Genomic DNA, 56,412 nt, shown 5'->3' on the forward strand with positions numbered 1-56,412 from the left:
ACCGAACTCGGGGCGATCCACATTGCTCCCCCACAGTCACAGGCGCGGGCTGGTACCCTGACCCCGTTCTCTACAGGAGGTAGAAATTGATTCGCAGCGTTGCAGTGCGGCCGGTCAGCCGCCTCGTGAGCGTTCTGGCAGTGCTGGTGGCGGTCGTCCTGCTGCCGGTCGCTCCGGCGTCGGCGCATGACGTCGTGACCGGGACGAATCCCGAAGACGGGCAGAGCCTGGATGCCGTCCCCGAGGCGATTGAGGTCTCCTTCTCCAACGCTCCTCTGTCGATGGGGTCGGAGATCCTGATCAAGGACGCGGCGGGGACGAACTGGGCCGAGGGAGGCGTCGAGATCGATGGCAACATGGCCGTCCAGCCGGTCAATCCCGAGGCGCCCGCCGGTGAGTACACGGTGACCTGGCGGGTCGTGTCCTCGGATTCCCATCCGATCGACGGCTCGTTCTCCTTCACCGCGACCGACGGTGCCGGTGCTTCCTCCTCCCCCAACCCGGAACAGGCAGGGGCCGGGTCTTCCCAGCCGGCGCAGCCCGTGGCCGAGCCCGCCGCGCCGGAGCAGCCGCAGGCGGAGACTCAGCAGGCGGCCGCCGACGAAGCCGACACGGGAGTGCCGCTCAGTTTCGTGATCGTCCTGGCCCTCCTCGTCATCGCGCTGGGGCTTGTCGTCGTCGCCGTAGTGGCCCGCCGCCGGCGGTTGGAAAGCGACGAGGCATGACCGGTGCCCCCGGACTCCGAATGCCATCCGATGGGTAGCGCCCCAACCGAAGCTCCGGCCGGGCGCCGGCGCTCCGCGGCCTGGCTCGTGGCCGCCTTTGCGGTCGCGGTCGCCGCTGTCGTGGCAAGCGCGGCGTTCTCCGGGGCGGCGGCAGAACGCGAAGCGTTGGATCCCGGCGCGTTCGTGCGCTGGGCGCTGCCGATCGCGCTGACCGTGCACCACCTGGCGCTGGCCGTGGTTGCTGGCTGCCTGATCTTCGCGGCAACGATCCTGCCCCCCGGAGATGACGAGTCGGCACCAGGGCCTTCGCGCCCGCACCCGGCATTCGCCCGCGTGCGGGCGGTCGCCGCCGTCGTGTCCCTCGTGTGGCTGGGAGCTGCGGTGGTCGTGCTGGTGCTGACCTATGCCAATCTCGCCGGCCAGCCGGTGTCGGACAGTGCCGAGTTCGCCAGCCAGCTGGCCTACTTCCTCACCGATCTGCTCGTCGGGCAGGCGTGGGGTGCGATCACCCTGATTGCCTTCCTCGTGTGCAACCTGACCTTCCTCGTCCGCTCCACCACCGGCCTGGCCGGCACGGCCCTGCTCGCCCTGGCCACCATCGTCCCGATCTCGCTGATCGGGCACGCCGCCGGCAGCGACGACCACTTCGCCGGCGTCGGTGCGCTGGCCGTGCACTGGCTCGGCGTGCTGGTGTGGGTCGGCGGTGTGGCGGCCCTGGCCGTCACCGCTCCGATCCTCGCCTCCAACCACGGTGCCCACCTGGCGAAATCGGTGCTCTCCCGCTTCTCGGCGCTGGCCGGTGTGGCGTTCTTCCTCGTCCTGGCCTCCGGCGTGCTCAACTCCGTGCTCCGCCTCGGCGGGTGGGAGGGGCTGCTGAGCCGGTACGGTCAGCTGATCCTCATCAAGCTCGCCGCAACCCTGCTGCTCGGCGCCATCGGGCTGGCCTATCGCAGCTGGGCCATCGCCCAGGTCGGGCGCAAGCCCGGCGGGCAGACGGCCTGGCGGCTGGTCATCGCCGAAGTGCTCATCATGGCCGGAGTCATCGGGGTCACCGGGGCCCTCGGCCGGACCGCTCCGCCGGTCCCCCGGGAACCGGAACCGGCGATCACCCCGGCCGAAATCCTCACCGGCTACCTGTTGCCGCCGGACCTGACCTGGTCCCGGTGGTTCACCGAGTGGCGGTGGGACTGGCTCTGGGTGGCCTTCGCCCTCACCGCAGCCGCCGTGTATCTCCTCGGCGTGCGCAAGGCACGCGCTGTCGGGCATCGGTGGCCGTGGCAGCACACCGCCACCTGGCTGACCGGACTGCTCGTCCTCGTCTATGTGACCTGCGCGGCCCCGACGATCTACGGCATGGTGCTCATCAGCGTGCACACCGTCATGCTGTTGGCCATCACCGTGGTCATCCCGCTGCTGTTGGCCCTCGGGGCTCCGCTGGACCTGCTGGCCCTGACCGTGGACCGGCGCACCGACGGCAGCCGAGGACCCCGGGAATGGCTGCACGCCGCCGGCTCAGCCGCCGGCCCAGCGCTGCGGAACCCGCTGCTCAGCGGTGCGGTGGTGGCCGTCTCGCTCGGTCTGCTCTACTACACCCCGCTGCTGCGCCTGGCCCTGGATTTCTGGATCGCCCACCAGATGGCCAACCTGTACTTCCTGCTCATCGGGTTCTGGTTCATGACCACGGTGACCCGCCCCCGAACCGCGGCACGAACACTGTCCCGGCGCACCGTTGCCGTGGCCGGGCTGGCCGGGGCGCTCCTGCTCTGGGCGACCGTGCTCGCGTCCGGTGTCACCCCCGTCCTCGAGGTGGACTGGTTCGGCAACCTCGCCCGCACCTGGGGGCCGCCCATCACCGCCGACCAGCAGCGTGCGGGCACCGCCGTGCTGCTGGCCGGAGTGACCCCGCTCGCGGTTCTGCTCACCACGCTCCTCCTGCACCGACCACGCCCGAGGCCCACTGGCACCGCGGGTGCCCCTCAACCCTCCTCCACCGCCTTCCACTGACCGGATAGGAAACGGATCATCCATGAACCCCGCCAACCGAAGCGTTCTCGTGAAGAGCAAGTCCCTTGTCTGGATCCTGATGGCTGCCGCCGTGATCGCCGCCATCGTCGTGGTCGTCATCGTGCGCGGCAACGCTCCCGACACGACCGCCGAGTCCGCCACGCCGGCAGGGACGGCAGAGACCGGGCAGCTCGTCCGCGAGAACAGCCGTGTGCTGTCGCAGGCGCCGAACGAGAAGGCGGTACTGGTGGAGTTCCTCGACTTCGAATGCGAGGGCTGCCGGGCAGCTTATCCCCTCGTCGAGGAGCTGCGGGTCGAGTACGCCGACTCCGTGACCTTCGTCCACCGCTACTTCCCGCTGCCCGGACACCGCAACGCGATGAACGCGGCCGTGGCCGTGGAGGCCGCCGCCCAGCAGGGCGCCTACGAGCCGATGTACCAGCAGATGTTCGAGACCCAACCCGAATGGGGCGAATCCGCCGACGACAAGAGCGCCGTCTTCCGCTCCTTCGCCGACGACCTGGGCCTGGACATGGACGCCTACGACCAGGCAGTCGCAGACCCGGCCACCCGGGAACGAGTCGAGCTCGATCAGGCCGACGGCATCGCCCTGAACGTCAGCGGCACACCGACCTTCTTCCTCGACGGGCAGCTCCTCACCCCCGACAGCCTCGAAGAGTTCGAAGCCGCGGTGGCTGCTGCGGCAGCCGACTGATCACATGGCAGAATCACCCGCCGCCGTCCGCCCATCGCCTGAGCTCGCTGTGCCCGTGTTCGCCCGACACGTCCCGTTCGCCGTCGTGCTGCTGGCCACCGGGGTCATCGGCTGGGTCGCCTCGGCGATCCTCGTGTCCGAACGGCTGGCCCTGTACGAGAACCCGGCCCACGTCACCAGCTGCGACATCAATCCGTGGGTCTCCTGCGGGAAGGTCATGGGCAGCTGGCAATCCGAACTGTTCGGGTTTCCCAATCCCCTCATCGGGATCGTCGCCTTCGCCGTCGTGATCACCACCGGAATGGCCCTCCTGGCCGGGGCGCAGCTGGCGCGCTGGTACTGGATCGGTCTGCAGATCGGGGTCAGCCTCGGCAGCGTCTTCGTCATCTGGCTGTGGTCCCAGGCCCTGTTCGACCTCTACCTGCTGTGCCTGTACTGCATGATCGTGTGGGCCGCGATGATCCCGCTCGTCCTCCTCCTGACGATCCGCAATCTCGTCCACGGAGCCATCCCCGCACCGGCCGGGCTGGTCCGCTTCACCGCGGACTGGGCGGGAACGCTCGTCGCCCTCACCTACCTCGCCGTCGCGGCCTCCGTCTTCATCCGGTTCTTCCCCGCTCTCACCTCCCCCCTCTGAGACAACCCGCCGCGGGGGCGGGCTGTCCCCAGCGCAACACCGTGTAACACTTCTCACCCTTATCCGGGTCGTTACCGTTTTGTCATCTCTTCGTGCGTCAGTACACTCACAGATAACGAAACGGTCACATCTGCATTAAGGGTTAGTCGTAATGGTTAAGCACTCGGATCCGCAGCCGTCCTGGAGCGCGCATGCGCGCTCCCTCATCCGGGACGTCGCCGCGGGCGGCCGCAAGCGCGCCGGCCGCCATGGTCAGGAGCCGAGTACCGCCACCGGGGTACTCAAATCAGCCAGGCGCCGCCCGGTGGTCGCCGCCATCGCACTGCCGGCAGCCGCCACGACCGCGATCGTGGCCTCCTCGTTCGCCTTCGCACCCGCAGACACCGCCGGCGTCGTCAAGGCCGAGGACCAGGCGGCCACCGCCAGCGCTGAGCCCGGCACCCCAGACGTTCCCACGCAGGATGCTGAAGAACTTGAGAAGGAGCGGCAGGCGGCCGCCGAGGAGTACCGGAAGTCCCTCGAGGACGACCCGAAGTACAACCAGAAGTCAGAGGTGAAGGCCGCACTGCCGGCCCCTGAGTCTTCGAAGGAGGGCTCGTCGGAGACCTCCGACGGAGGGTCCTCGGACCGAGGTTCGAAGTCCTCGCGCTCCGACAGCCGCGAATCCTCGGGCCTCTCCGACGAGCCCTGCTCGGTGTCCAGCGGAATCGAATCCCAGCTCACCGCGAACGCCAAGAAGGGCTACCGGGCGGTCTGCGCCGAGTTCCCCGAGGTGAAGACCTTCGGCGGACCGCGCAACGATCCCGGATCTGACCACCACACCGGACAGGCCCTCGACATCATGATCTCCGGCTCGACGGGAGACCGGATCACGGACTTCGGGATCAAGCACGCATCCGAGCTTGGAGTGAAGTACGTGATCTTCGAGCAGAAGCTCTACGCCCCCTACACCGGTTGGGAGGGACGGCCCATGGAGGACCGCGGCTCGGCCACCGCCAACCACATGGATCACGTCCACATCTCCTTCAACTGAAAAAGCCGACCGGCCGCTGCCCCATCCCCCATGGGAGCAGCGGCCGGTCCCATCCCCGGGCGATCCTGACCACATCTGGCAACAGGACGCCTCACCATGAGCCACTGCTGTGCTGCGGGCCTAACCCCGGACAGGCGGCGTCGAACCTGGCAGTCGTGTTCGCCGGGCTGAAAGCGCGCCGAACACCGGGCTCGTCAGGCGTGTTGGACTGCGGGCAGTTCCCGGTCTCGCAGGGCAGCCGTTTCCACTTGGATCGTGGCGTGGTCGAAGGCGACGGGGAAGTGTTCCTTGACGCAGGCGAGGATCGCCTCCAGGATCTGCGGGGCGTGACCGGATTCGAAGCAGTCGTCGTCAACGACGACGTGCGCGGAGATGACCGGCAGGCCGGTGCCGATCATCGAGGCGTGCAGATCGTGCACATCGCGGACGTGTTCGAGCTCCAAGATGTGGGCGCGGACCTCTTCGAGATCGACTCCCTTGGGCGTGAACTCCATCAGCACCCGCACCGTCTCGCGCAGCAGCCGGAACGCGCGGGGGACGATCAAAGCCGCGATGAACAGCCCGGCGATGGTGTCGGCGCGCTGGAACCCGGTGGTCTCGATCACGATCGCCGCAATGATCACGCCCAGCGACCCCAGGGCATCGTTGAGCACTTCGAGAAACGCCGCACGCATATTGAAGTTCGCCTCGCGGTTGGATGCCAGCACAGCGATCGCGGCGATATTGGCGACCAGGCCGATCACACCGAACACCAGCAGCTCCGTGCCGGGCACCTCGGCAGGTTCGAACAGTCTGCGTATACCCTCGACGGCGGCATAGGTGCCGACCACGAGCAGCAGCACAGCCTGCCCGAGCGCGGCGATGACCTCGATCCGGGCGAAACCCCACGTCCGCTCACTGCTCGGTGGACGCAGCATCATCGTCGCCGCGATGACCGCCACCAACAGCCCGGCCGCATCAGCCAGCGCATGAGCGGTATCCGTCAGCAGAGCCAGGCTGCCGGTGATCACGCTGCCCACCGCTTGCGCCACCACAATGACGGCGATGATGCAGAACGCGATCAACAGCCGACGACGGGTCCCCCGATCAGCCCGCTCCGGGACATGACTGTGCACGTGCCCACCCCGGTCAGTTTCCGCCATACCCCTCATCCTCCTCAACGATCGACTCGTGATGGTCGTGGTCACGCAATGAAAGCGACACCCCGGACGCCCTCAGCAGCTCATCCGCGCTCTCGACCAGATCCTCCAGTCGGGCCGGATCGGCCAGCGAGAACCACGAGGACCGGCCCTCAGCACGCATGGTGACCAGTCCGCAATCACGCAGACAGGCCAAATGCTTGCTGACTGTCGACTGCGCCAGATGCATGTGGTGGACCAGGTCCCGCACTCGGTGCTCGCCGCTGGCCAAATGCTCCAGCAGCGCCAGGCGCGTCGGCTCGGCCAGCGCATGGAACAGCGCTGCATAAGCGCTGCGGTCTTCGGACCAAACGGTTTCAGCAACACCATCACTCGCCATATAGCGATGATAGCATTAACTGACGATGTTTCGAGGGGCGGTTTGTATCGACCGTGACCCCTGCCTCTCGCGCCGGCCCACTTTCCCAGACAGGCCCAGTATGACCACCAGCACAGCCGCCGCCCTCGCTCTCGGCCTCTATCTGGCCGGGCCGATCACCGCTTTCTGTGTGCGCACCTGGCTGCATCGCCTGCGCACCGGATCCTCCGGGTTCCGGGGCCTGACTGGGGCTCCCGGATCGGCCGAGTGGTGGGGTGGGATCCTCTTCGCCGCAGCCCTGGTGCTCGGCACCGCCGGGCCGCTTTTCGCCTTGACCGGCGTCACACCGCCGTGGGCGCTGCCCGCCGGTACACATTGGGTCGGGCTGGTCGTCACCGTCGCCGGCTTGCTCGGCGTGCTGGCTGCCCAGTCCGGCATGGGTACTTCCTGGCGGATCGGGGTCGACGCCACCGAACGCACGGAACTCGTCACCAGCGGAGCCTTCGCCTTCGTCCGCAACCCGGTCTTCACCGCGATGCTGGCCGCCCTCGCCGGAATGGTGCTGCTGGCCCCCACCCCGGTGTCCGCGGCCGCCCCGCTGGTCCTGCTCGCCGCCGTCGAGCTCCAGGTCAGACGCGTCGAAGAACCGTATCTACTCCGCACCTACGGAGACATCTACGCGCGCTACGCGGCACGCGTGGGCCGCTTCTTGCCCGGAATCGGCCGGCTGAAAAGTTCACGCCGGGACGAATCACGCCCCTAGGGAAGATCCACGTCAGTCCAAGCCCTCAGCACTGGACACACATGTCTAGACGACACCCACGTGATCGAACGCTTCCGGCTAACGGGTATGCGCCGCTTGACATGTTTTATGCCCCCTAGGGTATTTTTCCATGTACGAGACCCCGAGGCTGCCTCAGCGGCAGCACAGGAAGGAGGCACACCATGTGCCGACCAGTGCGCTGCAAAGTGTGCGAGAAGACGACGTGGGCCGGCTGCGGCCAGCACATCTCCCAGGTCAAGGCCCAGGTGCCGTCCGGGCAGTGGTGCAACGGCAAGCACACCCAGGCTGAGAAGGAGGCCGCGAGCGCCAAGAGCGGCGGCGGATTCTTCGCCCGCCTCTTCAGTAGCCGCAGGAGCTGAGCGCGACCGTATTCAGGCCAGGGAGAGGAACATCTTCTCCAGTTCGCGCACGTCGACATCGGCTCCGCCTTCAGCGATGCAGTGGTGGAGCGTGTCGGCGATGATCGCGAATCCGGCGCGGTCGACGGCTGAGGAGACAGCGGCCAGCTGGTTGATGACGTCCTGGCATTCGCTGCCCTCTTCGACCATCCGGATGACGGCCGCGAGCTGACCGTTGGCCCGCTTGAGCCGGTTGATCGCCGGCTTGAGCGTCTCAGTGTTGACCTGCATCGTGTCCTCCTCCCAACGCCACGGCGGCGCCTGTCTGAAGTCATCTTACTGGCTTCTGCAGGCGCCGCCGCTGTTGTCTGCACGGCCGCGTCTCAGGCGGTGACGGACAGGGGTGCTGCCGGTCAGGAACCGTTGCCGGTGGCGTCCGGGTCGTCACCGTCTGTGTCGTCTGGATCCTGGTCGTCGGCGTCCTGGTCGCTGAGCTCACCGGAGGTGTTCCCACTGACGTAGTCGACTGCGATGGCACCGCTGGTGCTACGGATGCTGATCGGCACGACGGTCTTGCCGTGGCCGTCGCGGATGGTGTCGATGTTGACATCGGCCGTGCCGTTGCCTGCGGTGTTGACCAGGTAGCCGTCGGCATCAGCACCAGGGACGTCGGACAGGCGCGGCACTCGCAGATCGACTGACCCGAAGCTGGTGGCCAGATCGATGCCGCTGGCCGGCACCGCCTCCGTGCTGAGCCCGATGTCGATGGTGCCGGCATCGGTGAGGGCGGTGAGCTGGTCGGTGACGGTGAGGGCTTCGCCGCTGATGGTGCCGCGATCGGCGGTGACGTTGACGATCTCGTGGCGGCCGCTGAGCTCGACGGCTCCGGTATTCGTCTCGATCGTCAGCTCGCGGGTGGTGAGCCCCTCCGTGTCGATCGCACCGAGATCGCTGAAAGCGCGCACCTGGTCGAACTGCCCGGCGATGTAGACCGCCGAGACCTGTGAACGGGCTTCAAGCTGTATCTTCTCCGCCATCTCCTCAGGCACCTGCACGTCGACACGCAGGTCGCCGGCAGGTCCGAAGGTGCGTCCGGCCACTCGGGAAACGGAGATGACGGTGCGGCCGTCGGCGTCTTCTTCGATTGTGAGGTCGGGCTGGTGCTTGGTGCCGTTGTATTCCACGTTCACCTGTGCCGCGGTGGCTGTGGTGGTGCTGATGTCGACGACGCCGGTGGGCACGTCGACGAGCAGGCCGGCGGCACCTGGGGTGAACGATTCGCTTGTCTCGTAGTGACGGGTCTGCAGGGCCTGGGCGAACATCGTTCCGCCGAATGACAGCGGCAGCAGCACGGCCAGAGCTGCGACGATCGCGATGACGGCGCGGATCCCGGTGCGGGTACCGGAGGTCACGCGCTCGGGCCGGAAGGCGGTCTCCGGGTTCGAGCGCACCTGCTGGCTGCCGGGCTGGCCTGGCTGCTGGGAGCCTGCCGACTGGTAGGACGGCTGGGGGTTCGGCTGGTTGGGGTTCTGGTGTGGGTTCTGCGGGAATGACATGGCGGGTACCTCCTAGGCCCCGAGGAACCGCAGCACGGCAAGCACCCGGCGGTTCTCTGATGTGTCGGCCATGAGGCCGAATTTCGTGAAGATCGAGCTGATGTGCTTCTCGACAGCACCAGCGCTGAGGTAGAGGCTGCCGGCGATCGCGGAGTTCGACTTGCCCTCGGCCATGAGCTGGAGGACCTCGCGCTCCCGGGCGGTGAGGTCGGACAGGCCGTCCTGCTTGCGGGTGCGCACGAGGATCTGGCTGACGACCTCGGGGTCGAGCACGGTGCCTCCGCCGGCGACTTCGGTGACGGCTGCGAGGAAGTCCTCGACATCGGCCACGCGGTCCTTGAGCAGGTAACCGAAGCCGCCGGAGTTGTCGGCGATGAGGTCGCGGGCGTAGCGCTCCTCGACGTACTGGGAGAGGACGATGACGCCGACCTCGGGGTTCTGCGAGCGCACGAGCACCGCGGCCCGGATGCCCTCGTCGGTGAAGGTCGGCGGCATCCGCACGTCGACGATCGCCAGATCCGGTGGCCCGTCAGGCGACTGGGCGGCGGTGTTGATCGCAGCGAGGAACTCGTTGGCGTCCCCGACGGCTGCCACGATCTCGTGTCCGGCGTCGGTCAGCAGCCTGACGAGGCCCTCCCGCAGCAGCACGGCGTCTTCGGCGATGATTATGCGCATGGCACCTCCACAACGAGAGTTGTCGGGCCACCGACCGGGCTGGTCAGGGCCCATGTGCCGCGGGCTGCGGTCACACGGTCAGCCAACCCGGCCAGCCCCGAGCCGACCACTGGGTCGACGCGTGCGCCGCCGCGGCCGTTGTCGCTGACGCTGATGTGCAGCCGGCCGTCGCGCACATAGATCCTGACGTGGGCCTCGGTGGCCAGGGAGTGCTTACTCACGTTCGTCAGTGCCTCGGTGACGACGAAGTAGGCCACGGCCTCGGCTTCGCTGCTCACCTTCGTTAGCGGCACCGAGCCGGTGACACCGGCGAGCTGAGCGGCGGAGTGGTCGAGGAGATCGACGGTGACGCGGACTGGAACGGCACAGCGGGCGGCCAGGGCCGAGACGGCGGCGTCGAGGCCGCGGTCGCTGAGCACAGCCGGGTGGATGCCGCGGGCGAGCTGGCGCAGCTCGGTGATCGCCGCCTTCGACTCGGCGTGGGCTTCGGTCAGCAGCGCCTTGGCCGCCTCGGGGTCGGTGTCCATCTTGGCCTTGGCCATCCCGAGTTTCATCGAGGTCGCCACGAGCATCGGCTGCACTCCGTCGTGGAGGTCGCGTTCGATGCGCAGCCGCTCACTCGTCGCAGCGTCGACGGCACCGGCACGGGCGCGGTCGAGGGTCTTGACCTCAGCGCGCAGCGCCTCGGTGCGGGTCGCAGGCAGCAGGGCGCGGTCGAGGGCGCGGTCCGGGTACGGGCTCAGCAGCAGGATGAGGACGGTGGAGACGAAGGCGGCCAGGGCGATGAGGCCGCTGCCGAGGCGGGAGAAGTCGCCCAGCTGTCCGGGGAGGAACTCGGGGTTGAGCGCGGCGGCCGCGAGCAGTCCGGCGAAGGTCAGGCCGACGCCTGCGAGCAGGCAGACGAAACCGCCGTAGATGATTTTGATGTAGTGGTGGGCGGTCGAGCGCCAGAAGCTGGGGGACTTGAACACCAGCCACTGGTTGTGCATGAAGCGGCTGAAGCCAGGCGCATAGGCCGATTCCGGTGTCGGGGCTGAGGCGATGCCGTCGCCGTAGACCGCCTCGGCGCGGAAGCGCTCAACCCGGTTGATCCCGCGCTGCAGCACGAACCACACGAACAGGGCGAGCAGCCCGAGCCCGAGTGCGAACAGGCCGCTGAGGCCGGCGATGAGCACGACGACCGGCAGCCACAGCCACACGACGGCGAGCACGCCGGAGACGATGACGTTGGCGATGCCGAAGAAGCCGGGGTAGCCCTTGCGCCACTTCCGCTCAGTCAGCTCAGCAGCCGACGGCTGCGGGGCCGGGGTCTCTGCCGCGCCCGGAACCGGTGCCGGAGGTGCAGGCGGAGTGCCGCCTGTGCCTGCTGCGGTGTCCGTGCCCGAGGCGGTGGCCGCCTCGGTCTCATCAGCGCGGTCGACCTGGGCGGCTGCGTCGGCCTGGTGGTTCTGGTCGTTCTCGTCGCCGGTCGGGATGACGGCGGTCGGGTCGGGGGTGGCGGGTTCCGGGGGTGTGCTCGGTGTGCCCTGCGGCAGGGGGATGGTCGGACGTGTGACGTCCTCGCGGGCCCCGTCTGGGCTGGGTGTGGTGTTCATAGCTTCACTGTATTTTCGCTGCGAGCATGCCGGACATGGAGCCAACCATCCACGTGAGGCGGGTTTTCCCTACTCGGTCTCCCCCACCTCGGGAACGGCCGGCCGGTCATGTCACATGCCGCCGGGACTGATGACCCGGCCGACGAGCGCGCCGGGCTGGGCGCGGGCGTGGTTGGGGTATTTGACGGCGTCGTGGTGGGTGACGACGAGGGTGGAGTAGATGACGACGATGAGGGTGGAGACGAGCAGCTGGACCATCGACCCGCCGTCGAGGCTGTTGGGCAGCAGCAGGTTGAAGGCGGCCAGGCCGTAGAAGACGACGTTGCCGACGATGTGCAGGGCGATCGCGGCCTCCAGCCCGCCGGTCGCCCAGGTGACGAACCCGGCCCCGAGGGCGAAGATCGCGATGTCGACCTGGCTGACAAGCCCGTAGTTCTGCCCGAGGATGAGCAGCGGCAGCGGCAGCAGGATCGGCCATACCGGATGTGCCAGCCACGAGCCGATCATCTGCCCGAGGATGCCGCGGAAGACGAACTCCTCGCCGGCGGCCTGCATCGGCACGAGCAGCAGGGTGATGACGATGAGGATGAAGCCGTTGTGATCCGGCCACCGGAAGTGATCGTGGGCGACCGGGTCGAAGATCATGAGCAGGGAGGTGATCGGCACCGTGATGAGCACGGCGAGCATGGTGCTGCGCCCGAACAGCCGCCACCGGAACCGGCCCTCGACTGAGTACAGGGTGCCCAGCGGCCGGCCGGAGACGTTCATCGCCAGCAGGCAGGCGGGAATGAGGGCGATGGTGACGAGCACGGTGAAGAACAGCGTGACCGGGCTGGCGATGAGCGGGACGCCCTCCCGGCGGATCGGGTCGAAAAGGTTCGGGGCGAAGTGGTCTGAGAGCAGCATCACCGGGGTGATGATGAGGCTGGAGAAGAGCAGGAAGTACACCATCGTCAGCACCCCGACGAGCAGCGGACGCCACCAGCGGATGTGCGGATAGGTCTCGGCCATCCGGAAGTAGCGGAACACCGGCGCTTTGGCAGGATCGTAGTAGGGAGGCTGATGGATCTTGCGCATGCGGCCCGTCGCCTCTCCCTCCTGGCAGATGGTCACTCGGCACAGACACGGACAGCCGGCACCGAGGCGTGGCACGGCGAGTTCTCGGGTCGGGCTCGTAGAGTTCCTCATATGAATAGTAGCCGTTCTGCGCACTCGCCCCGCCACCCGGTGGCCACCGGCCCCCGCCCTGCTGTCCGGGCGCCCCAGCCGCTGCGCTCGCGGACGCGCACGATGGTGCTGTTCTGGCTGGCGGCAGTCTCCGGGGTCATCATGTGCGCGGCCTACCACTGGCTGCAGCTGAATTCCGGTGCCGCGCTCGGCCGGGCGATCCAGCCGGGCATCCCGAGCGTGCACCTCATCGTCGACGTCACCCTCGGCACGCTCGCTCTTGCGATGCTGCCGGCGGCCATCCAGCACGACCCGATGGAGCGTGAGGACTCCTATGTCGGCCCGCCCTCAGCACTCGTGGCCGGGCTGGTGATCCTGTGTGTGTGGATGGTCTCAGTGCTCGCCGCCCCAGCCGGTGCGGTGGTGCTCATCTCGATCGCCGCGCGCTTATCAGCGAACTGGACGATCCCGGCCTTCTGCGCCTCACTGCTGTCGATCATCGTCTTCCAGCTCGCCCTCGCCCAGGCCGATGCCTCCCCGCACTTCGCCCTCGGTGCCGTGCTGCTGACGGTGACCCTCATCGCGATGGGCAGCATCCGCGGTGTCGTGCTGCGCCGCCAGGAGCGCGCCGACCTGCAGCGCCAGTCATGATCGCCTCGGCGCGACTCGGCGGTCCGGCATGCCTCCAGTCCGTCCGACTCGAAAGTTAGAAAAGCTATTCATGGTCAGTGGGCATCTGACCATGAATAGCTTTTCCAGCTTTATGACTTATGGCCTGCCGGAAAGTCAGCCGGTGGGTTTGTCCGGCAGCCCGCTGGCGTGCGAGCCGCCTGCCGATTCCTCGGCCTCGGCCTCCTCACCCTCGTCGTCCTCATCGCCGTTCTTCGTCCAGCCGAGGATGAAGGCCAGGACGAACACGGCGATGCCGCCGAGGGTGACGACGATCGCGTAGGGCCAGGTGAACCCGGCGATGATGAGCAGCGGGGCGGCGATCGTCATGCCGATCTCGAACGGCGAGTAGCCGACGTAGGCGACGCCGAACTCCTCGAGCGTCTTCGACTTCATCTTCGGGTCGACGATCTTGAGCAGCGCGATCGCGGTGGCGACCGAGGCGGTCGACCAGCCCCAGCCGAAGATGCCGCGCTCGATCCACTGCTCACCGAACATCGCCGGGCTGACGAAGCGGAAGATGATGAAGCAGTACACGAATCCGAAGACCATGAGGATGATGAGCGGGATCGCGTAGTCGGCGACGATCGCCGGGACGATCGAGGCGACACCGAAGGCGACGAGGAAGTCGGTTGCCGAACCGGAGACGGCTGAGACGGTGTCCTGGTCGACGTACTTCTTGCCGTTGGTGATCTCCAGGATCCCGCGGCCGGCCATGCCGACGACGAAGGCGAGCGCGAACAGCGGGATGCTCACCTCGGGGAACAGCGCAGCCACGCCCTGCTGCAGGCCGTAGGCGCCGATGGTCGTCATGCCGACGACGGCGACGTGCAGAGCGAGCGGTTCGAGTGAGGACGGCGAGGAGGTCGCGTGTCCGATGGCCGGGCGCTGGCCGATGATCGAGATGAGGCCGGTGCGCAGCTCCTCGGGCAGTTCAGAGGTGTCGCCGATCTGCGCGGTCCGACCGGTCTTGGCACCCCACTTGGCCATGATGATGCCGCCGATGATCGCCACGAGTGTGCCGATCGTCGCCGAGGTGAAGCCGAGCGTCATCGCTGCTTCCTGGCCGCTGTCCTCCAGGCTGCCGCCGATCGCGGCAGCGGTGCCGAAGCCTCCGACCCAGCCGACAGGCAGCATGAGGCCGAACCAGTCGGGAGTGTCGAAGAGGAAGGACAGGACGATGAGCCCGAAGAGCACCGCAGCACCCCACTGCAGGACGTACATCCCCGTGGAGAAGGACCACATGGCCCGAGCGCCTTTGAGCACGCGGCCGGAGAACTCCATGCTGTAGGGCATCGCACCGAAGACCACTGCGATGAGGATCGTCGAATAGGTGCCGAGCTGGTCGCTGAAGGGCAGCCAGCCGAGCACGGCAGGGCCGAAGATGAGGCCGAGGATGCCGGCGGTGATCGATGACGGGATGAGGAGGCTCTGCACCGGACGGGTGTAGGCGCGGATGAGCTTGCCGATGAGCAGCAGCGCTGAGATGAGGCCGATGTCCACAAGCAGGGTGTAGGGGGTGTACTCCATCAGGGTCCTCCTGGTCGTGTGCGTCGCCGCCGGCGCGATACGCTCTCGGCCCGGGTGCCGGGAACCCCGGCCCACCACGATCCAGCCCACCAGGAGAGCTGAGTGTTCCCTGTGAACACCCTATCGTGCGGGCCTGCCAATAGATAGCCCTTCCGGGTCTCGGTCGCCTCTGTCATGGGCGCAAGTGCCCTTGTGCGCATGCGGACTGCCCGCGTACGCGTCAGGCGCCGGCCGACCGTGTGGTCGACCGGCGCCTGTGCTGCGGGCTGTCACGTCCCCGCGGGGACGTCTCCGCGTCAGGTGGTGCGGATCATTTCGGTGCCATGCGGATGGCGCCGTCGAGGCGGATGGTCTCGCCGTTGAGCATCGGATTGGCCACGATCGACTCGACGAGCTGGGCGTACTCGGCCGGCTGGCCGAGGCGGGCCGGGTGCGGGATCGAAGCGGCCAGCGAGTCCTGGGCGGCCTGCGGCAGACCGGCCATCATCGGGGTCATGAAGATGCCCGGGGCGATCGTGACGACGCGGATGAGCGAGCTGGCCAGCTCACGGGCCATCGGCAGGGTCACGGCGTGCACGCCGCCCTTGGAGGCGGAGTAGGCGATCTGGCCGATCTGGCCGTCGAAGGCCGCGACCGAGGCGGTGTTGATGATGACACCGCGCTCCTCACCGTCGGCCTCCTGCTGCTGCATGGCGGCAGCGGCGAGCCGGCAGACGTTGACGGTGCCGACGAGGTTGATGTTGATGACCTTGGCGAAGTCGTCGAGGCCCAGCGGGCCACGCTTGCTCACGAGCTTGCCGGGGGTGGCGACGCCGGCGCAGTTGACGACGACCCGCAGGTTGCCCAGCGAGGTGGCCAGGTCGACGGCCTTCTGGACGTCGTCTTCGCTGGTGACGTCGGCTGCGACGAAGTGGGCCTTGTCGCCGAGCTCGGCGGCGGCGGCTTCACCGGCTTCGGCGTTGAGGTCGAGCAGGACGACGGTGGCACCAGCATTCAGCAGGCGTTCGGCGGTCGCACGGCCGAGACCGGAGACACCTCCGGTGACGAGGGCGACGGCGTTGTTGAGTTCCATTGCGGTGTGATTCCTTTCACTCACGGGGCACGCTGAGCACTATACCGACCGTCTGCCAGAGCCCTGTGCGGCGGTCCCGGCCAGGCCCCGAACCGGTCCCGGCCCGGTCCCAGCGATGATCCTTACCGCGCCCGAGGCGGTGGTGATCAGAAGGTCAGCAGGTCGCGGTCTTCGAGGTGGCCGAGTTCGTTTCCGGTGAGCATGACCGCCCGGTCGGCGGCGAAGCGCACCCGGGTGATCCCGGCATGGGCGGGACGGAAGAGGAAGTCGGCTTCGAGTCCGTATTCCTCAGCGAGGAAGGCATTGATGACCCCGCCGTGGCAGGCGATGGCGATCGCCTGCGGGGGCGGGACCGGTTCACCGTTCTGCTCAGCCGCCGCGCGGGCCTGTGCCGCAGTGCCCGGTTCGGGCAGGTGCTGGCGCGCCAGCTCCCAGATCGCGGTGTGCACGCGGGTGCGGAAGGCCTGCGAGCCTTCGCCCAGCGGCAGGGCATCCCACTTGCGGGTGCGCACCATCGTCTCCGCCGCCTCGGCCGCGGCCTGGGCTCCGACGGCCTGTTCGAAGCTGAGGTGGGCGGGCACCTGCTGGAAGATCCCCACCTCGGCCAGCCGCTCGTCGGTGCCGACGCCGAGGCGGTGGCGGGCTGCGATCGCCGCCGCCGTGTCATGGGCGCGGGCGAGCTGGGAGGCGTAGACCGCCGTGATCGGGCGGGCGGCCAGGGCGTCCGCGGCGGCCTCTGCCTGGGCACGGCCGGTGGCCGACAGCGGCGGGTCGTAGGAGGCGGCTTCCGGGGCGTCGGGTCCGGGCCGGGTCTGCTGGCCGTGGCGGATGAGGAACACGTCGAGGCAGTCGGTGCCGCGGGTCAGCAGTGCGGCACCAAGCGTGCGGCCGAGGAAGCTGCTCATCGGCTGCCGGTGATGAGGTCGAGGCCGGCGAGGGCGAGCTCCTCGACACCCTGCCCGGCCTGCTCGGGATCGAATCCGGTGTCGCCCATCTGGCCCTTGAGGATGCGGGTGTAGACGCCTTCGGAGATGCAGGCGAGCTTCCACAGCGCGAACCCGGCGTAGTAGTCGACGTGGGCGGCTTCCCGGCCGGCGGTTTCCTCGTAGCGGGCGATGAGCGCGGACTTCTCCGGGAAGCCCTCGGCGACGCTCGGGACCCAGATGTGGGTGAGGTTCGGGTCCGAGTACAGCATCGCCACCAGGTAGCCGAGGTCGGTGACGACTTCACCAATGGCCGAGAGCTCCCAGTCGACGACCGCAGCGATCTCACCGGCAGGAGTGAAGATCGCGTTGTTGGGCTTGAAGTCGCCGTGGACGAGGCCGACGGCAGCCTGGGAGTCATCGGGCATGCGGGCGACGAGTTCGGCGTGGACCTCGCGGATGGCCGGCAGGTCGCGAGTGGTGATCGCCTCATACTGGCCCAGCCAGCGGCGCAGCTGGCGTTCGACGAAGCCGCCGGGCCGGCGCAAGTCGCCCAAGCCGACGGCATCGATGTCGACGCGGTGGATGGCCGCGAGTGAGTCGACGAGGTTGAAGGCGGTCTGCCGGCGCTGGTCAGCAAGGATGCGACCGAGGTCGTCGGGGGTGTTGAGGGGGAAGCCGGCGCAGTGGTCCATGAAGACGAAGGGGACTTCGAGGACGTTCTCATCGTCGACGATGTCGAGGACGTTGACGACCGGCACGTCGGTGTCCTTCAGCGCCGCCATAATGCGGCCTTCGCGGGCGACGTTGTGGGCGCTGCCGCCCGCGTGGCCCAGCGGCGGGCGGCGCAGCACCCAGCGGGGCTCACCGTCGTACCGGACCGTGTAGGTGAGGTTCGACCGGCCGACCGACATGACCTCATAGCTGAGCCTGCCGGGGTCGGCACCGTGGTGCTCGGCGATCCATGCACCGACCCGCTCGGCGTCGATGCCTGCCGGGACTGAGCTGTGCTCCGGCTGCTGCTCCTTGTCGACCACCCTAAACCTCCTTGTGAACAAACGTTCGTCTAAATTCAAAATATGGAGGCCGGGCGGCCGCTGTCAAGAGGACCACCCGCACGCAGGCACCCGCCGGCGACCGGCGCCTCGGGCACGGCGGCCGGCCACCGCCTCGGGCACGGATGAAGAAATTGAGCGATTGCTCGATAGAATGCCCGCTAGACTGAAAGCGGGTCACGACGAGGTGCGCCGCCCCGGCTGCCGCCTGCGCCGCCTGGCCCCCGCGAATCGAGACACGTCAGGAGCCAGCATGCGATCGTCCAACGGCAGGTCCGTCATCCTCACCGCCGCCCGCAACACCTTTGCCAAGAAGGGCTTCGACGGCGCCTCGATCCGCGACATCGCCCAAGAGGCGGACCTGAGCCTGTCGGCACTGTACTACTACTTCCCCTCGAAGCAGGATGCCCTCTTCGAGCTCATCCGCTCGGCGTTTGCCGGCTACATCGAAACCGCCACCCGCGTCATCGCCGACGCCGGGGACGATCCGATCGACCAGACTGCGGCTGTCATCCGGCTGCTCGTGCGCTACCGGGCGCACAACCAGCTCATCTCCCGGGTCGTCGTCCGCGATACCGAACGCCTGGATGCGGAGAAGTTCGAGGTCATCCACGAACAGCAGCGCGCCTCCCGTGCAGTGCTCAACGACCGGATCGCCGCCGGCGTGACGGCCGGGGCGTTCGATGTCGAAGACGCCGAGCTGGCCGGCCGGGCGGTGCTCTCGATCTGCAATTCGATCGCCCTGTGGTACCGCGAGGACGGGCCGATCAGCGTGGCCGAACTGGAGCGGACGTATCTGCAGTACTGCCTGCGGCTGCTCGGCCACTCCCCCGATGACACCGAGCTCGACCGGCTCATGGACCAGCCGCTGGCGGTTGCCGAGGAGCTCGACTTCATCGCCCAGCCCGCCGACTGAACCGGCCGCCCGCGGGCCTGCGGAGCGTCGGCCCAGACGGACGCCCGGGCCGCTTTCCCTGCGTTAGGACATTCAGGCTGACCTGAGTGAAACGCATCTGCTGGCGGGTAGATAATGGGTACATGTCCCGTATCACATGCCCCATTCTGGCCCAGCGGGTGACGAGCGCTGACGAGGCCGCGACCCACATCAGCAACGGCGACAACGTCGCCATGAGCGGCTTCACCGGCTCCGGCTATCCCAAAGCCGTCCCCGGTGCACTCGCCGAGCAGATCGCGAAAGCGCACGCCGCCGGCGACGAGTTCAGCATCGGGTTGCTCACCGGCGCCTCGACCGCACATGAGCTCGACGGAGTGCTCGCCGAGTCCAAGGGCGTGCATCTGCGGGCGCCGTTCAACACGGACCCGGACATGCGCGCAGGCATCAATTCCGGAGAGGTCGAATACGTCGACACCCACTTGAGCCACCTGGCCCAGCAGGTGTGGTTCGGCTTCTACGGCAACCTCGATGTCGCCGTTGTCGAGGTCGCGGCGGCGCTGCCCAACGGGCTGCTCGTGCCGTCCTCTTCGGTCGGAAATGACAAGACCTGGCTCGACCTGGCCGACAAGGTCATCATCGAAGTCAACTCCTGGCACCCGCGGGCCTTCGAAGGCTTCCACGACGTCTACTACGGCACCAAGCTGCCCCCGCACCGCAACCCGATCCAGATCCTGGAGCCCACCCAGCGCATCGGCGATCCGTACCTGCGCGTCGACCCGGACAAGGTCGTCGCCGTCGTCGAGACCAATGCTCCGGACCGCGACAACACCTTCGCCCCGGTCGATGCGAAGTCCGAGGCAATGGCCGGGTACCTCATCGACTTCCTGCGCCACGAGGTCAAGGCTGGGCGGATGCCGAAGAATCTGCTGCCGCTCCAGTCCGGTGTCGGCAACGTCGCCAACGCCGTGCTTGAAGGCCTGGCCGACTCCGAGTTCGAGCATCTCCACTCCTACACCGAGGTGATGCAGGACAACCTGCTCAAACTCATCGACACCGGGAAGATGGATTCGGTTTCGGCGACCGCATTCAGCCTCTCGCGCGAGGTAGCTGAGAAGTTCAACGCCAACGCTGAGTCGTACAAGGGCAAGATCCTGCTGCGCACCCAGGAGATGTCGAACCATCCGGAGATCATCCGCCGGCTTGGGGTCATCGCGATCAACGGGATGGTCGAAGCCGACATCTACGGCAACGTCAACTCCACCCATGTGCTCGGCGCGAAGATGATCAACGGCATCGGCGGCTCCGGCGACTTCGCCCGCAACGCCTTCCTCAACTTCTTCGTCTCACCCTCGACCGCCAAGGACGGGGCGATCTCGTCGATTGTGCCGATGGCCTCGCATGTCGATCACACCGAGCACGACGTCCACGTCGTCATCACCGAGAACGGCATCGCCGATCTGCGCGGGGCCGCCCCGCGCCGGCGTGCGAAGAGGATCATCGACAACTGCGCCCACCCGGACTACCGCGAGCGCCTGCACGACTACCTCGACCGCGCCTGGGCCGCCTCCGAGGGCGCCCGCCACACCCCGCACCTGCTCGATGAGGCGCTGAGCTGGCACCGAAGTCTGCGCGACACCGGCCGCATGTGAGGCGACCGGTGCCTCGGGAGCGGTGACCGGCGCCTCGGGAGCGGTTGTGCCAGTCTCGACACACAGCCGGGCAACGGCGTGGAATCGGCTCACGGCTCGGTTACGATCGAAGCGACAATGAGCCGCCCGGCTCAACCCCGCCGATTTCGCAGGGAGGGACCATGAGTCAGCACGATCAGCCGATGCGCGACGGGCATCGCCCGCCGCCGCCGATCGTCGGCGTGCAGGTGCCCTCCAGCGGGGTCAGCACTCCGCCACATCCTGGTTTCAGCGCGGCAACCCCACCGCACCATGGGGGCCGTGTCCCCAGCGCACCAACAGGAGGACCATCCATGACCGATACCCCATCCCAGCCCGGCGGCTCACCGCAGCCGTACGGCCAGCCTGCCGGCAGCCAGCCCGGCGGCTCCCACTCCGCCCAGCCCGACTACGGCTCTCAGCCCAGCGCACAGCCGCAGGCCGGCTACGGCTCCCAGCCCGGCGGACAGCCCGGTTACGGATCGCAGCCCGGCGGCCCGGTCGCTCAGCAGCCCGGCCAGGGCCCCAGCTCCGGTTACGGCGCCCAGACCTATGGCAGCCCGCAGCCCGGCGCCGGCTACGGCGGCACCCCGCAGAAGTCCTACATCCTCACGTGGGTCTTCGCCCAGTTCCTCGGCAGCTGGGGCATCGACCACTTCTACCTCGGCAAGATCGGCACCGGTGTGGCCAAACTCCTGACCGCCGGCGGCCTGGGCATCTGGTCGATCATCGACGTCTTCCTCACGATCTTCGGCAAGCGCACCGACTCCGAAGGCCGTCCGCTCGAAGGCTACGAGGAGCACCGGAAGATCACGATGATCATCTCGATCATCCTCATCGTGCTCGGTGTGCTGTCGTCGATCGTCTGGATCATCATCGTCATCGCCGCAGCGGCATCCTCGCCGGCGGTGTACAACGGCTGATCACCCGGCTGCGGTGAGTCCTCGCCGCAGCCACCGGATCGCGTGAGCGGCCGGGACGGGCACTGTGCTCGTCCCGGCCGCTGCGCGATTCGCCCCCTGTCGGCTTGTGGGTGCGGCGATTAGAATGACCGGCATGAGTATTCCAAGCTGCAGCATCACTGAGATCCCCGAGGGTGCCAACATCCTCGATGTCCGCGAAGACGATGAGTTCGCCGCCGGTCATATCGACGGCGCTCAGCACATCCGGCTCTCCGACCTGCCGGTGCGCTACGGCGAGGTGCCGATGGACGAGGACGTCTACGTCATCTGCCGCTCCGGCGGGCGCTCGCGCACGGCGACCGAATGGCTGAACAAGAACGGCTTCGATGCCATCAGCGTCAACGGCGGCATGGGTGCCTGGCACCTCGACAACGACCGTCCGATCGTCAGTGATACCGACGAAGAACCGCACGTCAAGTGACCCCGCAGCGGCATGCCGACTTGCCGCCCAACCACTGCCTCGAGCGCGGTGTTCTCACGAACTGGGACGCCGCACCCGAGGTGGTCTCGGCCTGCCGGCCGCATGGCGAGATGATTCAGCTTTCGGCTACGCTTCAGCGCGGCGCTCTGAGAAAGTGTGTCTATGAATGTTCGTGCAGGAGAACCCGCAGCTGAGTCGGATCTGGTCTCAATCCCCGATCTGCTCGATGACTACCACGACATCGTCCCCGATCCGAGTGATCCCGCCCAGCGGGTGAGCTTCGGGACGTCGGGGCACCGAGGCAGTTCGAGTGCCGGGTCGTTCAACGAAGCGCACATCACCGCGATCACGGCCGCGATCGTGGAGTATCGCAGAGAGCAGGGATACACCGGCCCGCTCTACCTGGCCCGGGACACCCATGCGCTGTCCGAGCCGGCGCTGCTGACGACCCTGGAGGTGCTCGCGGCCGCCGAAGTGCCGACCATGATCGATGAGCGCGACGGCTATACCCCCACCCCGGTGCTCTCGCACGCGATCCTCAAGCACAACGCCTCGCGCGGCAGCACGCAGGGCCTGGCCGACGGCATCGTCATCACGCCCTCGCACAACCCGCCGTCGGACGGCGGCTTCAAGTACAATCCCCCACACGGCGGGCCAGCCGGCTCATCGGTGACCGCCTGGATCGAGAACCGGGCGAACGAACTGCTCGAGGCCGGCTGGGAGAGGATTCCCCGGCAGGCGTTTCAGCGGGCCTTCCACCTCGATGAGACACTGAACTTCGACTTCACCTCCAGCTATGTCGACGACCTGGAGAAGGTCATCGACGTCACTGCGATCCGCGACTCCGGGCTGCACATCGGCGCCGACCCGATGGGCGGAGCGGCCGCAGACTACTGGCCGATCATCGCCGATCGCCTCGACCTCAACATCGACGTCGTCAACGCCGAGGTCGACCCGACATGGTCGTTCATGACGCTGGACTGGGACGGCAAGATCCGGATGGACTGCTCTTCGCCGCACGCGATGGCCTCACTCATCGGCAACCGGAACCGTTTCGATATCGCCACCGGCAATGACGCCGACGCCGACCGGCACGGCATCGTGACCCCAGATGCCGGACTCATGAACCCCAATCACTACCTCGCCGCCGCCGTCGACTACCTCTTCACCCACCGGCCGGACTGGCCGAAGCGCGCGAAGATCGGCAAGACTGCGGTGACCAGCGGCATCATCGACCGCATCGCCGCCGCCCGCGGCCGGGAACTCTATGAGGTGCCGGTGGGCTTCAAGTACTTCGTGTCCGGGTTGCTCGACGGCAGTGTGGGCTTCGGCGGTGAGGAGTCGGCAGGAGCGTCGTTCCTCGCCTTCGACGGCAGCGCCTGGACGACCGACAAGGACGGCATTCTGCTGTGCCTGCTCGCCGCCGAGATGACTGCTGTGACCGGCAAGACGCCCTCACAGCTGTATGCCGGGCTGGTCGCCGAACACGGTGAGAGCGCCTACGCGCGCATCGACGCCCCGGCCACCCGCGAGCAGAAGGCCGCGCTCAAGAAGCTCAACCCCTCACAGGTCAGTGCCGATACGCTCGCCGGTGAGCCGATCACCGCCAAGCTCACCGAGGCACCCGGTGACGGGGAGGCCCTCGGCGGGCTCAAGGTGACAACCGAGAGCGCCTGGTTCGCCGCCCGGCCCTCCGGCACCGAGGACGTCTACAAGATCTACGCCGAGTCCTTCCGCGGACCTGATCACCTCGCCGAGGTGCAGGCCGAGGCGAAGGCTGTCGTCGACGGGGTCATCGGCGAAGGCAGCTGAGAGGACGAACCGATGGATGCTGTGCGGAGAACGCGGCCGAACAGTCACTGACGACGCCCGAACTAGTGCCGGCTGACGTGGAGGCCGACTACGCCGAACTCGGCGACGCCCTCCGAAGCGCCTCGCTTGCCCGGCGCGCACAGCTCGCGGACCGGACCCGGGGAGCAGCCGGACCCGTTTGAGCACCGTGCCCACCGCCTCGGGAACGGTGCCCGCGGTGACCAATCACACCACGGAATCGGGCCTGCGGCAGGCGGGTGCGGGATAGACTGTCCTGATGTTCCGCAACTATCAGGAGATCTTCTCCCTGCCCGGAGCATTGAAGTTCTCGCTGGCGGGACTCATCGCGCGATTCCCCATCGCCATCCTCGGACTCGGCATCGTCCTGTTCATCCAGGGTGTGCTCGGATCGTACGCGCTCGCCGGTCTGGTCGCAGCGGTCTTCATGCTCGTCCAGGCTGTCTCGAACCCGATCATCGCCCGCCTCGTCGACGCACACGGCCAGGCGCGCGTCATGCTGCCTGTCGTCGTCATCCACATCATCGGGCTCATCGGCCTGCTCCTCGCTGTCTACCAGGGCTGGTGGATGGGCTTCGTCTTCATCTTCGCCGGCATCTCCGGTGCGACGGTCGGCTCACTCGGCTCACTTGTGCGCGCCCGCTGGAACGCGATCGTCACCAGCCGCAAGCAGCTCGACACCGCCTTCAGCTGGGAATCGGTCGCCGACGAGATGCTCTTCGTCACCGGCCCGATGATCGTCACCTTCCTCGCGACCATCATCTACCCGGCCGCCGGCATCATCGCCTCGATGCTCACGACGATCGTCGGCTCGGCGGCCTTCTACAGCCAGAAGGCGACCGAACCGGTCCCGCAGCCCCGCCAGCGCGGCGCAGCGCGGGGCAAGGTGCTGTCCAACCTCGGCATCTTCATGGTCATCGTCGCCCACGCCGTGCTCGGCGTGAACTTCGGTGCCCTCGACATCATCGCCGTGGCCTTCGCCGAGGAGTCCGGGCACAAGCCGCTGGCCGGCGTGCTCGTGAGCGCGATGGCGCTCGGCTCGCTGCTGGCGGGCATCCTCTACGGCGTGCGCACCTGGAAGGCCCCCGTCCAGCACCGCCTGGCGGTCGCCTTGTCGTGCCTGGCGGTGCTCACCTGGCCGATGCTGCTGGCGGGCTCGATGTTGGCCTTCGGGCTCACGATCTTCGCCGTCGGCCTGGCGCTGGCCCCTTCGCTCATCGCCGCCGCCTCCGTCATCCAGGAGCTCGCCCCGCCGCACCGGCTGACCGAGGCGCTGGCCTGGATCGGCACGGCACTCGGCTTCGGCGTCTCGATCGGCTCGGCGGTCTCGGGTGTCATCATTGACGAACTCGGCGCGCGCAATGCGCTCATCCTCCCGGCCGTCTGCGCGACCCTGGCCGCGGTTCTCGCGATCGCGTTCAACCGGCAGATGGATCCGGCGACTCGCAGTCATGCAGCGCGTCAGAACCGCACGGTCATCAACACCATCACCGAGGACGATGCGGCTTCCGCTCAGAGCTGAAAACGCAGGTGCGGGCATCTTCCGATTCAACGTTCAATGATTGGCCTAAGTGATTACTGGGCAGTTATAGTAAATTAGCCGTGGTGGCCAGGCTGAAAGAGTGCGTGGCTGCCATGGCATTTCAATTTCCGCCGGGACGCACCCCTGGCCTGGTGACGATGGCTACACCCGAGGCGGTGACCGGGTGGCTGCGATCCGGGAAATGGGACGGCCGCGTCCATCAGATCCTCATTACCTCTCAGTAACCTCAGCTGGGCGGGTAGCGTGGCAGCATGCACCTCCTGCCGGCCTGCGCCTCCGACAACGGCGCTTTCTCTCGAACGTTTCTCACCGCTTCCCCCTCCCCTGAACTCGTTCCTGCCGGGTACGCGCTCACAGTTTTGTCTGCGCAGGTCGCGCCATGAAGATTGCGATCGTCGGGTCCGGGATCGGCGGACTGGCTGCCGCGATCGGGCTACAGCGCGCCGGTGCCGAGGTCACTGTATTCGAGCAGTCCGCTGACCTGCGCCCGGGTGGTTCGGGCCTGTCGATCTTCGGCAATGGGCTGACTGCGCTTGATGCGCTTGGGCTCGGGGAGGACTTCCGCGCGATCAGCACTGCGCAGGCCGCAGAGCTCACCGGCGGGCAGCGCCGTCCTGACGGCAGCTGGGTCACTGTCTACCCGATGGATGCCGTCGCCCAGCTGCGCATCGTCGACCGCGCGGACCTGCACGCGATGCTTACTGCCGCACTGACACCGGGCACAGTGCGCTCCGGCACTCGCGTCACCGGCTGCTCCCCCGACGGGACACTGAGCACCGCTGACCCGGAGGGTGAGCGCTTCGATGTCATCATCGGCGCCGACGGTCTGCGCAGCACCGTGCGCACCGCATGGCCTGCCGATCCTGGAATCCGCTACGCCGACTACGGATCCTGGCGCGGGATCACGCAGCAACCGGTCGATCTGCACGGTGAGGCTGGTGAGACCTGGGATGTCGACGCGCGCTTCGGTCTCGCCCCGCTCGGTGATGGCCGCGTGTACTGGTTCGGCGTCATCAGCGCCCCGGCCGGCCAGCGCTTCCCCGCAGACGGGCAGGCAGCCGCTGCGGTCTTCGCCGACTGGCACGACCCGATCCCCAGCCTCATCGCCGCCACCGATCCTGCCGTCATCAGCTACCTGCCGATCGAGGAGCTCGCCGGGCGACTGCCAAGCTTTGTGCGCGGCCGGCTCGTCCTCCTCGGCGATGCCGCCCACGCGATGACGCCCAACCTCGGGCAGGGCGGCAACCAGGCACTCGAAGACGCCGCGACCCTCACCCGGCTGCTCGCACCACTCGCAACAGCCGACGGGCACTCAGTCGGCCGGCTCATCGTCGCCCTCGACCGCTACGACGCGCTGCGCCGCCCCCGCACCCAGCAGGTCGCCGCCCGCTCACGGCTCATCGGCCAGATCGCCCACCGGCCCGGCCCACGGCTCAGCCGGCTGCGCGATTCCCTCATGCACCTCATACCGACCTCCGCCCTGCGCCGGCAGCTGACCGCACTGCAGGACTGGCAGCCGCCAGCCTGAACCACGCCCACCGCAACGACAGATCCCCGGCCGAGGCGGGTGCTGGTGCACCCCTCGACCGGGGATCGGATGTCAGATCAGGCGATCAGCTGCGCGGGGCGGGACCCTTCGGGTCGTCGCCTTCGGTGCCGGGCAGGCCCTGGCGCTTGCGCATGAGCAGCAGCACGACGAGGGCGAGGACGGCCAGGCCGCCGATGCCGAGCAGGATCATCATCGGCATAGACATGCCGCCGGCCTCATCGCTGGTGAGCTCGCCGCGATCCTGGGACTCGCGGTCCGGGGCGTCGACGGCGGAGCCGCCGAGTCCTGCGGATTCCTCACCGGCGGCAGCACTCTCAGTGGAGTCATCGGGCTGGGCCTCGCCACCGCCGGAGCCGTCGTCCTTGAGGGTGAAGTCGAAGGAGCCGCTGATGGGGTGGCCGTCTTCGGAGACGACGCGCCAGTTGACGGTGTACTTGCCGGGCTTGAGGTCATCGGGCAGCGCCGACTTCAGGGTGCGGTCCTCGATGGTGATCTCACCGGCGGAGACGTCGGTTCCATCGTGCATGACCTTGATCTCAGCGCCGACCTGCTGCAGCTGACCGGAGAACTCCATCTCCAGCCAGTCCGGCTGCTCGTCGAGCTCTTCGCCGTGCTCCGGGCTCGAGCTGACAAGGCGGTCGTGGGCGCTGGCGGGGGCCGACCAGAGCAGCGTGAAGCCCAGGGCCACAGCCGCGACGATCGCCAGCAGGGAAGTCGAGAAGGTGCGCATAGTCAAAGGGATACTCCAATCAGGGCGGACTCGCGCCCTCATTATCCACCATCGACCTGGCTGCTGCCTGCATATGGGGGTGCAGTCCATCACGACTTGGCTACGATCAGCGGCGTTCCTCGACGGCCGCGCGGATGCCCGGCAGGGCTGCGGTGATCATGTCGTAGGTCTCGTAGAAGCCGGCCTGGTCGCCGTACCACGGGTCGAAGACGTCGAGATCCGCACCCGAGGCGCCGGCACAGGCCGGGTCATAGGACCGGAGCATCCGCACCTCGGGGCGCTCCGCCTCGGGCACGGATTCCAGCAGCCGTTCGGTGGCCTGCCGGTGGCGTTCGGTCATGACGATCGCGATGTCGCGGGAGGCCAGCCAGTCCGGTGTCAGCTGGCGGGCGGCGTGTCCTGCGGTGTCGTACCCGCGCTCGGTGAGCACGCGGGCGGCTCGCGGGTCGATCGGGTTGCCGTGCTCCTCGTCGCTGATCCCGGCCGAGTCGATGTGCACGGGCAGGTCGGACAGTTCGGCGGCTGCGATCCGCTCGGCCATCGCCGAACGGCAGATGTTTCCGGTGCACACGAACACGATGCTCACCTCACCGGTCTCCGTCGCCTGCCTGCTGTCTGCCTGTGCGCTCATGGATCCTCCCGTCTCTGGTGTCGCCTCCACTCTAGCGACCCAGGCCCCTGCCGGTTGTCCGCCCCGGCGCCTAGACTCGAGACCACCGGTGCCCGCCGCCCGGTGAGTTGAAGGAGGATGCCATGGATGCCGTTGCCGTGCTTCACGATATGCTCACCCGCCCCTTCGAGGTCTGCCGGCAGGTTCTCGACGGGATCAGCACCGACGACCTCAACGCCCACCTCGCCGACGGCACGAACTCGATCGCCTGGCTGCTGTGGCACACCGGCCGCGAGGCCGACGTCCAGCTGGCAGCGCTGACGTCCGCTCCCGAGGTGTGGACCGAGCAGTCATTCCGTGCTCGCCTCGGGCTGCCGGCTGAGGGGTTCGGGCTCGGGCAGAGCGCCGAGGAGGCCGCCGGGATCCGCATCGACGATCCGGAGGTGCTCGGCGACTACCTGGCTGCTGTCGAGGATGAGATGGCCGCCTATCTGCGCGGTCTCGATGCCGCTGACCTCGACGATGTCATCGACGAATACGACGGCCAGCCGATCACCCGCGGAGTGCGGCTCGTGTCGATCATCGACGATGCCGCCCAGCATGCCGGGCAGGCGGCGTTCATCCGGGGCTCACTCGGATGGGATGCCCCACGTCCATAACCCAGCCGGCGCCTCGGGAACGGGAATTCTGGTTCCGACCGACCGCAACCGGGCGCGCAGGCGATAGGTTGGGACTATGACTGAGATCTCCCTGCCCCACGGCGACCCGGATGTCGCTGCATCACACGACCTCTTCCGCCATGTCAACGGCGCCTGGATCGACTCGTTCGAGATTCCCGACGACCGCGCCGGCGACGGGGCGATGCGTGAACTCTACGACGCCGCCGAGGAGAAGGTCCGCGACCTCATCACCGGGCTCGCCGACGCGTCTCCCGCCCCAGGCAGCGAGGAGGCGAAGATCGCCGACCTGTTCACCTCGTTCATGGACACCGAGCAGATCAACAAGCTCGGCGTGACCCCGCTTGCCGAGGGCTTCGAGCGGATCAAGGCTGCTGCCGATCACAGCGAGCTCGCCCGGCTTATGGGCGAACTCGACCGCGAAGGCTGCGGCGGGCTGCTCGGCGGATTCGTCAGCGCCGATGCCAAGGACTCCGACGTCTACGCGATGTACATCGTGCAGTCGGGCCTGCATCTGCCCGATGAGTCGTACTACCGCGGGGAGGAGAACGCCGAGCTGCGCGAGAAGTTCCGCGCCCACATCGCGAAGATGTCGGATCTGGCTGGGCTGCAGGAGCACACCGGGATGACCGGTGAGGAACTGGCTGAAAAGATCCTCGACTTCGAGACCGCGATCGCCGAACACCACTGGGACCGGGTCACAAATCGTGACGCGGAAAAGACCTACAACCGGTTCACCGTGCCCGAGGTCGCCGACCTCGTCCGCGGCTTCGACCTCAACGCCTGGCGGGCCGGAGCGGGCATCGAGCACGCCGACTACCTCATCGTCAGCCAGCCCTCCTTCCTCACCGGCGCCGGCCGGGTGTGGGCCGACACGCCAATCGGGGTGCTGCGCGGATGGATGATGTTCGGCCTGCTCAACGCCTCGGCCAGTGCGCTGGGCGATGAGATCGTCGAGGAGAACTTCGACTTCTTCGGCCGCACCCTCTCGGGCACTCCGCAGCTGCGTGAGCGCTGGAAGCGCGGCGTCAGCCTAGTGGAGGGGCTGCTCGGTGAGGCTGTCGGCAAGCTCTACGTCGCCCAGGAGTTCCCGCCGGAGGCGAAGGAGGCGATCAGCGAGCTGGTCGACAAGCTCATCCGCGCCTACGAGTCCTCGATCAAGAGCCTCGACTGGATGGGTGAGGAGACGAAGGGGCGGGCGCTGAGGAAGCTCTCTCAGTTCACGCCGAAGGTCGGCTATCCGGATGTGTGGCGGGAGTACCCGGCCGAGATCCGCGCCGATGACCTGCTCGGCAACATCCGCCGTTCCGCCGAGGCTGAGCACGACCGGCACGTCGGGCGGATCGGTGAGGAGATCGACCGCACCGAATGGCTCATGACCCCGCAGACGGTCAACGCCTACTACCATCCGGTGATGAACGAGATCGTCTTCCCTGCGGCGATCCTGCAGCCGCCGTTCTTCGACGTCGACGCCCCGGATGCCGTGAACTTCGGGGCGATCGGCGCGGTCATCGGCCACGAGATCGGCCACGGTTTCGATGACCAGGGCTCCCGCTACGACGGCACCGGAAACCTCGTCGACTGGTGGACCGCTGAGGACCGGCATCTCTTCGAGGAGCGCACCCGCTCCCTCATCGACCAGTTCGATGTGCTCGTGCCCGCTGGATTCGAATCCAAGCACACCGTCAACGGCGCACTGACGATCGGGGAGAACATCGGCGACGTCGGCGGGCTGTCGATCGCGTACAAAGCACTGACGATCGCCGCCGCCGATGAGGGCCGTGAGGTCACCACCGAGGAGAAGCAGCAGTTCTTCTATGCCTGGGCGAAGGCCTGGCGGATCAAGATGCGCAAGGAGGAGCGGCTGCGCCGGCTCAGCATCGACCCGCACTCGCCCGAGGAGTTCCGCTGCAACCAGGTGGTCAAGAACATCGACGCCTTCGCCGAGGCCTTCGACGTCAGCGAGGGCGACCCGATGTACCTGCCGCCGGAGGAGCGCGTCCACATCTGGGTGTAAGACTGAGTCTGCGGCGGCGGCGCGGCAGGCTCCCGAAGGCTGGGCGTCAGGCGGCCGCAGGCTGCTGATCTCGAACCCGACCGAATCCGGTCCGCGCATCGCGGGCCGGATTCTGTCGCACCATCGGTCTGTCACGTCATCGTTCTGTCGCACCATCCGGCGGCAGGCTGGAACCGCGCGAAGCGAAGGAGCCCGCCATCATGCTCAGCGAACTGCTCGAACTCGAACACCAAGGATGGAAGTCCCTCTGCGAGAGCAATTGCGCGGACTTCTACGGACAGATCATGACCAGCGACGGCATCATGGTCCTCGCCCACGGCCAGATCCTCGACCGGCAGGCGGTCATCGACTCCCTGAACGATGCGCCGCCGTGGCGAACCTACGACATCACCGACGCGAGACTCCTCGCCCTCAGCGACGATCACGCGATCCTCATCTACACCGGTCGCGCCTACCGCGCGGAGGACGAGCCCAGCTTCATCGCGCTGATCTCCGGTGTCTACACACGATGCGACGGCGCGTGGCGACTCGCGCTCTACCAGCAGACACCCGTTCCCGCGCAGGAGCAGAACCGTTCCCGTACAGGAGTACAACCAGGCCCCTGACGGTCTCTCAGAGTCCAGCCCTGCGATCCACTGCGATTCCACCAGCTGGTCAACCGCTGACGCCGGGGTCCGTCAGTACTGGCAGAAGGTATTGGCAGGAGCTGTCATATGGTGGTGTGCAGGAGACGCGCGAAGCGCTCAGCCAGATCGCGCCAGGCGACCTCATGAGCGCCGAAGGTCCGCTGCGCCTCGCGGCGGGCCTCCTCACGGTCCGCGTCGCCGTTGAGCCCGGCCGGCAGCTCTTCACCCTCAGCACGGTCGATGACGATGTAGCCGACACCGTCAGGGTCGAGGCGGGAGATGTTGTTGCGGAACAGCCGATCCTCAGCGACGGTGTCGGTGACAGCCAGCGGAATCGGCCCAAGGCTGTCGGCGGTCTTCTCGAAGGTGATCCGCCCGGCGGTCAGCGGGCCGTCGAGTGCTGCGGTGGTGAGCATCTCAGTGGCGGTGCCGACGGCGACGACCGGGATCCGGGTGGCCATCGCATCGGAGACCATTTCGACGATCTCGGCGATGAGTTCAGTGCGGGTGTCGCTCGTACAGCCCCAGCAGAAGACAACGAGGGCAGCGAAGCCGGGCAGCGGCGGCAGCGGCTCGTCGCGGTTGACGAGAGTGACGTCGAGGCCGAGCTCGGTCCACAGGTCGATGACCCCGCCGATCTCGATCTCCGGTGACAGGTCGATGAACAGCAGCGGCGTGTTGATCCCGGCCTCGGACAGCGTCTGGGTCGGCAGCCGCTCACCGGCCTGCAGCTCGACCGGCAGCACGTTTTCCGGCACCGGGGCGGGGCAGGTGGCGTGCGGGATGAACGCGAACGGGTAGTTGATCGTGCGGTTGAAGTCGATGATGACGTGGCCCTGTGCGTCGGGCAGACCGAGGTTGAGGCGCCGCCAGGTCGCCGTCGTGCGGCCGTTGGTGTAGTCGTGGAAGTTGATGTGCAGGCCCTTGTCCGGGCTGCCGGAGGTCTTGAGCACATACTCGACATCGCACAGTGTGAACCGGATCTCGCCCGTGAGCTGCTCGTCGAGCTCCAGGCCCGGGCAGGCGGTGGCGATGCGGCGCTGCTCCGGTCCGGGGTACGCGGTGAAGACACCGGAGACGATCCAGTCCTGCTTGAGCGGGAAGGCCGGGATGTCGATGAAGCGCTGCAGCAGCGGAGCCTTCGAGTCCCGCCGGCGGATCCCGTAGTTCCCGTCGCGGCGGATGAGCTCATAGGTGATGTGGTCGACGACGAACCAGTTGAGCGACTCCCCATCATCGAGCCTGGCCGACATCGATTCCGAAGAGTCGACCCGCACCTCGGCGGAGGGGTGGGAGGCCCGCGCTGGAATCGAATCATGGGCGGCATCTCCGCCGGAGCGCTCCCCGGCCGGACGGCTCATGACCTCGAGCGCGGCCTTGCTCGGGCCGGCGGACACCCCGTCAGCCAAGGTGAAGTGCACCCAGTCGCCGTCAACGGTGAAGGTGCCCGGCGCCTCGGGCCAGGTGACCGGTTGAGACGACGTCAGCCACGTGAGTCCAGTGACACTCAGCCACCCGAACGGGGTGGCGAGATCGGAGATGCGGGCGTCATGCCACGCCTGCCACTCGGCACTGTACTGTTCCACAGGGCTCCTCGAACTCGCTTGGGGATCTCGCGGTCATCAGCCTTCAGCCGATCGGGCTGGCGGCTAGTCCTATCCTAGGCGATGCGGGTGCTGCGGCGGCGGTGCTCGGACTGGTTTGCCAGCAGCTGCACACCGCCCAGACAGACGAGCAGCGCCGTGGCGACGGTGATCATGTGGAAGCCCTCGTAGTAGCTGAACCGGTCGATGATGACGCCGGTGAGCGCTGAGGAGCCGGACTGGCCGACGACGACGCCGGTCGACATCATCGCCATGACGGTGGTGGTGCGGCCGAACGGGGCGACGTCGGAGGCGATCGAGTACAGCGTCACGAGTGCCGGGCCGATGCCGCAGCCCATGATGACCAGCGGCAGCACCACGTCGAGCGGGGCAGAGACGAAGTGCATGACGATCGAGCCGGCCAGGGCAAGCGAGCCGAAGACGAGCCAGCGGGCGGTGAAGGTGAAGCGCTCCGGCAGCAGGACGACTGAGAGCGCGAGGATCGCTGAGCCGACGCCCATGATGCCGTAGTAGATGCCGGCGGCATCGGCCTGGCCGAAGCGCTCCATGAAATTGCTCAGCGAGGTCAGCGAGGCGCCGAAGAACACGCCGATGCTCGTCATGCCGAACACCGGGACGAGGACGATGAGGCGGTAGATCTCGCGAACCGGGGCCGGGCGTGTCGGCTCAGTGGGTGCAGGCTGGGATGTGCCCGCCGCCTCGGGCTCGGAGTCCGGCTCGGGAGCAGACGCGGACTGCCGGGCGTGGCCGGTGGTGAAGCGCACCGAGGGGTGGACGGCGAAGGCGAGGACGCCGAGGCCGGTGAGCACGGCGGCGAAGTCGAGCGGGACGACGACGCCCAAGGCGACGGCGACGATGCCGACGATGACCGGGCCGAATACGAAGACGAGCTCATCGGTCATCGACTCATACGACAGCACCTTCGAGGTGACTTTGCGGGCATCGGTGCCGGTGAGCGTTGCGCGGATGGCGTAGAGCCAGCGGGTGCGCACCATCGACGAGGCCTGCGGGCTGGTGAGGCCGATCGCCATGCCGGCGGCGAGCACGACCGGGGTGATGACCTCCAGGCGGAGGGCGACGGCAAGCCCGAAGAGAGCGGCGGCGTTGGCGAGCGCGGTGACGATGAGGACGATGCGCTGGCCCCAGCGGTCGGCGGCCGCGCCGATGAGGGGGCCGGAGATCGCGGTGCCGAGGCCGACGAGCGCGGCGGTCGAACCGGCCAGGGTGTAGCTCTCGCGGGTGGCGGCGACGGCTGTGAGCACAGCGACGACCGACATCGCGAAGGGGAGCTTGGCGATGATGGAGATCGGGATGTAGGTCCAGCCGAAAAGGCGCATGAGAACCGAGAGCACGATTGACTACGCTACTACGTATGACCATCACGACTGAATCTGCGCCGAGCACCGTTGCTGCCGACCTGTCCTCCTTCGTCTATGCCTCCCCGTCGTCGTTCCACGCGGCGGCCAATGTGCGCGAGCGGCTCGCCGCAGCCGGGTTCAGTGAGCTGAACGAGGCCGAAGCCTGGCAGCTGCGCGCCGGCGGGAAGTACGTCGTGGTGCGCGACGGCGCGGCGATCGCCTGGGTGATGCCCGAGGGTGGTGCCGGTGGTGCTGGGAAGGCGGGCGGCGCCTCGGCTCCGGTGTTCCGGGTATTCGGAACCCACACCGACTCCCCGGCCTTCAAGCTCAAGCCCAACCCCGGATTTGCCACCGAGGGTGCGCTGCAGATCGGCGTCGAGATCTACGGCGGGCCGCTGCTGAACTCGTGGCTCGACCGGGAGCTCAGCCTCGCCGGGCGGCTCGTGACCCGTGATGGGCAGACGGTGCTCGCGCGCACGAAGCCGATCGCCCGGATCCCGCAGCTGGCGATCCACCTCGACCGTGAGGTCAACCAGAAGCTCTCCCTCGACAAGCAGCGCCACCTGCAGCCGGTCATCGGCCTGGAGGATCTCACCGGGCTGCTGCGGGCAGCCGACGGACTTCAGAGCACCGACGTGCTCGAGGTGCTCGCCGCCTCAGCCGGGGTCAAGGCCGCGGATGTCGCCGGATTCGATATCGTCACGATCGCTGCGCAGGAACCGGCGACCTTCGGTCTGCACGACGAGTTCCTCGCCAGCCCCCGCCTCGACAACCTGTCATCCGTGCATGCCGGGATGAGCGCGCTGGCACTCATCGACCCGGCTGAGATCAGCGAGATCCCGCTGCTGGCCGCCTTCGACCATGAGGAGGTCGGCTCCAACACCCGCTCGGGTGCCTGCGGGCCGTTCCTCGCCGACGTCACCGAGCGGATCGTCGCCGCGGTTGCCGGGGATGGTGACGGTGGCGGCGGTGGCGCGACGGTGGGCCGAGAGGCGTACCTGCGCTCGATGGCGTCTTCCATCTGCTTCTCCGCCGACACCGGGCACGGTGTGCACCCGAACTTCCCCGAGCGCCACGACCCGGTCAACCGGCCCCGCCTGGGCGCCGGGCCGCTGCTGAAGATCAACGCCCAGCAGCGCTATGCCACCGATGCGATCGGCACCGCCCGGTTCGCCGCCGCCTGCGATGCTGCTGACGTCACCTACCAGGAGTTCGTGTCGAACAACTCGATGCCGTGCGGTTCGACGATCGGGCCGCTGACCGCAACCCGGCTGGGCATGACGACCGTCGACATCGGCATCGGGCTGTGGAGCATGCACTCGGCACGCGAGATGTGCGCGATCACCGATGTGCACGACATGTTCCACGTCGCGCACGCCTACCTGGGCGGAGCCTGAGGCGGCGGCTGCTGAGGCGGGCTGAGGCGGCGGCACACCAGCGCCACATATGCCGGTCAGCGCATTAGCGCCGTAGGCCGCCTGATTCTACAGTTCGATCATGATCGACTCGCAGCACTTCACCGACGCCGCCGCTGACTACTCCCGCCTCGCTCCGCACCTGTGGGATCGCATCGGCGCAGACGCCGTCGCGGCCGCCGACCCCCAACCCGGTGAGCGGGTTCTCGACGCATGCTCCGGGATCGGGTCCTCAGCACTGCCGGCAGCCGCTGCTGTGGGAGCGGGTGGCCAAGTCGATGCCGTCGACCTCGCTGGCGGCCTGCTCGATGTGCTGCACCAGCGAGCGAGCCAGCGCAGGCTGGGACAGGTGCGTGCACACCAAGCGGACGTGCTGGAGTTCGGGCAACCGGGTGAGTACGACCTCGTGCAGTGCGTCCTCGGAATCATGTTCTTCCCGGACTTCACAGCTGGGTCGCGACAGCTGGTGAACCGGCTGCGGCCGGGTGGGCGACTGATGCTGTCAGTGTGGGATCACGGGGTCATGGCCGACATCGGCATGCGGGCCTTCAGCTCGATCCAGCGGGTGAGAGACGAGAAGCTGCCCGACCCTGCGTACGCGAAGTTTGTCCGAAAGGATGACGAGCGCGGCGGTGAAGGCACCGCCGCCCACGCGGACGACGCCGGTCAGAAGACCGAACTCAGCTTCGACCAGATCGACACCCAGGACGCCTTCGGCCCGTGGATGGAAGATCTCGGCCTGACCGATGTGAGCGTCACCGTGCAGGAGCGGAGCCTGGAGCTCGATGACGAGCTTGCCTGGCTGGTCATCACCGGGTCAGGGTTCCGCAGCATGTTCTCCGGGATGAGCGGTGAGCAGGTTGAGGAGGTCCGGTCGGGCTTCCTCGCGGGCCTGAACCGCGATGGATTCACCTCGCTCAACACAAGCACACTCGTAGGAATCGGGCACCGGCCGGAGTAGATTTCGGCGGGACTCGCTGACTGCCAAAAGCTCGCTCATGGATTCAGCACTCAACGGCTATGAATCGGGCAAAACATAGTCGTTGACTGCAGAATTGAGCCCGCTCGATATTGCAGTCAACGTCGACAGGCAACGACGGGGACTCTGGAGAGCCGCCATCCACAGATTCGACCAGCCCATTCCAATCCCAATTGGAACCGATGAAGCTGTCCTCATGAGCACGCGAAACCGCTCCCAGCGTAAGAAAAGAGCGACCCTCCCTCGGTACGCAAACTACGGCTACCTCGTCCTACGGAACCTCAACGAGTATCGGCGCCGCCAGCTCGTTTCACGCTTCGGCAAGGGCATTTACGTTCACCCCGACGGGCCGGCGGAACTCAACATCCCCGAATGGGCAGGCGACGATTGGCATCGCACCTTCGAGATGGCAACGGCATTGGCAGTCGTGGCACCGCACGCGGTTGTCTCTCGACGCTCTGCGGCGGTTCTCCACGGACTCCCGCTTCGAGGACTCCGCAGCCAGCTGGAAGTCAGCGTTGAACAACCGGCCGCAGCTATTAGGCGCCCATGGGTCAGCTGTCGCCAGGTTGGAACGATCAAGCACCTCTCGGTTGCGACGTTCCGGCTCGCCACCATCAGACAGACCCTTCTCGACCTCGCCGGCCAGCTCGGCTTCCTCGAACTCGTCCAGTGCTTCGACGCTGTGCTCGGCCGCTGGCACGGCCCGCCCCAGCTCACACCAGTCGAGCTGTCGAGACTCATCGTCGGCACTCCGCGCTATCCCGGTCGCAAGCTCGCCATCGCGGCGCTCCACCGCGCCCGACCCGGAGTCGACTCGCCGCAGGAGACCCGCGTGCGCCTCAACCTCATCGACGCCGGCCTGCCCGAACCCGAGGTGTCTGTCAGCGTCGACAATCCCGCCACCGGCTACTACTACCTGCTCGACATGGCCTACCGGCGAGAGAAGGTCGCAGTCGAATACGACGGCGATCACCACCGTGACGACGAGGATCAGTACAACCGCGACATCACCCGCCTGCAGACACTGGAGCAGCTCGGCTGGACGGTCATCCGGGTCACCCGTCGCAGCGACATGAGCCGGGTCGTCCACGATGTTCGCGCCGCGCTCATCCGCCGGCGCCAGAAGTCCGCCGCCCACCCCACCCAGGCTGACCGCGCCAGCTGAACCCCAGCGGCCCCGCGCAGGCTTACCGCGCCAGCTGATCACCCACGGCGCACCCCAACCATCTGCATCCGCGGCTTGCCCCACCCCGCCATCAGAATCCACCGGTGACAAGCGCCCGCCCGGAGAGTACTGTCACAGATGTGAGCACCGACATGGCAGTGCGCGCCGCAGCCTTCGCCATGGAGCACCTTGCGGAGGACATCAGCGTCGCCGACATCGCCGACCACCTCGGCTACAGTCCCTTCCACTTCAACCGCACGTTCGCCGCCGCCATGCACACCCCGCCTGGCCGGTTCCTCGCCGCGCTGCGCTTCCATGCCGCCAAGAACCTGCTGCTGACCGGCAATGACGCCGTTGTCGATGTGTGCACGCAGGTCGGCTTCACCTCCCTGTCCTCCTTCAGCCGCCGGTTCCGCGAGGCCGTCGGCACCAGCCCGGCTGCCCTCCGCACGCTCGCCGACCAGGTCGCCGACTGCTCACCGGCCCCGTTCTCGATCGGCAATCCGAAGGCCGCGCACGCCACCATCGACATCGAGAGCCCGCCTGCTGGGCTGCGCCTGCCGCCGCTCATGTGGATCGGCTGGTTCCCGACACCAGCACCCATCGGGCTGCCGCGGGCCGGTGTGCTGTGCCGCGGCAAGCAGCGCATCCGCCTCCCCCTGTGCGCCGGCGCCCCGTGGCTGCTCGGCTTCAGCGTCGATGCCGCCGCCGAGGTGGTCGATCACCTGGCACCATCGGCCCCGTCGTCGCCAGCCACAGCACACCGGTGACCACAGCCCAGCACATCACGCTGACCTTCGGCCCGGCCCCGCAGCCGTCGGTTCCCATGCTGACGGCCCTGCCGGCACTGGCTCCGCCACACTGATCCTCCTCTGACCGGCACGACCGCAAGAATCCGATCCAGCACGACCGCAAGCATCTGATCCGCCACGACCGCCAGTATCTGACCGGCAAGACCGCAAAAACGGACACACATCACCACACTGCACCGTCATAGATTGGCATCACCCGGCCGTGACCGATGGCCCTACTGCGATTGGATTGCATCATGTCACCTCAGTACCGCACCGGCGCTCCCTGCTGGCTCGACCTCGGAACCCATGACCTCAACGGCTCCCTCGACTTCTACCGCGAGCTCTTCGGCTGGGAGTTCAACGACCTCGGCGCCGAAATGAACCATTACCACCTCATCACCGCAGATGGCAGCACCGTCGGCGGGCTGATGGATGTCTCCGGCATGACCTGCCCGGAAGGCGGCGAGATCCCCACGCGCTTCGACGTCTACCTCCACACCGACGACCTCGCCTCGACAGTCGCGAAGGCCCGCGAACGCGGCACCGTCTACATCGACCATGAGCAGGCGGGCGATGCCGGCTCGATGTCCGTCATGGCCGATCCGTCCGGCGCATGCCTGAACGCGTGGCAGCCGAACCAGATCACCGGCTTCGAGTTGCCGCTCAAGCACGGCACCCCGGTCTGGTTCGAATGCCGCAGCACCGACTTCGACGCCTCAGCCGACTTCTACCGCGAAGTCTTCGACTGGGCCGTCGTGGAGATGGACGGCATGCCGGAGGGCAACCCGCGCTATGCCACCAACGGCTCGGTCACCGGGACGCTGCCCGACGGCACCCAGTGCGAAGCCGTCTGCGGACTCGTCGACGCCGCCGCTTTGCCACCGGAGTTCCAGGAGTCGACGTGGTCGATCTTCTTCGGCTCAAAGGATCTCGTCGCGACGCTGGAGACCGCTCAGCGTCTTGGCGCCACCACCGGCGAGGTCGGCCAGTCGCCGTTCGGCCGCTTCTGCCAGGTCACCGACCCGCAGGGTGCCGACTTCATGCTCAACGAGCTGTGACCAGCCCGGCCGCCGCCACCCCATCACAGTAGGGAAACGCCATGACCTCCACCCTCCCGATCAGCCCATGCCTGTGGTTCGACTCGAATGCCAGGGCGGCGATGGAGCACTACGTCAGCGTCTTCCCCAACTCACGCATCGTCTCCATCACTGAATACCCCGATGAGTCCCTCAGCGAGCACTTCACTGGGATGCAGGGCAAAGTGCTCACCGGAGAGTTCGTCCTCAACGGGGTCTCGTTCATCTGTCTCGACGGCGGCCCCCTGTTCACATTCTCCGAGGCGATCTCCTTCACCGTCCAGTGCAAAGATCAAGACGAGATCGACTACTACTGGAACGCGCTGTCGCACGTGCCCGAATCCGAGCAGTGCGGCTGATGCAAGGACAGGTTCAGCCTCAGCTGGCAGATCGTACCGGCGAACATGTCCAAGCTCATGCGGACCGATGAGCAGATCCAGGCGATGATGCAGATGCACAAGCTCGACATCAGCGCCCTCGAAGCCGCAGGTCACGGCGTGTGAAAGAACTGCCCATGACTGCTGATTTCCGCTCCGGAGCACCGTGCTGGCTCGACCTCGGCTCACCGGATCCGGACCGCTCGCAGGACTTCTACCACCGTCTCTTCGGCTGGGAGTTCGCACCACCGGCCGGGCCCGACGAGTTCTCCATCATCACCTCTGCCGGCCACACTGTCGGCGGTTTCGTCGACACCCGCGGGATGACCGATCCTGACGGGCAGCCATGGCCGAGCAGCTTCGGGGGGTACGTGCGCTCCGATGACCTCGGCCGCACCGCCGAGCGCGCTCAGTCTTCCGGCGCCCAGCCGCACGAGGCCCCGAGCCTCGGCGAGGCCGGCGCTCTCATCTCCGTCGACGATCCCGGTGGCGCGACGGTCAACGTGTGGCAGCCGGGCACCATCACCGGTTTCGACCTGCCGCATACCCCTGGCACACCGGCCTGGTTCGAGTGCCGCAGCACCGCCTTCGACGCCGCCGCGGAGTTCTACCGCAATGTCTTCGACTGGGCGCTCGTCGATCGCACCGGCGCCGTCCACGGCGGCGCCCGCTATGTCACCAACGGCTCTCCGACCGGCACCTTGGACGACGGCACGCCCTGCCCGGTGGTGTGCGGACTCGCCGACGCGGCGGCGATGCCGGACCCGGAGCAGTCCTCCCGCTGGCTCACCTACTTCCACACCCCGAAGTCGAGACCGCCTGTGAGGCGGCCGAGCGCCTCGGCGCCAAGACCGGGGCGACCGGGAGCACACCGTTCGGGACGTTCGCCCATGTCACCGACCCGTGTGGTGCGGAGTTCGTGCTCAACGGCCAGTGACCGGCCGCTTGGCTTCGATTTCGTTCCGAGGCCGTGGTCGCCTCCCGGGTCCGCTCAGCTGCGCGGCGGGGAGAGCCGGTCGAGCTGCCGGGCGAGTGCTCGCTCGTCGGACAGCGGCGGCAGGCAGATGGCGTCCCGGCAGACTGTGGCCCCTGATTCGGGCACTGATCCGCCGGGACCTTCTGCGGCGATCTCAACGACGGCGACGAGCGGATAGCGGGCAGCGCGTTCGGCGAGCGTGCGGCTGGCGGTCGTGACGTGCACCATCCGGGATTCGAGGAGTTCGGACAGGTACAGCGCCCAGCCGCAGCCGCGCGGAGCCTCCTGGATGAGCGGACCGTAGACGCTCAGCAGCCCGTAGACGATGTCGCTGGCCTCAGCGCCGAGCTCTGCGGCGCCGCGCGGCCGCGGTTTCCCACCGGTCTCGGCCCGGTCGCCGCGCGCGCCTCCCCCAGACCGGCTTCCGCCGCCGGAGCGGTCGCCGTCACTGCAACGGTCGTCGCAGTCGTCCCCATCACCCTCGCGATCATTGGCGTCACCGGTCTCTCCGGCGCCGGGTTCCCGCCAGCCGATGGCCGGGACGATGAGCTCTGCCAGCAGCAGGAACAGCTCCGCTGCTGCGGTGCGGCCTGCCGGGGTGACGTTGTCGACCGGGTCGGAGGTGCTGATGCCGATGACCGGATCAGTGCCGTCGGTGCAGCGCATCGGCTCGCTGTTCGTGTCGATGAAGTGGGAGCGGATGTGCCGGGCGGCAGCGACGGCGATGCCGAGGTTGTCGCCGGCTGCATAGCGGCGACCGGCATCGAGGAGCTCGAGTGCGATCGCGGCCCGGCCCACACCTGCCCAGTCGGCCAGCCCGCCGGCATTGTCCCCCGGTTTCCCTGCCGCAGAGCTGCGCGGCAGCCGGCCGGCCGTCAGGTCGGCGGTGGCCAGCAGGGCGGTGAACACCTCGCGCGCGGTGTCAGCATAGTCGGGTTCAGCGAAGACGAGCGAGGCTTCGGCCAGGGCCGTGACGGCGAGCGCGTTCCACTCGGTGACGGTCTTGTCATCGACGTGGGGGAAGGCGCGTTCGGCGCGCATGTCGAGGAGCAGCTGCCGGTCGGCAGCGACCTGCTCACCCTCCCACGGTGGGGTCTGACCAGTCTGGTCGTCGGTGAGCCAGTCGAGGATCACCGGGGCTGTGATGACGCTGCGGCCCTCGACGCTGCCGGCGGCGGTGAAGAAGCTGCCGGTGGGGAAGGCGTCCTGCATGTCGGCGGCGGCGACGGTGTAGTAGGCGCCTTCGACTGACCGGCCGTGGTCGTCGAGCGAATCGGCGTCGATGGCTGCGGCGAAGGTGCCCTCAGGTGTCAGTGTGGTGCGCAGATAGGCGATGGTCTCGCGGGCTTCGCGGGCAGCCAGGGCCGCGTACCGGGAGGCGAGCTGAGCACCGGCTCCTCCCCCGTCGGCCAGCCACTGCTCGAGCCGGAACCAGGCGGTGGTCGCGCGGATGTAGAGGGCGTTGTCGTAGAGCATCTTCTCGAAGTGCGGCACATGCCACTGGCCGTCGACACTGTATCGGGCGATGCCGCCTTCGACCTGATCGCGCATCCCGCCGGCGGCGATGTGGGACATGGTCGTGCGCACCATGCGCAGCGCCCGCGCCCCGCTTCCTGCATCAGCGCCGCTCCCAGCATCTGCGGCGCTCCCTGCATCAGCCCCACTGCCGGAATCGCCACCGCCGCCAGCGTCCCCAACCCCGACCCGCGCGATGTGGGTGATGAGCTGGATGACCGTCATGAGCGGCGGGAACTTCGGGGCGGGTCCGAATCCGCCGGTGCGCGCGTCGAAGGACCCTTCGAGCATCTCGACGGCGGCGGCGAGCTCCTCGGCGCCCGGCGCCTCGGCGGCGGTGCCGGCAGGCAGACTCGCGGCGACCTTCTCGTGCACGCTCGCCAGCGCATCGGTCAGGTGAGAGGCGATCCCGTCGACGCGGTCGCGTTCGGTCTTCCACGTCTCGGTCACCGCCGAGAGCACCTGCCGGAAGGCCGGCTGGCCGGGTCTGGGCCGCGGCGGGAAATAGGTGCCGGTGAAGAAGGGCCGGCCGTCGTGGTCGGCGATGACGGTCATCGGCCAGCCGCCGGCCCCGCGCATCGCCTGCAAGGCGTCCATGTAGTAGGCGTCGACGGTCGGCAGCTCCTCGCGGTCGACCTTGATGCTGACGTAGTCGGCGTTGAGCTGGGCGGCGGTGTCCGGATCGGCGAATGATTCGGCGGCCATGACGTGGCACCAGTGGCAGGTCGAGTAGCCGATCGAGACGAGCACCGGCACATCGCGGGACCGGGCCTCGTCGAAGGCCTCGGCACACCACGGCCACCAGTCGACGGGATTGTCGGCGTGCTGGCGCAGGTACGGGCTGCTGGCGTCGCGAAGTCTGTTGACCACAGCGGGCTTCCTTCCCTTCTCCGGCCGGTCACGGCCGGTCGCTGGGACTGCGGCGTCCCGGAGCTTCAGTGTCTTACGACGGCCTACCGCTCACCCGACCTCGAAGGTCACCCGGCGTGCGCCCTCGGACGGTCCCGAGGCGCCGGGCGCGTCGGTGCCGAACAGCTCGCGTGGGCTGCCCGGGGACATCCGAATGGTCCCGGCGTTCGGGTCGATGGCGACGGTGACGAGAGTGGCGGTGCGCCGTCCGAACGGCGCGTGCACATCCGCGCTCGTGCACACCGGAGCATCACCGTCGCCGGTGCACATGAGGGTAAGCAGATCATCGGCACCCGGGTGCGGCCCGCCGACAGCTGAGGTGGTGGCGGCGAAGCCGCGCAGCCTCTCGTCGAGCAGGCTGATGCGCTCCTCGGAGTGGCTCGTCGCCGACAGCGGCAGGGCGCCGTCCTGCTGATCAGGCGCGATGAAGTGGTTGGTGTGGATGAGGAATCCTCCACTGGCGGTGATCCCCCGGTCTCCGCCGCCGGGCCCGTCCGGGAACCGTCCAGAGTTCGGGGCAGGGGTGCGGGGGCCGATAGGCTCACCGTCGAGGGCGACGACCTCGCTGTCGTGGCGCAGCCGGGACGTGCCGTGCGGGCTGATCTCGACCATGACGGCGTCATCGCAGCCGACGACGGTGATGACCGAGGACGAGGTGGTGTGGGCGGAGTCGATGATGTCGAGAGCTTCCTCGACGCTGCGCGCCCGGTCGAGCACCCCGGCGAGCAGCGCGTGGACGGGCACTCCGCCGGCTGCGTCGTCGCGGTTCTTGAGGATGTTGAGCATCACGCCGACGCCGGCGGAGTTGAGCCCGATCTTTCCGAGCATCCCGTATTCGGCGAACCCGGCGTGCGACAGGCCCGTCTCCCCGCATGGGCTGACCTGCTGGTAGTGCCAGTAGCCGGCGAACTCGGCGTGCCAGTCCCAGGTCTGCACGCCGAGGGTGCGGCCAGGTGCGGCGTAGGCGATCGTCGAGCATTCCGGGGTCGGTTCGACAGCCAGGGTGAGGATCTCGGTGCGGGCGGCGACCAGGCCCACATGCCACAGCTGAAGCGGCTGACCGTCGAACGTCGCGCCGGCTGCGGCGGCACCGGCGGCCACCCCGCGCAGCTCCTCGACCTGACGGGCATCCCACGCCTCGAGCGCGGTGAGCGAGGCTTCGGCGGCATCCTGCTGAGACCGGGGCGGGATCTGCCCTGCGGTGAAGAGCGCCGAATACCCGGCCGCAGCGCGGGCGATGTCAGCCGCGGCTGCCTGCCCGCGCGCATAGCCCCGCTCCCGAGGCTCCTCGCCGGTGATCGTGAGCGTGGCCGGATCGACGTCGGCAGGTGGGGTCAGGGGTTCGGTGAAGGGCAGGGAGGCGTCCATAAGCTCATAGTTTCAGCGGGCGTCGAGCCTGGTCAAGGGTGCGTCTCAGCTGCAGTGCGGCGGCCCAGCATGCCGCCATGTGCCTGCGCCGCTGCAGCCGCGCGGCCGGTTCAGGAGCGGGTGACGAGCTGGCGGGCGCACTGTCCGCTGGGTTCGTCGAAGCGGGCAGGTGCGGGCAGGCGACGGAAGCCGATGCGTCGCATGCCGCCAGTCCAGCGTCGATCCCTGTCGGGATGCGGCCAGCGAGCGTCCATCTCCCCTCGCTAGACTCGATGCCGAAGCCCTCCCGGCAGCCATCCACCCTCACCCTCCCGGCACGAAAGGACAGGTGCCCAGACCATGGTCCCCCTGCCTCGGCGGCGGTTTCTGACCGCAGCCGGACTCACCGCCTCGGCGGCAGCTGGGGCTCTGCTGTCCGGGTGCGGACTCACCGAGCCGATCATCCGGGCCCCGCAGGAGGAGAAGCCGGAGCCGGGCACGCTGGTGCGGGTGGGATCGCAGTCGTACTACTCGAATATCGTCATCGCAGAGATCTTCGCCCAGGTGCTCGAGGACGCCGGCGCGGAGGTGGAGCGGAAGTTCGAGCTGGGTCAGCGGGAGGACTATCTGCCGCAGTTCATGGCCGGCGGACTCGAGGTGTTCCCGGAGTACGGCGGGCACCTGCTGCAGTACTTCAAACCTGACATCCGCGAGGTCGACACCGCCCAGATCCAACTGGCGCTGCAGTCGGCACTGCCGACGAACATGCGTGTGCTCGCTCCTGCTGAGGCGGCTGACCATGAGTGCTTCGTCATCCGCCGCGAGTATGGTCAGGAGCATCGGCTCGTCGACATCGGCGAGCTGCGCGACATCGACGAGCCGGTCAAGGTCGCCGCCGGCGCCCACGTCCGGCACCGCCCGTACGGACCGCGCGGGCTGGAGGACGCCTACGAGGTCACAGCCGAGTACATCGACACGATCCCCGGTGACACGCTGGCAGCCCGCGACATGCTCGCCACAGGCGAGGTGCTGGCGGCGCTCATTCCGGCAGCCGACCCCGCGCTTGAAAGCGACGAGCTGCAGGTGCTGGCCGATCCGCGCAAGCTCGTCCTCGCCCAGCTCGTCACCCCGCTGGTCGTGCCCAGCCTGCACCCGCACTTCACCGAGGCGCTGGCCCGAGCGGCGCTGCGCCTCGACATCGCCGAGCTCCAGCAGCTCAATCGGCGCAGCCACTACGGCACACGCGAGGCTGCGCCGATCGCCCGCGACTGGCTGGTGGAGAAGGACCTGACCTCATGAGACCGGCCCGCCGCGAGGTGCTCACTCTGCCCAACGTCATCTCGGTCATCCGGCTGGTGGTGCTCGTCCCGATCGTCATCTGGCTCATGCGCGAACCCGACGACCGGATCCTCGCAACCATCGCGCTGGCGGTGTTCGGGGCGACGGACTGGATCGACGGGTTCATCGCCCGCCGCTGGAACATGGCCTCCCGCGTCGGCGCGGTTCTCGACCCGGTCGCCGACCGGCTGGGCATCGCGTTCATCTGCGCGGCGATGTCGGTCTTCGGGATCCTGCCGGTGTGGATGCTGCTCGTCATCGTGCTCACGGACTTCGGCCTCGGCCTCGTCGGCGCAACCCGCATGCACGCCACCCAGGACTCCCATGTCACCTGGCTGGGCAAGATCCGCACCGCACTCATCATGACCGGGCTGCCGCTGCTGCTGCTCGGCAGCGCCCCGAAGCTGGCTGACACCCCGATTGAGCCGATCGCGCTCGTGCTGCTGAGCACCGGCGTCGTCCTCCACCTCGCCGCCGGCATCCACTACGCGCTCATGCTCATCCGGCTCGGCCGGCAGCGTCCGGCAGCGTGAGCTCCGGGCCCGACGCGCTGCTCACCGATCCCCAGGCGGTGCTCACCGGGCCCGAGGCGGTGGCCGGCTGAGGCGCCCAGACAGCAGAACGCGGCCGCACCGGTGGGTGCGGCCGCGTGTCTGTCTGCCGTGGCTGAGCTTGTGACTCAGGCTGGTGGCTGACGGGTCATCAGCTCAGGCTCGTCCTGCGGCGGGCAAGGGCGAAGACGCCGGCGCCGAGTGCCACGAGGCCGCCGCCAGCGGCGAGCGCCCAGCCGATGTCGCTGCCGGTGCGCGGCAGCTCACGACCGTCGGAGTCGCGGTCACGGTCGTCGCGCTCGCCGTCGCCGTCCCGGTCACCGCCGCCCTGGCCGTCATCGTCCTTGCCGTTGTCATCCCGGCCATCATCGTCGGATCCGTCGTCATCGCCGTCATCTGCGGCGACAACGGTGAACCGGCCGGTCAGATCGTCTCCGCCTTCGCAGCGGACGGTGACGTCGTAGCTGCCGACGTAGGCCTCCGGGGTCTCGGCGTTCTCGCCGTAGATGGCGAACGCGGCCGCACCGGTCTCATCGGCGGTCGCCGTGTCGGTGAACGCGGTGACGCCTGAGCCCTCCGGTTCGACGGTAACGGTTGCGGTGCTGCCGGACGTGCAGCCTCGGGCGACGATCTCGACGGCACCGTCCTTGACGAAGTCGGCGGCGGTGATCGTCTCCGGGGTGACGGTCAGCTCGCGCACGCTGTCAGTCGGGTCGTCACTCGGGTCGGTGGGATCTTCGCTCGGCTCGCTCGGATCGTCCGAGGGATCCGTCGGGTCGTCCGTCGGCTCACCGGTGGGATCGTCCGTCGGCTTCTCGGTCGGGTCGTCGCCGGCGGCCACGGTGATCGTGCGCGTGGCCTTGGCCTCATTGCCCGAGGAGTCGGTGACCGTGTAGCTCAGCTCGTAGTCTCCCGGGGTCGAGGTGTCGACCTCACCGGTGACGGTGATGTCGCTGACGGTCACGTCGCTGCAGGCGTCTGAGACCTCGACGCCGGCCATCGGATCGAAGTCGGCTCCGAGGCGCACGGTCGTGTCACCCGGGTGGGTGATCGTCGGGGCCGATTTGTCCTTGACGAGCTCGACCTTGTCGACCTGATCGCCGGTGTGCGTCATCGTCGTCGAGGTGATCGAGCATTCCTTGACGTCGACGTTGGTGAACTGCGGAGTGTAGTTCTGGCTGTTCGTGTGCTTCCACGGCACCAGTCCGTCCGGCACGAGCTCGTAGTACTTCGAGCCCGAGGAGGAGTTCGCGGTGATGTAGATGACCTGGCCGTCCTTGGGGTGGACGATGTCGTGGCCGTCGTCTGGGTTGGCGTCCGGGGTTGCCGCGTATTCGGCTGCTGCGCCTGCACCGTCGCCTTCGGGCAGCACCGGTGTGGTGCCGTCCATGAGGTGGGTGCGGGTGTAGCTGTGGTCGTGGCCGGCGAGCACGAGGTCGATGTCGAGGTCCTTGACGATCGGCGCGATGCCCTCGCGCAGGCCCTTGGTCGTCAGCGACTGCGAGTGTGTGGCACCGGAGGAGAAGATCGAGCGGTGGAACGTCAGCACCGTCCAGTGGGTGTCGTGGGACTGTCGCGCGTCAGACTTAGTGGCAGGGCCGTTATGTAGGTCCTGAAGGAGAGTCAGAGATGGGTAGACCACCCTCGATTCCGGCGGTGAAGAAGACCCGGATAGTGCTGAGCGTGCTGGCCGGCGAGATGTCCATTGCCGAAGCGGCACGCAAGGAGAAAGTCAGTGAGCAGTCCATCGGACGGTGGAAGGCCGAGTTCCTGGAAGCCGGCAAGACCGCCCTGGTGGCCGGCAGGTCCGGACCATCCTCCCGAGAGGAACAGCTGGAGGCGGAGGTCGCCGAGCTGACCCAGGCCTTGGGCGAGGCGCACCTGGAGGCCAGGGTGTGGAAGAAGTCCGCGGAGGGCCGGCTGGGCCCTTCGAGGACCTCGAGGTGATCCGCGTGGAAGCGGGCATGTCGACCGCGAGGTTCTGCCAGCTCTTCGACATGCCCGAGCGGACCTGGCGCCGCTGGCAGGCCAAGGCCCGCACCGGGACGGCGGTGAAGGGACCGTGGCCGCAACCGGCACGGCAGGCCGCCAGGGAACTGGTGGTCAAGCACGCGCTGGCCCATCCGGCGTGGGGGCATCGGAAGATCTGGGCGATGGTCCGCCACGACGGGCATGTTGTTTCCGAGGCGACCGTGCTGCGAATCCTGCGCGACGAGGGGCTGATTCTGCCCGCGCAGTACCAACGGGAGCGACGGAAGCTGGCCGAGCGGCGCAAGGCCGCGTTCGCCACCGAGCCCTCAGGCCCGAACCAAGTCTGGCAGCTGGACTTCAGCGAGTTCGAGACCACCACCGGAGGGACCTGGCGGCTGGCCGGGTGCCGGGACTACTGGTCCAAGTACGAGCACCCCTTCCACGTTTCGCCCACCGGGAACCAGCACGACGCGATCGACGCGATCGAGTTGGCCCTGGCCGACTACGAGGCCATGTTCGGTCACCCGCTGGTCGAGGCCTGCCCGGTCGATCCCGAGACCGGTGAGCTGTTGCCCGTGGTGACCATCGTGACGGACAACGGCGGGCCGTTCCGGTCCTTCCGCTTCGAGTCCTTCATCGCCGCCCACCCCGAGCTACACCACGTGCGCACCCGAGTGAAGACCCCGGGGCAGAACGGGTCCCGTGAACGCGGCTTCGGCACGCTGAAGTACGAACGGCTCTACCTGGACGAGATTGACGACGCGATCGTGCTCGCCGAGCGGGCCGAGGACTACCGGATCGAGTACAACGAGCTCCGGCCCCACGAGGCCATCTCATGGAACCGGCCCAAGGAGGTGCACCTGGGCCTGGCCGACCCCACCACCCCGACATTCAAAACCAAGGAAATCCTGCCAACTACTTGACGCGGGACAGGACTGCTCGGCGATGATCTGCTCAAGGTAGGCGCGGTAGTCGTCGTAGCGGCCGCGGTCCTCGGTGCTGATGTTGAGGTGCAGGACGCCGTTGTACTTGAACCAGTAGGTGCCCTTGCTCGGGTCGCCGTCCCACATGTTCGGCTGGTGGAAGTGCTGGCCGTACAGTTCCTGGATCTTCGTGCGGTTGTAGTCGTGGTTGCCCAGGGTCTGTGCTGAGGCCTGGGTGCGCATCTGCTTCGGGTCGAGGTAGGCGCGGTATTCGCCGGCGTCACCGGCGTAGGTCTGCACCTGGTCGCCTGCCGAGTACATGAACTGGGCGTTCGGGTACATCTCGTTGGCCGCGTCGAGGGTGGCCTGCCAGCCGGCGCGGTCCTTCTCGACGTCGCCCGAGGCGCCGATCTGGGCGTCGCCCATGAACGTGAACTCGTGTTCGAGGGTGTCCTCGTAGACGCGGAACTGCTCGATGTCAGTCCAGCCGCCGGCCGCGGAGCCGACCCGGTAGGAGTAGGTGCCCGGCTTGAGACCGGTCAGGGTGGCGTGGACGTACTCTTCGCCAGCGACTGCGCTGGAGCCGCGGGTGACCGGGGTGGCGGTCTGCGCGTCGGCGGGCATCTCGGTGTGCTCACCGGCTGCGAACTGCACGGACTCATCGACACCGGAGGTGGTGAACCAGGAGACGGAGCGTTCGCTGGGGTCGGAGCCGATGCCCAGCAGCAGCGAGTGGTGCACCGGCTTCTCCTCCGGTGTGCTCAGGCTCAGGTCGGCGACGTCGAGGTAGATGTCGGAGCTGGTGGCCCGGCCCTGGTGAAGCTGGACGGCGATGGTGTTCTCACCGGCGGTGAGCACATCGGCGTCGATGTCGATGCGGCCGGTCTTCGGCGCCGAGGAGTTCGAGCCGCCGTAGACGAGATTGCGTCCCTCGCCATCGGCCGGATACTCGATGTCTCCGTCGTCGAAGCCTGCGACCTTCTCACCGTTGACGAAGACCGCAGCGGCGTCGTCGTAGAGCACCGAGCCCGTCAGCTGCTTGTCGCCTTCGAGATCAGCGGCGTCGACGTCGATGGTGGTGCGGAAGAAGAACGCCTCGTGGTTTTCGACCGTGCCGTCCTTGTACTGGGTAAGCAGGTTGTCCGGGGTGTGCCCGCCGGAGAGTGCCTTCTTCTCCCCGCGCAGGGCGCCGAAGCTGCCGGCAGCGGTCTGCCAGGCGGCATCGTCGAAGTCTGCGGCGGTCCAGTCGGTGCGGCCGGGAAGCCCATCGGCGGGGTCGGTGCCGTCATCGAGGTAGCGCCATTCGGTGGTGCGGCTGGTGATGAGCTCGGTGTCGGGGGCGGCTGCAGACGGGACTGCGGTCGCGGCGACACCGGCGCTGGCCAGGGCCAGGGACAGCAGTCCACCGCAGGCTGCGCGGAGGGATGTCAGTCGGATCATGTCTCTCATTTCGACTCAAGAGGCGTGCATTCGCTGGTGGGTGCTCGAAAAGCACCGTCTCGAGCCTGCTCGGCACGAACGAACTCTGAGTGAACGCCGGATGGAAACCGACAGAAACCTGAAAACCCCAGGTCAGAGGGTCAGCTGCGGGTTGCTGAGTGGGCCTGGTTGCGGTTGGCCATCTGGCGCACGGTGTCGGCCGGCAGCATGAGTGTCGGGGCCAGGGTGAAGGCGACGATGGTGGCCCCGACGGCACCGGCGGCCATGATGCCGGCGAGCACGACGATCTGGAAGCGGCCGGCCTCCAGGGGGCTGACGCCGCCGAAGATCGCGCCGACGAATGCGCCGGGCAGGGTGACGAGGCCGGTGGTCTTCGTCTGGTCGGTTGAGGGGATGAGTGCTTCGCGGACGGCTTCGCGGGCGATATCAAGAGTGGCCTGCCGGGGTGTGGCACCCAGTGCGAGCCAGCCTTCGACTTCCGGGAACCGGCCGGCGGTGCTCTGGGCGGTTCGGCGGCCGGCGAGGGTGACGGCGGTCATCGCGTTGCCGATGACGATGCCGCCGATTGCCAGCGCATACCGGGCTGATGGTTCGAGTGCACCGGTGAGGAAGATGACGGCCAAGGTGATGGCCACGCCTGCGGCCATCGCTCCTGCGACGATCCCGAAGCGGGTGAGCGTCCAGCCGATGCGCCGGGTGGCGGTGACGGCGGCGACGCTGAACATGACGGCAAGGGCCACGGCGACCCAGCGAGGATCGGTGATGACGCCGGCGAGGATAAAGCTGATCGCTGCCAGCTGCAGTGCGCCGCGGAACACTGCGACACCGGCGGCCCAGCGGTGGCGGACACCGGCAAGCGTCAGCACCGTGACCGCGACGGCGAGCAGCACGAGGACTGCGGTGATAGTCGGCCACAGCTGCTCGATCATCGGCGTCAGTTCCCGCCCGCGCGGGTCAGCTTCTGTGGTTGCGGCAGGGCGGTGACGGTGAGCTTCTGGATCTCACCGGCAGGGTTGAGCATCATCTCCACACGCCGGCCATGGGCGGTTCCCGGTCCGCCTTCTGCCCAGACTTCCCAGCGGGCTGACAGTGCGGTCAGCCACTCGACCTCAGCGGTGGTGCCATCAACGACTGGCGTGCCGACGTGGTCGCGGATGCGCTGCCATGCTGTGAGCCGTTCGGCACGCGGCATGTCGAGGTCCATGTTGGAGGAGAAGATGCGCTCGGCCTCAGCATCGTCGCCGGTGGCGATCATCGTCTCGGCCTGCAGCTGGCGGGTGCGGGCCAGTTCCGAGGCGGTGAAGCTGGTGATCGGTGTGACCGGGATGCTGACCGGCTGGGTGTCTGGTGCAGCTGAGCCGCTGGCCTTCTGTGCTGGGGTCAGCGGCACCGGCTGGGCGGCCGGCCACAGGTGTGAGTCTGGGTCGTGGTCGCGCTGGATGGCGAGCGCGGTGTTGAGTGCGCGGGTGGCGACGGCTTCGGCGGGGAAGTAGGTGAGGTTGGCCAGCACGATGACGCCGGCACCAGTGGCGGCGTGCCAGCGCATGTGCAGCCCGAAGCCGGGGTAACCACCCGAGTGCCCGGCCATGTGCCCGTAGCGGGTATCGAAGGAGCAGCGCAGCCCGTAGCCGTAGCCGATCGAGACGGCGTGCTCGTCACCGTGCTGGATGCTGATGGGCCGCTGGGTCTGCTGGAGATCGGCCAGCACCCGCCGCCAGGCACGGGCTTCCGCCTCGGTGCGCCCGAGGGCGCGGCAGGCATCGCCAGGCTCGGTCGAGGTCACCGCGTCGATGAGCGCTGCCACCCAGACGGCGACGTCGTCGACGGTCGAGGCGAGCCCGCCGATGGCCGAAAACGCTCCGGGCAGGCTGATCGGCTGCGCTTCGAGCTCCCCGTCGCTGGTGCGCCGGTAGCCGGTGACGAGCCGGTCGACATCGAGCTGGCGGACGTCGAACCCGGTCGAGGTCAATCCGAGAGGCGCGAGCAGGTGGAGGTGGACGACCTCGGTGAAGGCATGCCCGGTGGCGGCTTCGACGAAGGCGCCGAGCATCGCGTAGCCGTAGTTGGCGTACTCGTACCCGGCCCCGGCCGGGAAGTTCGCCAGTGCCTCCCCCTGCATGAGCCGCTGCATCTGGGAGATCGGCATCGATTCGAGCCGGTCGGCCCAGGGGTCGTCTGTGGGCAGACCGGTCGACATCGTCAGCGCATCTCGGATCGTCATCTCCGCAGCCCACTCACCGGCGCTCAGAGCCGGCAGCCAGTCGGCAAGCAGGTCATCGAGACTGGGTCTGCGGCCGATGACCGGGATGAGCCCGCGGCAGATGCCCAGCACCGCCGCGGCGGTGAAGGACTTCGTCATCGACGCGATCCGGTAGATCCGATCGGTGCCCTGTCCGGCTGCCAGCTGGCCGTCAGAGACGATGCCGTAAGACACCTCGGGAACGGATGCGGCGGCGGCCTCGTCCACCACCACCTCGCGGGCGGCGGTGAGTGCGTTGTCGGTCAGTCTCATGTGTTCTCTCCGCGGCATTGCTGGGCGGCGATCTCGTGGCGGTGCAGGTGGTCGTAGGAGTCGCCGAGGATGGCGTGCAAGCCCTCGGTGCGGTCGATCTGCTTGGCTCGGGCGACGGCGTACAGCACGGTGCCGATGGCGAACCAGACGCCGAGGATGATGTACTCGGCCGGCCACACGAGAGACGAGCTGGTGCCGGGTACGATCGCCCAGATGATGACGAGGAGTGCGCCGATGCCGCCGATGGCGGGCAGGAAGCCGAGCCGGGTGCGGTAGGGGCGTTCGAGTTCGGGGTAGCGGCGCGGGGTGAGGTACTTGGCGAGGACGACCATGAACCACACGATGCCGAGGTAGACGCCGCCGGTGTCGAGGAACCACACGACCGCGCCGGGTCCGAGCCACCCGAGGCCGAGCGTGATGGCGGCGGTAGCGATGAGGGCCTTGTGCGGGGTGCCGCGGCGATCGTGGATGTCGGCCAGCTGCGGGGGCAGCAGGTGGGCGCGACCCATCGCGACCATGATGCGGGAGCTGGCGACGAAGAGGCCGAGGAAGCTGGTGAGGAGTCCGAGGAAGGCGATGAGGTAGGCGCCGGCGCCGAGCAGCGGGAACCCGGCTTCGCGGAACGCCGCGACGGTGCCGAGGTCCATCTGGGCGACATCCTCCCATGGCAGCACCCAGGCGGTGGCGGCGAGCACGAGGCAGTAGAAGGTGCCGGCGGCCAGCACGGTGAGCACGACGGTGCGGCCGACCTTGCGGGCGGAGATCTTGGCGTCCTCGGCGAGCACGGCGACGAGTCCGAACCCGGCGAGGAAGGTCATGCCGGGGATGATGAAGCGCAGCGTGTCGGAGACCGGGGTTGAGTCGGGATAGTAGGCGGGGAAGAAGTTCTGCGGTGAGCCGGTGGAGAATCCGACGACGACGAGCGCTGCGCCGATGATGACGATGGCGGCGAACATCGCCAGCTGCACCTGGGCGCCGATCTCGATGCCGAACCAGTTGAGTGCGAAGAACAGCGCAGTGAGCGCGATGCCGACGAGCAGCACCGGCAGGTACACGGTCTCGTCGTTGATGGTGTAGAGCGGGATGGTGTTGAAGACAGGGAAGAAGTTGCCGAGCAGGAACCCGAAGGCGGTGACGTAGAAGGCGAGCGAGGAGACGTAGGCGCCCAGCAGCATCCAGCCGGTGAAGAACGCCGCCCCGCGGCCCATCGAGGTGTAGGAGTAGACCACCTCGCCGCCGGCGCGCGGGAACGTCGTCGTCAGCTCCGAGTACGCCAGCGCCACGCATGCGGCGAGCAGCACGCCGGCCGCCAGGCCGAAGACGACTCCGCCGGCGCCGTATTCGCCGAACAGCGTCGAGTTCGTGTAGATCCAGCTTGTGCCGACCACACCTGCTACGCCGAATGCGAGCAGCTGCAGCATGCCGAGGGATTTCTTCAGCTCTGCCATCGCGTCCTCATCGCTGTCCGTTCTGGTCCGCGTCCGCCGCTGTCGGGGGATGCCTGCCGCCTATCGTGCCACACACCGCAGACAACCCGGCCCGACAACATGCCAGCATCCGAATCGGAGTCCTGCCCGCACCCGCCTGCCCGCTCCGCACACACCGGCCGCGTATCACTCTGAGAGACAAACACCGTGTCCAGAGGGAATCCAGACAGCAGGACACAGTTTCGCCGTCTCCTTTTTGGCACCGGGCGACAGCCGCAGAAAATCCGGCAGGGCGGGGTCGTCGGAAGCCCGTTTCCGGTTCTACGATGTCCCCATGACACCACTGCGCCACACCCTCAACCACCACGTCATGGCGGTGGGTGAGTCCCCCATCCGGCGGCTGTTCGAGATCGCCGCCGACCCCTCCATCATCAGCTTCGCCGGTGGTCATCCGGCCCAAGAGCTCTTCGACGTCGCAGGGCTCTCGGCCGCATACGCCCATGTCTTCGCCACCGCTGGCCCGCGGGCCATGCAGTACGGTTCGACCGACGGCGAACCGGAGATGCGCGAGGCGGCTGCCGCCCGCCTCCACGAGGCCAATGCGCCGACCGCAGCCCACGACATGATGATCACCTCCGGTTCGCAGCAGGGGCTGGGCCTCATCGCCCAGGCCGTCTTCAACCCCGGTGATGTCGTGCTCGTCGAAAGCCCCACCTACATGTCCGCACTCCAGGCCTTCGCCGTGCAGGGCGTGGAGTTCAAGGCCCTCGACCGCGATGAGGCCGGCATCGTGCCCGAGGCACTGGCGGCGGCGATCCAGATGTGGAACCCCAAGGCCGTCTATCTCATCCCGACCTTCCAAAACCCCACCGGCATCTCGATGCCGGCTTCGCGCCGCCAGCAGATCGCTGATGTGCTCGCCGGTTCCGATGTGTGGCTCATCGAAGACGACCCGTACTCCGAGTTGCGCTTCACCGACGACATCCAGACCCCGATCAGCGCCGATCCGCGCTTGGACGACCGTTCGCTGCTGCTCGGCAGCCTCTCGAAGGTCCTCTCCCCCGGCGTTCGGATCGGCTGGATCCGCTGCCCGGACGCTGAGCTGCGCGAACGCATCGGCGTGACGAAGCAGGCCACCGCCCTGCAGACCTCGACGATCGACCAGCTGGCGGCCGCCCACTACCTCAGCACGCACGATATGGAGGAGGTCCTCACCCCGGTGCGCGCGGA

51 protein-coding genes and 1 pseudogene (1 of these 52 only partly in view) are annotated in these 56,412 nt (G+C 67.9%); 30 read left to right on the forward strand and 22 right to left on the reverse strand.

What is annotated here, in order from left to right; all coding sequences use genetic code 11:
- The first annotated feature begins 86 nt into the window (after window positions 1-86).
- From B4E96_RS08915 to B4E96_RS08935, 5 genes are all read left to right on the forward strand, one after another.
- Window positions 87-725, forward strand: a complete 639-nt coding sequence (locus B4E96_RS08915) for a copper resistance CopC family protein (RefSeq protein ID WP_286957234.1) — start codon at window positions 87-89, stop codon at window positions 723-725.
- 30 nt (window positions 726-755) lie between these two features.
- Complete coding sequence (locus tag B4E96_RS08920; protein ID WP_286957236.1) at window positions 756-2,729, forward strand: cytochrome c oxidase assembly protein; 1,974 nt, start codon at window positions 756-758, stop codon at window positions 2,727-2,729.
- A gap of 22 nt (window positions 2,730-2,751) precedes the next feature.
- Window positions 2,752-3,444 (forward strand): DsbA family protein, encoded by a 693-nt coding sequence (locus tag B4E96_RS08925; RefSeq protein WP_217006726.1) that lies wholly within the window; start codon window positions 2,752-2,754, stop codon window positions 3,442-3,444.
- A gap of 4 nt (window positions 3,445-3,448) precedes the next feature.
- The gene (locus B4E96_RS08930; protein ID WP_217006727.1) at window positions 3,449-4,081 is read left to right on the forward strand and encodes a vitamin K epoxide reductase family protein; all 633 of its coding nucleotides are present in this window, start codon (window positions 3,449-3,451) and stop codon (window positions 4,079-4,081) included.
- Window positions 4,082-4,232: 151 nt separating this feature from the next.
- Window positions 4,233-5,114: a ligand-binding protein SH3 gene (locus B4E96_RS08935; RefSeq protein WP_217006728.1), complete on the forward strand. Its 882-nt coding sequence runs from the start codon at window positions 4,233-4,235 to the stop codon at window positions 5,112-5,114.
- Window positions 5,115-5,308: 194 nt separating this feature from the next.
- Here B4E96_RS08935 and B4E96_RS08940 read toward each other — a convergent pair whose 3' ends face one another.
- Window positions 5,309-6,256, reverse strand: coding sequence for a cation diffusion facilitator family transporter (locus B4E96_RS08940; protein WP_254221135.1), 948 nt, complete (start codon window positions 6,254-6,256; stop codon window positions 5,309-5,311).
- On the reverse strand, window positions 6,243-6,632 hold the full coding sequence (locus tag B4E96_RS08945; RefSeq protein WP_286957240.1) for an ArsR/SmtB family transcription factor: 390 nt from the start codon (window positions 6,630-6,632) through the stop codon (window positions 6,243-6,245). Before B4E96_RS08945 ends, B4E96_RS08940 begins: the two co-directional genes overlap by 14 nt.
- Window positions 6,633-6,732: 100 nt before the next feature.
- Between B4E96_RS08945 and B4E96_RS08950 the strand changes: the two genes are divergently transcribed.
- Window positions 6,733-7,374 carry a methyltransferase family protein gene (locus B4E96_RS08950; RefSeq protein ID WP_217006730.1) on the forward strand — a complete coding sequence of 214 codons (642 nt, stop codon included), beginning with the start codon at window positions 6,733-6,735 and terminating at the stop codon, window positions 7,372-7,374.
- A 182-nt stretch (window positions 7,375-7,556) separates the two neighbouring features.
- Window positions 7,557-7,754: a hypothetical protein gene (locus tag B4E96_RS08955; protein WP_170274843.1), complete on the forward strand. Its 198-nt coding sequence runs from the start codon at window positions 7,557-7,559 to the stop codon at window positions 7,752-7,754.
- 12 nt (window positions 7,755-7,766) lie between these two features.
- Here B4E96_RS08955 and B4E96_RS08960 read toward each other — a convergent pair whose 3' ends face one another.
- The 5 genes from B4E96_RS08960 to B4E96_RS08980 all read right to left on the reverse strand — a co-directional run bounded on the left by B4E96_RS08960 (window position 7,767) and on the right by B4E96_RS08980 (window position 12,636).
- Window positions 7,767-8,024, reverse strand: a complete 258-nt coding sequence (locus B4E96_RS08960; protein ID WP_165884382.1) for a metal-sensitive transcriptional regulator — start codon at window positions 8,022-8,024, stop codon at window positions 7,767-7,769.
- Window positions 8,025-8,146: 122 nt separating this feature from the next.
- On the reverse strand, window positions 8,147-9,289 hold the full coding sequence (locus B4E96_RS08965; protein WP_286957242.1) for a DUF4097 family beta strand repeat-containing protein: 1,143 nt from the start codon (window positions 9,287-9,289) through the stop codon (window positions 8,147-8,149).
- A gap of 12 nt (window positions 9,290-9,301) precedes the next feature.
- Complete coding sequence (locus tag B4E96_RS08970) at window positions 9,302-9,964, reverse strand: response regulator transcription factor (RefSeq protein ID WP_170274845.1); 663 nt, start codon at window positions 9,962-9,964, stop codon at window positions 9,302-9,304.
- Entirely contained in the window at window positions 9,955-11,559 is a 1,605-nt protein-coding gene (locus tag B4E96_RS08975) for a sensor histidine kinase (RefSeq protein WP_286957244.1), read from the reverse strand. The genes B4E96_RS08970 and B4E96_RS08975 overlap by 10 nt, the downstream gene beginning before the upstream one ends.
- 111 nt (window positions 11,560-11,670) lie before the next feature.
- Window positions 11,671-12,636, reverse strand: a complete 966-nt coding sequence (locus B4E96_RS08980) for a type II CAAX prenyl endopeptidase Rce1 family protein (RefSeq protein WP_259876389.1) — start codon at window positions 12,634-12,636, stop codon at window positions 11,671-11,673.
- A gap of 111 nt (window positions 12,637-12,747) precedes the next feature.
- On the opposite strand from B4E96_RS08980, the gene B4E96_RS08985 reads away from it, so the two are divergent.
- A complete protein-coding gene (locus B4E96_RS08985; protein WP_286957252.1) occupies window positions 12,748-13,377 on the forward strand; it encodes a hypothetical protein in 630 nt (209 codons plus the stop codon).
- A 135-nt stretch (window positions 13,378-13,512) separates the two neighbouring features.
- On the opposite strand, the gene B4E96_RS08990 is transcribed toward B4E96_RS08985, so the two are convergent.
- The 4 genes from B4E96_RS08990 to B4E96_RS09005 form a co-directional block, all read right to left on the reverse strand.
- A complete protein-coding gene (locus tag B4E96_RS08990) occupies window positions 13,513-14,925 on the reverse strand; it encodes a sodium/glutamate symporter (protein WP_259876374.1) in 1,413 nt (470 codons plus the stop codon).
- Window positions 14,926-15,235: 310 nt separating this feature from the next.
- Window positions 15,236-15,997, reverse strand: a complete 762-nt coding sequence (locus B4E96_RS08995; RefSeq protein ID WP_102160812.1) for an SDR family NAD(P)-dependent oxidoreductase — start codon at window positions 15,995-15,997, stop codon at window positions 15,236-15,238.
- Window positions 15,998-16,143: 146 nt separating this feature from the next.
- Window positions 16,144-16,902 (reverse strand): histidine phosphatase family protein, encoded by a 759-nt coding sequence (locus B4E96_RS09000; RefSeq protein ID WP_286957257.1) that lies wholly within the window; start codon window positions 16,900-16,902, stop codon window positions 16,144-16,146.
- Entirely contained in the window at window positions 16,899-17,957 is a 1,059-nt protein-coding gene (locus tag B4E96_RS09005) for a phosphotransferase family protein (protein ID WP_286957258.1), read from the reverse strand. The genes B4E96_RS09000 and B4E96_RS09005 overlap by 4 nt, the downstream gene beginning before the upstream one ends.
- A 271-nt stretch (window positions 17,958-18,228) precedes the next feature.
- Between B4E96_RS09005 and B4E96_RS09010 the strand changes: the two genes are divergently transcribed.
- The 7 genes from B4E96_RS09010 (at window position 18,229) to B4E96_RS09040 (ending at window position 26,821) form a co-directional block, all read left to right on the forward strand.
- Window positions 18,229-18,891 carry a TetR family transcriptional regulator gene (locus tag B4E96_RS09010; protein WP_286957259.1) on the forward strand — a complete coding sequence of 221 codons (663 nt, stop codon included), beginning with the start codon at window positions 18,229-18,231 and terminating at the stop codon, window positions 18,889-18,891.
- 122 nt (window positions 18,892-19,013) lie between these two features.
- The gene (locus tag B4E96_RS09015; RefSeq protein ID WP_259794068.1) at window positions 19,014-20,519 is read left to right on the forward strand and encodes an acetyl-CoA hydrolase/transferase family protein; all 1,506 of its coding nucleotides are present in this window, start codon (window positions 19,014-19,016) and stop codon (window positions 20,517-20,519) included.
- 332 nt (window positions 20,520-20,851) lie between these two features.
- A complete protein-coding gene (locus tag B4E96_RS09020) occupies window positions 20,852-21,460 on the forward strand; it encodes a TM2 domain-containing protein (protein ID WP_102160802.1) in 609 nt (202 codons plus the stop codon).
- A 133-nt stretch (window positions 21,461-21,593) separates the two neighbouring features.
- Complete coding sequence (locus B4E96_RS09025) at window positions 21,594-21,920, forward strand: rhodanese-like domain-containing protein (protein WP_243743442.1); 327 nt, start codon at window positions 21,594-21,596, stop codon at window positions 21,918-21,920.
- 162 nt (window positions 21,921-22,082) lie between these two features.
- Window positions 22,083-23,732: a phosphoglucomutase (alpha-D-glucose-1,6-bisphosphate-dependent) gene (gene pgm, locus B4E96_RS09030; RefSeq protein ID WP_286957260.1), complete on the forward strand. Its 1,650-nt coding sequence runs from the start codon at window positions 22,083-22,085 to the stop codon at window positions 23,730-23,732.
- A gap of 277 nt (window positions 23,733-24,009) precedes the next feature.
- Window positions 24,010-25,272 (forward strand): MFS transporter, encoded by a 1,263-nt coding sequence (locus B4E96_RS09035; RefSeq protein ID WP_286957261.1) that lies wholly within the window; start codon window positions 24,010-24,012, stop codon window positions 25,270-25,272.
- 400 nt (window positions 25,273-25,672) lie between these two features.
- On the forward strand, window positions 25,673-26,821 hold the full coding sequence (locus tag B4E96_RS09040; protein WP_286957263.1) for an FAD-dependent monooxygenase: 1,149 nt from the start codon (window positions 25,673-25,675) through the stop codon (window positions 26,819-26,821).
- Between the two features lie 85 nt (window positions 26,822-26,906).
- On the opposite strand, the gene B4E96_RS09045 is transcribed toward B4E96_RS09040, so the two are convergent.
- Together B4E96_RS09045 and B4E96_RS09050 are read right to left on the reverse strand one after the other, a co-directional pair.
- Window positions 26,907-27,572, reverse strand: coding sequence for a copper resistance CopC family protein (locus tag B4E96_RS09045; RefSeq protein ID WP_259835780.1), 666 nt, complete (start codon window positions 27,570-27,572; stop codon window positions 26,907-26,909).
- Between the two features lie 106 nt (window positions 27,573-27,678).
- Window positions 27,679-28,203: a low molecular weight protein-tyrosine-phosphatase gene (locus tag B4E96_RS09050; RefSeq protein WP_259794085.1), complete on the reverse strand. Its 525-nt coding sequence runs from the start codon at window positions 28,201-28,203 to the stop codon at window positions 27,679-27,681.
- Between the two features lie 122 nt (window positions 28,204-28,325).
- Here B4E96_RS09050 and B4E96_RS09055 point away from each other — a divergent pair, with 122 nt between their 5' ends.
- From B4E96_RS09055 to B4E96_RS09065, 3 genes are all read left to right on the forward strand, one after another.
- Window positions 28,326-28,841: a mycothiol transferase gene (locus B4E96_RS09055; protein WP_286957266.1), complete on the forward strand. Its 516-nt coding sequence runs from the start codon at window positions 28,326-28,328 to the stop codon at window positions 28,839-28,841.
- 76 nt (window positions 28,842-28,917) lie between these two features.
- Window positions 28,918-30,876, forward strand: a complete 1,959-nt coding sequence (locus tag B4E96_RS09060) for a M13 family metallopeptidase (RefSeq protein ID WP_286957267.1) — start codon at window positions 28,918-28,920, stop codon at window positions 30,874-30,876.
- A 200-nt stretch (window positions 30,877-31,076) separates the two neighbouring features.
- Window positions 31,077-31,481 (forward strand): DUF4440 domain-containing protein, encoded by a 405-nt coding sequence (locus tag B4E96_RS09065; protein ID WP_286957270.1) that lies wholly within the window; start codon window positions 31,077-31,079, stop codon window positions 31,479-31,481.
- A 104-nt stretch (window positions 31,482-31,585) separates the two neighbouring features.
- Here the strand turns inward: B4E96_RS09065 and B4E96_RS09070 are convergent, their stop codons facing one another.
- Together B4E96_RS09070 and B4E96_RS09075 are read right to left on the reverse strand one after the other, a co-directional pair.
- Window positions 31,586-33,088: a DUF1684 domain-containing protein gene (locus B4E96_RS09070; protein WP_286957272.1), complete on the reverse strand. Its 1,503-nt coding sequence runs from the start codon at window positions 33,086-33,088 to the stop codon at window positions 31,586-31,588.
- 74 nt (window positions 33,089-33,162) lie between these two features.
- On the reverse strand, window positions 33,163-34,458 hold the full coding sequence (locus B4E96_RS09075; protein ID WP_286957273.1) for an MFS transporter: 1,296 nt from the start codon (window positions 34,456-34,458) through the stop codon (window positions 33,163-33,165).
- Between the two features lie 20 nt (window positions 34,459-34,478).
- On the opposite strand from B4E96_RS09075, the gene B4E96_RS09080 reads away from it, so the two are divergent.
- The 7 genes from B4E96_RS09080 (at window position 34,479) to B4E96_RS13330 (ending at window position 41,427) form a co-directional block, all read left to right on the forward strand.
- Complete coding sequence (locus B4E96_RS09080) at window positions 34,479-35,861, forward strand: M18 family aminopeptidase (protein ID WP_286957274.1); 1,383 nt, start codon at window positions 34,479-34,481, stop codon at window positions 35,859-35,861.
- 100 nt (window positions 35,862-35,961) lie between these two features.
- Window positions 35,962-36,840, forward strand: coding sequence for a class I SAM-dependent methyltransferase (locus B4E96_RS09085; protein ID WP_286957276.1), 879 nt, complete (start codon window positions 35,962-35,964; stop codon window positions 36,838-36,840).
- 214 nt (window positions 36,841-37,054) lie between these two features.
- The gene (locus B4E96_RS09090) at window positions 37,055-38,026 is read left to right on the forward strand and encodes an endonuclease domain-containing protein (RefSeq protein ID WP_286957278.1); all 972 of its coding nucleotides are present in this window, start codon (window positions 37,055-37,057) and stop codon (window positions 38,024-38,026) included.
- Between the two features lie 140 nt (window positions 38,027-38,166).
- Window positions 38,167-38,796: a helix-turn-helix transcriptional regulator gene (locus B4E96_RS09095; RefSeq protein ID WP_259835735.1), complete on the forward strand. Its 630-nt coding sequence runs from the start codon at window positions 38,167-38,169 to the stop codon at window positions 38,794-38,796.
- 278 nt (window positions 38,797-39,074) lie between these two features.
- Complete coding sequence (locus B4E96_RS09100; RefSeq protein ID WP_286957279.1) at window positions 39,075-39,878, forward strand: VOC family protein; 804 nt, start codon at window positions 39,075-39,077, stop codon at window positions 39,876-39,878.
- A gap of 41 nt (window positions 39,879-39,919) precedes the next feature.
- On the forward strand, window positions 39,920-40,255 hold the full coding sequence (locus B4E96_RS09105; RefSeq protein ID WP_286957280.1) for a VOC family protein: 336 nt from the start codon (window positions 39,920-39,922) through the stop codon (window positions 40,253-40,255).
- A gap of 155 nt (window positions 40,256-40,410) precedes the next feature.
- Entirely contained in the window at window positions 40,411-41,427 is a 1,017-nt protein-coding gene (locus B4E96_RS13330) for a VOC family protein (RefSeq protein WP_349680653.1), read from the forward strand.
- Window positions 41,428-43,157: 1,730 nt separating this feature from the next.
- Here B4E96_RS13330 and B4E96_RS13335 read toward each other — a convergent pair.
- Both B4E96_RS13335 and B4E96_RS09115 read right to left on the reverse strand, forming a co-directional pair.
- Window positions 43,158-43,634 (reverse strand): annotated as a pseudogene (locus tag B4E96_RS13335) (DUF255 domain-containing protein); the annotation flags it as partial.
- Between the two features lie 90 nt (window positions 43,635-43,724).
- Entirely contained in the window at window positions 43,725-45,041 is a 1,317-nt protein-coding gene (locus B4E96_RS09115) for a C45 family autoproteolytic acyltransferase/hydolase (RefSeq protein WP_286957282.1), read from the reverse strand.
- 339 nt (window positions 45,042-45,380) lie between these two features.
- Here B4E96_RS09115 and B4E96_RS09120 point away from each other — a divergent pair, with 339 nt between their 5' ends.
- Together B4E96_RS09120 and B4E96_RS09125 are read left to right on the forward strand one after the other, a co-directional pair.
- On the forward strand, window positions 45,381-46,319 hold the full coding sequence (locus B4E96_RS09120) for an ABC transporter substrate-binding protein (RefSeq protein WP_286957283.1): 939 nt from the start codon (window positions 45,381-45,383) through the stop codon (window positions 46,317-46,319).
- Window positions 46,316-46,891: a CDP-alcohol phosphatidyltransferase family protein gene (locus B4E96_RS09125; protein WP_259835715.1), complete on the forward strand. Its 576-nt coding sequence runs from the start codon at window positions 46,316-46,318 to the stop codon at window positions 46,889-46,891. Before B4E96_RS09120 ends, B4E96_RS09125 begins: the two co-directional genes overlap by 4 nt.
- Window positions 46,892-47,060: 169 nt before the next feature.
- On the opposite strand, the gene B4E96_RS09130 is transcribed toward B4E96_RS09125, so the two are convergent.
- Window positions 47,061-48,458: an immunoglobulin-like domain-containing protein gene (locus tag B4E96_RS09130; RefSeq protein WP_286957284.1), complete on the reverse strand. Its 1,398-nt coding sequence runs from the start codon at window positions 48,456-48,458 to the stop codon at window positions 47,061-47,063.
- Window positions 48,459-48,538: 80 nt separating this feature from the next.
- Between B4E96_RS09130 and B4E96_RS09135 the strand changes: the two genes are divergently transcribed.
- Both B4E96_RS09135 and B4E96_RS09140 read left to right on the forward strand, forming a co-directional pair.
- Window positions 48,539-48,856 (forward strand): helix-turn-helix domain-containing protein, encoded by a 318-nt coding sequence (locus tag B4E96_RS09135; protein WP_286957285.1) that lies wholly within the window; start codon window positions 48,539-48,541, stop codon window positions 48,854-48,856.
- Window positions 48,853-49,803 carry an IS3 family transposase gene (locus tag B4E96_RS09140; protein ID WP_165883257.1) on the forward strand — a complete coding sequence of 317 codons (951 nt, stop codon included), beginning with the start codon at window positions 48,853-48,855 and terminating at the stop codon, window positions 49,801-49,803. Before B4E96_RS09135 ends, B4E96_RS09140 begins: the two co-directional genes overlap by 4 nt.
- Here B4E96_RS09140 and B4E96_RS09145 read toward each other — a convergent pair.
- From B4E96_RS09145 to B4E96_RS09160, 4 genes are all read right to left on the reverse strand, one after another.
- Complete coding sequence (locus tag B4E96_RS09145) at window positions 49,714-51,243, reverse strand: fibronectin type III domain-containing protein (RefSeq protein WP_286957288.1); 1,530 nt, start codon at window positions 51,241-51,243, stop codon at window positions 49,714-49,716. The genes B4E96_RS09140 and B4E96_RS09145 overlap by 90 nt on opposite strands.
- Window positions 51,244-51,383: 140 nt before the next feature.
- Window positions 51,384-52,172, reverse strand: a complete 789-nt coding sequence (locus B4E96_RS09150) for an ABC transporter permease (RefSeq protein ID WP_286957290.1) — start codon at window positions 52,170-52,172, stop codon at window positions 51,384-51,386.
- A 5-nt stretch (window positions 52,173-52,177) separates the two neighbouring features.
- On the reverse strand, window positions 52,178-53,755 hold the full coding sequence (locus tag B4E96_RS09155) for a serine hydrolase domain-containing protein (protein WP_286957291.1): 1,578 nt from the start codon (window positions 53,753-53,755) through the stop codon (window positions 52,178-52,180).
- On the reverse strand, window positions 53,752-55,203 hold the full coding sequence (locus B4E96_RS09160) for an APC family permease (protein ID WP_286957292.1): 1,452 nt from the start codon (window positions 55,201-55,203) through the stop codon (window positions 53,752-53,754). Before B4E96_RS09160 ends, B4E96_RS09155 begins: the two co-directional genes overlap by 4 nt.
- Window positions 55,204-55,516: 313 nt before the next feature.
- On the opposite strand from B4E96_RS09160, the gene B4E96_RS09165 reads away from it, so the two are divergent.
- Window positions 55,517-56,412, forward strand: partial view of a PLP-dependent aminotransferase family protein gene (locus B4E96_RS09165; RefSeq protein WP_286957293.1) — the 5' portion only. The gene runs 316 nt beyond the window's last position; 896 of the gene's 1,212 nt are visible here — the first part of the coding sequence; the start codon lies at window positions 55,517-55,519; its stop codon lies off the right edge, out of view.

It is taken from the genome of Brevibacterium sp. UBA7493 (assembly GCF_002479565.1).
GTDB classification, from domain to species: Bacteria; Actinomycetota; Actinomycetes; order Actinomycetales; family Brevibacteriaceae; genus Brevibacterium; species Brevibacterium luteolum.

Bases quoted from the DNA above. Each gene is read 5' to 3' on its own strand.
- B4E96_RS08920 (WP_286957236.1), top strand. From the start codon at position 756: ATGGGTAGCGCCCCAACCGAAGCTCCGGCCGGGCGCCGGCGCTCCGCG.
- B4E96_RS08925 (WP_217006726.1), top strand. From the start codon at position 2,752: ATGAACCCCGCCAACCGAAGCGTTCTCGTGAAGAGCAAGTCCCTTGTC.
- B4E96_RS08930 (WP_217006727.1), top strand. From the start codon at position 3,449: ATGGCAGAATCACCCGCCGCCGTCCGCCCATCGCCTGAGCTCGCTGTG.
- B4E96_RS08935 (WP_217006728.1), top strand. From the start codon at position 4,233: ATGGTTAAGCACTCGGATCCGCAGCCGTCCTGGAGCGCGCATGCGCGC.
- B4E96_RS08940 (WP_254221135.1), bottom strand. From the start codon at position 6,256: ATGGCGGAAACTGACCGGGGTGGGCACGTGCACAGTCATGTCCCGGAG.
- B4E96_RS08945 (WP_286957240.1), bottom strand. From the start codon at position 6,632: ATGGCGAGTGATGGTGTTGCTGAAACCGTTTGGTCCGAAGACCGCAGC.
- B4E96_RS08950 (WP_217006730.1), top strand. From the start codon at position 6,733: ATGACCACCAGCACAGCCGCCGCCCTCGCTCTCGGCCTCTATCTGGCC.
- B4E96_RS08955 (WP_170274843.1), top strand. From the start codon at position 7,557: ATGTGCCGACCAGTGCGCTGCAAAGTGTGCGAGAAGACGACGTGGGCC.
- B4E96_RS08960 (WP_165884382.1), bottom strand. From the start codon at position 8,024: ATGCAGGTCAACACTGAGACGCTCAAGCCGGCGATCAACCGGCTCAAG.
- B4E96_RS08965 (WP_286957242.1), bottom strand. From the start codon at position 9,289: ATGTCATTCCCGCAGAACCCACACCAGAACCCCAACCAGCCGAACCCC.
- B4E96_RS08970 (WP_170274845.1), bottom strand. From the start codon at position 9,964: ATGCGCATAATCATCGCCGAAGACGCCGTGCTGCTGCGGGAGGGCCTC.
- B4E96_RS08975 (WP_286957244.1), bottom strand. From the start codon at position 11,559: ATGAACACCACACCCAGCCCAGACGGGGCCCGCGAGGACGTCACACGT.
- B4E96_RS08980 (WP_259876389.1), bottom strand. From the start codon at position 12,636: ATGCGCAAGATCCATCAGCCTCCCTACTACGATCCTGCCAAAGCGCCG.
- B4E96_RS08985 (WP_286957252.1), top strand. From the start codon at position 12,748: ATGAATAGTAGCCGTTCTGCGCACTCGCCCCGCCACCCGGTGGCCACC.
- B4E96_RS08990 (WP_259876374.1), bottom strand. From the start codon at position 14,925: ATGGAGTACACCCCCTACACCCTGCTTGTGGACATCGGCCTCATCTCA.
- B4E96_RS08995 (WP_102160812.1), bottom strand. From the start codon at position 15,997: ATGGAACTCAACAACGCCGTCGCCCTCGTCACCGGAGGTGTCTCCGGT.
- B4E96_RS09000 (WP_286957257.1), bottom strand. From the start codon at position 16,902: ATGAGCAGCTTCCTCGGCCGCACGCTTGGTGCCGCACTGCTGACCCGC.
- B4E96_RS09010 (WP_286957259.1), top strand. From the start codon at position 18,229: ATGCGATCGTCCAACGGCAGGTCCGTCATCCTCACCGCCGCCCGCAAC.
- B4E96_RS09015 (WP_259794068.1), top strand. From the start codon at position 19,014: ATGTCCCGTATCACATGCCCCATTCTGGCCCAGCGGGTGACGAGCGCT.
- B4E96_RS09020 (WP_102160802.1), top strand. From the start codon at position 20,852: ATGACCGATACCCCATCCCAGCCCGGCGGCTCACCGCAGCCGTACGGC.
- B4E96_RS09025 (WP_243743442.1), top strand. From the start codon at position 21,594: ATGAGTATTCCAAGCTGCAGCATCACTGAGATCCCCGAGGGTGCCAAC.
- pgm (WP_286957260.1), top strand. From the start codon at position 22,083: ATGAATGTTCGTGCAGGAGAACCCGCAGCTGAGTCGGATCTGGTCTCA.
- B4E96_RS09035 (WP_286957261.1), top strand. From the start codon at position 24,010: ATGTTCCGCAACTATCAGGAGATCTTCTCCCTGCCCGGAGCATTGAAG.
- B4E96_RS09040 (WP_286957263.1), top strand. From the start codon at position 25,673: ATGAAGATTGCGATCGTCGGGTCCGGGATCGGCGGACTGGCTGCCGCG.
- B4E96_RS09045 (WP_259835780.1), bottom strand. From the start codon at position 27,572: ATGCGCACCTTCTCGACTTCCCTGCTGGCGATCGTCGCGGCTGTGGCC.
- B4E96_RS09050 (WP_259794085.1), bottom strand. From the start codon at position 28,203: ATGAGCGCACAGGCAGACAGCAGGCAGGCGACGGAGACCGGTGAGGTG.
- B4E96_RS09055 (WP_286957266.1), top strand. From the start codon at position 28,326: ATGGATGCCGTTGCCGTGCTTCACGATATGCTCACCCGCCCCTTCGAG.
- B4E96_RS09060 (WP_286957267.1), top strand. From the start codon at position 28,918: ATGACTGAGATCTCCCTGCCCCACGGCGACCCGGATGTCGCTGCATCA.
- B4E96_RS09065 (WP_286957270.1), top strand. From the start codon at position 31,077: ATGCTCAGCGAACTGCTCGAACTCGAACACCAAGGATGGAAGTCCCTC.
- B4E96_RS09080 (WP_286957274.1), top strand. From the start codon at position 34,479: ATGACCATCACGACTGAATCTGCGCCGAGCACCGTTGCTGCCGACCTG.
- B4E96_RS09085 (WP_286957276.1), top strand. From the start codon at position 35,962: ATGATCGACTCGCAGCACTTCACCGACGCCGCCGCTGACTACTCCCGC.
- B4E96_RS09090 (WP_286957278.1), top strand. From the start codon at position 37,055: ATGAGCACGCGAAACCGCTCCCAGCGTAAGAAAAGAGCGACCCTCCCT.
- B4E96_RS09100 (WP_286957279.1), top strand. From the start codon at position 39,075: ATGTCACCTCAGTACCGCACCGGCGCTCCCTGCTGGCTCGACCTCGGA.
- B4E96_RS09105 (WP_286957280.1), top strand. From the start codon at position 39,920: ATGACCTCCACCCTCCCGATCAGCCCATGCCTGTGGTTCGACTCGAAT.
- B4E96_RS13330 (WP_349680653.1), top strand. From the start codon at position 40,411: ATGACTGCTGATTTCCGCTCCGGAGCACCGTGCTGGCTCGACCTCGGC.
- B4E96_RS09115 (WP_286957282.1), bottom strand. From the start codon at position 45,041: ATGGACGCCTCCCTGCCCTTCACCGAACCCCTGACCCCACCTGCCGAC.
- B4E96_RS09120 (WP_286957283.1), top strand. From the start codon at position 45,381: ATGGTCCCCCTGCCTCGGCGGCGGTTTCTGACCGCAGCCGGACTCACC.
- B4E96_RS09125 (WP_259835715.1), top strand. From the start codon at position 46,316: ATGAGACCGGCCCGCCGCGAGGTGCTCACTCTGCCCAACGTCATCTCG.
- B4E96_RS09135 (WP_286957285.1), top strand. From the start codon at position 48,539: ATGGGTAGACCACCCTCGATTCCGGCGGTGAAGAAGACCCGGATAGTG.
- B4E96_RS09145 (WP_286957288.1), bottom strand. From the start codon at position 51,243: ATGATCCGACTGACATCCCTCCGCGCAGCCTGCGGTGGACTGCTGTCC.
- B4E96_RS09150 (WP_286957290.1), bottom strand. From the start codon at position 52,172: ATGATCGAGCAGCTGTGGCCGACTATCACCGCAGTCCTCGTGCTGCTC.
- B4E96_RS09155 (WP_286957291.1), bottom strand. From the start codon at position 53,755: ATGAGACTGACCGACAACGCACTCACCGCCGCCCGCGAGGTGGTGGTG.
- B4E96_RS09160 (WP_286957292.1), bottom strand. From the start codon at position 55,203: ATGGCAGAGCTGAAGAAATCCCTCGGCATGCTGCAGCTGCTCGCATTC.